The sequence below is a fragment of the Erwinia sp. OLFS4 genome, assembly GCF_002752165.1.
GTDB lineage: Bacteria > Pseudomonadota > Gammaproteobacteria > Enterobacterales > Enterobacteriaceae > Izhakiella.
In genome coordinates this window covers 1-57,671 of sequence record NZ_MOMB01000059.1, presented here as the reverse complement: position 1 = coordinate 57,671, position 57,671 = coordinate 1, and the positions used below count along the sequence as shown (strand labels likewise).

Below are 57,671 nucleotides of genomic sequence, written 5' to 3'. Positions count from 1 at the left end.
GCCAGCGCGGCTTTGCCCCGGTTATCCGCGGGACGGCAAACAGTGATGCGGTGGTCAGGGTTAAGCAGAATGGTTACATCGTTTACCAGACCAACGTGGCGGCGGGGCCTTTCCGTATAGAGGACATGGGGCAGCAGGGCAGTTCCGGGGACCTGCTGGTTGAAGTGACTGAGGCGGATGGTTCACGCCACGCCTTTACCGTCGGCTACTCCTCGCTGCCGATTATGCAGCGTGAAGGGGGCATTGAATATGAAGCGACCGTGGGTAAATACCATGGGGGTAGCGTGACAACCGGCAGCCGTGAGCCGGAATTTGCCATGGGATCGCTGGTTTACGGTCTGCCGTATGACATCACGGCTTACAGTGGCGGCGTGCTGGCCAGTAATTATCACGCCGGCACGCTGGGGGCCCGGCTTTCACTGGGGCAGTTTGGGGCGATGTCGCTGGACGTTACGCAGGCAAGGTCACGGCTGCATGACAGCCGTGGCAATGACCTGAACTGGGTGGATGGTCAGTCGTGGCGGGCGCGTTATTCGAAAAGCATGGTGACCACCGGAACCAGCGTGTCGCTGGCGGCACTGCGCTATAACTCGCGTAACTTTTACAGCTTTAATGACATCAACATGCAGGGCTATGACCTGAGTGAAGGGATGGCACCGTGGACACTGGACCGGCAGCGCCAGACCTGGCAGGCCACTCTCAGCCAGCAGCTGCCGGCTGACCTCGGGTCGGTCAGCGTGTCGGGCAGCCGCAGTAACTACTGGGGGCGTACCGGCACAAACGACAGCCTGAGTATGGCGTACTACACCACTATCAAGGGGGCCACCCTGTCGGTGTCCTATGACATTGACCGCATTCAGCGCAGTGACAGTGACTGGCCGGAAAACCGCCAGCTGTCAGTCTCGCTGAGCGTGCCGTTCAGCATATTCAGCCACGACAACCGCACCCTGCAGGGGATGAGCGCTTCGTATTCCATGACTCATGACAATCAGGGGCGGGTTTCCAGCACCACCGGCGTCAACGGCGATCTGTATGACAGCGGCCTCAGTTATAACGTCACCCGCTCGTGGGGAAATCAGCAGCAGCCGGAGCAGAGCGGGCTGAGCCTGTCCTGGGCGGGTAAACGGCTGACCGGTTATGGCGGTTACAGCGACAGCAGCACGTACAAATCGCTGAACTGGGGGCTGTCGGGCGGACTGCTGGTGCATCCGTACGGGGTGACGCTGAGCCGGATACTTGGTGACGGTGCGGTGCTGGTGCGCGCGCCGGGCGCGCCGGGGGTCATGGTGAACGGGTATGATCGCACCGACTGGCGTGGCTATGCGGTGGTGCCGTCCGCTGCTATATACCGTAAAAACAGCGTCACGCTGGACCCTGGCTCCCTGCCGGACGGGGTGGAGCTGGATAACAGCAGTAAGAATGTCTACCCGACGCGCGGTGCGGTGGTGCTGGCAGAGTTCAGGGTGCGTTCCGGTAAGCAGATACTGCTTACGCTAAGGCATAACGGTAAGCCGGTGCCGTTTGGTGCCATTGCCACGCTGGCAAAGAGCACGCAACAGAGTGGCAGCGGCATTGTCGGGGATGACGGTCAGGTTTACCTGAGCGGGATGCCGGCACAGGGTGAGGTGCAGGTGCGCTGGGGCGAAGGGGTGGACAGACAGTGTCGTGCCAGCTATCAGGCGGGCGGCAGCGGGTCGATAACCCTGGCGCAGGCGGAATGCCGCTGACGGCGCTGCTGCGCGCACCGGCGTGCGCGCAGCCGTTACAGGGATGACGTTGTGATACTGACCCGCACGCAATGGCAGCTGCGGCGGGCAGTGACAGCCCTGACCCTGTTTTTTACGGGCGGGGGATATGAGCGCCATGCGGACAAGACGTTGACCGGCCGGATAAGCCGGGGTTTTGACCGGATGGGGATAATGTTTAACTATGCAGGCGCGACGGAGGTGGCTCCGCGTGCGCTGTCCCATCATCGTCAACCTTGCCGCCGGCTTTATGCATGGGGCATATGTCAGGACCGGGTGATGGCCGGACGTATGCAGGCGGTCTGTGTGACATGTGGAAATCTGGAGAAATTATATGACTAACCAGGACGCCAGTCCTCGAGACGCTTATCGCCGGCATCTTGTACAAGATGTCCCGGTGATAACACGCCATTGCCAAACACGAAACACTCTGCTTTCACTGACATCAATGGTCCCGTTTCTGTGTCTGTTGCTGTTTGCCAGTCCGGTGTCGGCGTCCGCTAGCTTTATAGTGACAAGCGCTCAAAGTTCCGATCCGACTCTGACAACTAAAATGAACCCGGTAGCCTCGTACGGGGAAGACGTACCCGCCGGTAGCATACTCGCCGTGTCATCCAGCGCCCCGGTTAATGGATATTCTACCGCAACCTTACGAACAAGTGATGGGTTACCGTTCGGCAACCGGCTGTCCATGGTTATTATTGGCAGCCTTTTATTCAATACACAACCGGCGACCTCGTGGTCGGGCGACTTCACTGCTTCCTCTGTAAGAGTGAAATCGTCATCAGGCCTTTACAATGGCGATAAGGTGGCAGGCTACGATATGGAATGGACAGCACCCAGCGGTAGCGTTACCGTCGAAGACCTTGACCCGGAGGGGAACGTTACGGCAACACTTAACTTCCCTCTGACACTGATAAGCCAGGGCGTTATGATTCCCGATAAAGAAGGGTCTGCGGTTGTCGGTGACATTCACGGAGGGAGCCGGGTGCTGGGTCCCCTGCACTCGAATACGGTACGGGTCTCTGTCAATCTGACATCTGGCGCGCCGGCAACATTAGCCGTCTCTGAAAGCGGAAAGGTGGAATCGACGTCGGCAAAGGCATTCTCGTTTCACTTGATTCAGTTTGCGCCTGTGCTAACCATGAATCCGGAGCTTACGCCGGGCTTCTACGTCAATGGGCGGATCCCGATACGGTCGTGTACGATATATTCCGATGATAGAGTAATACCTGCGATCGGTTGTAGAGTCACGAGAACCTTTGCAGAGGCCGATCCTTTCGATCTGCTTCCAGCTGCGCCGTCCTGTACCACCCAGCTCGGCGGCAGCGGCCTGCTGTCTTTTGGCCGCGTCACCGGTCAGGATCTGATCGCCGGGGCGGATGCCAGCGGGCGGGTGAGTTCGCTAACCCAGCAGCTGACGCTGGATACCCGGTGTGATTCCAGCACCGCGGCGACGAAAACGGTGATTCGCGTCATGGGGGATGCGGTGACAAGCCAGCGCGATTCAACAGGAACCCCGGTGTTTGGCAGCAGCAACCCCGGGCTGGGCTATGCCTTATCGGTCTCGACTAATGGTGGCGCGCCGGCAGCCCTGCAACCCAATACCCCGGTGAATATCGCCACGCCTGCGGCCAATAACTCACATGCCATTGCGGTCACTCCCGTGTTACTGACGGATAAGGCTCCGCCATCCGGTACCGCGGTGTCCCACGTGACCCTGGATATCTGGCCGGGCGTTGGCTGAACAGCGGCCAGGGACTACGCTGCTGACCGGCCGTTAATTTTTACAATTAATCTGCCGGCCGGTCAGCTGCGGTTGCTGTTGTAATGTTATTATTTGCCGGCCGCCGCCCAGGCTGTCAGCCGGCGCGGCGTGAGCAGACTAACCCTCCGCAGCTATCGTGCGGCCGCGCGGCCGGCGTGCGGTTAACAGGCGAATTTATCATGGGCGTCAGGCCATCCGTTGTACTGCCACCACCGGAAACACCCGGCGAAACTGTGCGCCGTTATCATCAGTTACTGCGTCATCGGCTGGCGATTTTGTTCCTGCTGCTGCTGGCGATCCTCGCCTCTCTGGCGCTGGATTTTACCCTTGGCCCCGCCGGGCTGAACCTGCGAACGCTGGCGGCGACCCTGCTGCATCCAGCTCAGGCTGAGGCGGCGACCCGGCTCATTGTCTGGGATATCCGGCTGCCCTACGGCCTTATGGCGACGGTGGTGGGCATGGCCCTTGGACTGGCTGGCGCCGAGATGCAAACCATCCTGAATAATCCGTTAGCCAGCCCCTTTACCCTTGGGGTGTCATCGGCGGCGGCGTTTGGTGCCGCAGTGGCGATTGTTGCCGGAATCACCTTTCCTGGCCTGACTGAAGACTGGGCGGTTCCGGTCAATGCCTTTATCTGTGCCTTGTTTGCGGCCCTGATGCTCGATCTGCTTAGCCGCTGGAGCCGGGTCACCGCTTCCGGCATGGTACTTTTTGGTATTGCGCTGGTGTTCACCTTTAATGCGCTGGTGTCGGTGATGCAGTTTATTGCCGATCAGGACACCCTGCAGGGGCTGGTATTCTGGACCATGGGCAGCCTGGCGCGCGCTTCCTGGCCGCGGCTGGCGATCCTCAGCCTGGCACTGGCGCTGTTGCTGCCGTGGTCAATGATTAACGCCTGGAAGCTCACCGCTCTGCGCCTCGGGGAAGACCGGGCCGCCAGCTTTGGTATTGACGTGGGGCGTTTGCGGCTGGGCACATTATTGCGCGTCAGCATTCTTTCGGCGCTTGCCGTCGCGTTTGTCGGGCCGATTGGTTTTATTGGCCTGGTTGCCCCGCATATTGCCCGTCTGCTGTGTGGTGAAGATCACCGTTATTATCTGCCTGCCAGCGCCCTGACCGGTGCGCTGGTGCTGTCACTGGCCTCGGTGGTGGCGAAAAATTTGCTGCCCGGCGTCATTTTGCCGGTGGGTATTGTCACTTCGCTAATCGGCATTCCTTTTTTTCTGGCGATCATTTTGCGCCACAGGGCAGGTATTTAATATGAACCCGGGGCTGACGCTCTGCGATTTCACCAGCGGCTACCGCAACCGGCCGGTGATTGAGCCGCTTAACATTTGCGCTTTACCCCCCGGTAAAATCACTATTTTGCTGGGCCCGAACGGCTGTGGAAAGTCGACCCTGCTGCGTGCCCTGGCCGGGTTGCATCCGGCTCAGGGGGCGCTGTGGCTTAATGGCGAAGAGCTGCTGACGCAGCCCTTGTCGCGGCGTGCCAGGCGGGTGGTCTGTTTACCGCAGTCGCTACCGGCTGGCGTACATCTGCAGGTGCTGGAGTCCGTGCTGGTTGCTCGCGTGGCGTCAGGCGGCAGACGCAGCGCGGCAGCGGAAACTGAGGTGATGGATCTGCTGCAACAGCTGGGGATTGCGCATCTGGCGCTTTGTTACCTTGACCAGCTTTCCGGTGGACAAAAACAGCTGGTGGGGCTGGCGCAATCACTGATCCGCCAGCCTGAATTGCTGCTGCTGGATGAACCGCTGAGCGCACTGGACCTGAATTATCAGTTTCACGTTATGACGCTGATTGCCCGGGAAACGCGCCGGCGTAACATGGTCACTCTGATGGTGGTCCATGATATTAACCTCGCGCTGCGTCATGGTGACTATGTACTGATGTTACAAAACGGCAGGCTGGTTACCCAGGGACCGCCCGAACAGGTTATTACCTCACCGTATCTGGCGCAGGTGTATGGCGTGCAGGGGCGTATTGAACACTGCAGTCAGGGCTTACCGGTTGCGCTGATTGACGGTGTTACCACCCCGCCAGGCTGAACGCCAGCGCGAATATTGCCGCCGTCAGCATCAGGACGCTTACCGGGCTATTCCCCGGTAAGCGGGGCAGGTGATCAGTTAAACAGATATCTGGCGTGAAAGTGCAGATGGTCTTCTACCAGGCTACTGATGAAGAAATAACTATGGTCATAGCCGGGCTGGATGCGCAGGGTTAGCGGAAACTGTTTTTCACCGGCAACGGCGGCCAGACGTTCCGGCTGCAGCTGATCGGCCAGAAACTGGTCGCTGTCGCCCTGGTCGATCAGAATCGGTAGCTGATGACTGGCCTGACGCAGCAGCTGACAGCTATCATACTCATGCCATTGCTGCCGGTCCTCGCCAAGGTAGGCGCGGAACGCTTTCTGTCCCCAGGGCACTTCAGACGGATTAACGATAGGGGCAAAAGCGGAAGCTGACGTGAACTGGCCGGGGTTACGCAATGCCAGTACCAGCGCGCCATGCCCCCCCATAGAATGGCCCATAATCGCCTGACGTTCAGCGAGATTAAAATTTTGCCGAATCAGTTGCGGTAGCTCCGACTGGATATAATCATACATCCTGAAATGTTCGCGCCACGGCGGCTGGCTGGCATTAAGATAAAAACCTGCGCCCTGGCCGAGATCGTAAGCCTGATCATCGGCGACCTGCTCGCCGCGCGGGCTGGTATCCGGCATTACCAGCACAATTCCCAGCTGTTGTGCGACGCGCTGTGCGCCGCTTTTATTGCTGAAATTCTCATCGTTGCAGGTCAGGCCGGCCAGACAATAGAGCGCCGGGGGTGGGCTGGAGCCTTGCGTTTGCGGCAGAAAGAGACTGAAGGTCATCGGGCAGTTCAGGCTGGCCGAATAGTGGCGGTAACGCTGTTGCCAGCCGCCAAATAAACGGTGATCTTCCAGTAATTCCAGGCTACTCATGGTGGCTCCTGATTATCGGTAGTGGATCACGGTACGGATAGATTTGCCTTCATGCATCAGCTCGAATGCCTGGTTTATCTGCTCCAGACTAAGCTTATGGGTAATAAAATCATTCAGGGCAAATTTACCGTCCAGATAGTCCTGCACGATGCCGGGCAGCTGGCTGCGGCCTTTGACCCCGCCAAATGCCGAACCGCGCCAGACGCGTCCGGTTACCAGCTGGAAAGGGCGGGTGGCAATTTCTTCGCCAGCACCGGCGACGCCGATAATAACGGATTCTCCCCAGCCTTTATGGCAGCACTCCAGCGCTGAGCGCATCACCTTGACGTTACCAATACATTCAAAAGAAAAATCAACGCCGCCATCGGTCAGCTCAACAATCACGTCCTGAATGGGTTTGTCATAGTCCTGCGGATTAATCACCTCGCTGGCGCCCAGTTTGCGGGCCAGATCGAATTTACTGGTATTGATATCAATGCCAATAATCCGGCCGGCCTGTGCCATTTTTGCGCCGATAATTGCCGACAGACCGATACCGCCCAGTCCGAAAATCGCCACGCTATCCCCGGGTTTAACTTTTGCGGTATTTATCACCGCACCCATGCCGGTGGTGACCCCGCAGCCCAGCAGACAAACTTCCTCCAGCGGGGCTTGTTTGCTGATTTTTGCCAGCGAAATTTCAGGCACTACGGTATATTCCGAAAAGGTGGATGTGCCCATATAGTGGAAAATTGGCTGACCATCTTTAAAAAAACGCGTGGTGCCATCGGGCATTAATCCTTTGCCCTGGGTGCTACGAATTGCCTGACAAAGGTTGGTTTTACCGGAACGACAGAACTTACATTGGCCGCATTCCGGGGTATAAAGTGGGATCACGTGATCGCCAACCTGTACGCTGGTCACCCCTTCGCCGACGGCCTCGACCACGCCGCCGCCTTCATGGCCGAGGATAGCCGGAAATACCCCTTCCGGATCTTTACCTGACAGCGTGTAGGCATCCGTATGGCAGACACCGGTGGCAACAATACGCACCAGCACTTCGCCTTTTTGCGGTGGCATCAGGTCAACTTCTTCAATTTTAAGCGGTTCGCCGGCAGCCCAGGCGACGGCCGCGCGGGTTTTAATCATTTGCATTTCTATTCTCCTGTATTCACCTTCAGGGTGGTCAGTGACGATAACATTCAGTATAAGCCAGGTGATTCACCGTTCTGGCGGGTGGGCGGGTAAGCAAAAAGTTCGATAATCAGCGTTTTCAGCGCCTGGACATTGGGGGTGAACGCTTCCCGACGCCAGATTAACAGGGTCGGGGCGTGACGGAACTCATCAGCGAGCCGGTGGATTTTAATCTGTTGATAACCCGGCAGCAGCTCAAGTACGCTGCGTGGCATTATCGCCAGTCCGGCCCCGCTGGCAACGCACGCCAGCATGGCATGATAGGAATGTATTTCCATAACAGGACCGTGGCGGACGTTGCCATGCTGAAACCAGCTTTCCAGCCTCTGGCGGTAAGCGCAGCCCTGGTGAAAAGCAAATAACGTCTGATTGGCCGCCTCTTCCGGGCTGTTAATATCAGGAAAGCCGGCGCAGGAAATCAGCACCAGCTCTTCGTGACAGGCGACACAGCTGTGTAATGCCTCATCGCTGATTGTGCCATGAATCAATCCGGCCGCCAGCGTGCCGGCACGCACTTCAGCACCGATCTGCTGGCTGGTGCCGGTGGTCAACGACAGGCCGACCTGCGGATAGCGCTGATGAAAGGTGGATAGCAGCAACGGCAGCCGGGTGGCGTTGCTGCTTTCCATTGCACCAAGGGCAAACTGGCCGGCAGGGACACCGCTGTGCACCATATCCAGCGCCTCGTTGCTTAGTGCGAGGATGCGCCGGGCATAGTTGAGAAAGTTGTAGCCTAGCGGTGACAGGCGGATACGCTGCTTTTCGCGGATAAATAAGTCGGCCCCCAGCTCCTGTTCCAGCTGACGCAGACGGGTGGTCAGATTAGATGGCACCCGCTGCAGTGCTAGGGCCGCCCGCGCCAGTGAGCCGGTTTCTGCTACCATACAGAACATGCGTAGTTGTATCAGATCCATTTATTCTTTTTTTGTGATTAAGTTATTTGCGATTATTCACTTAATGTGAGCATATCGTTGTCCGATGATAGTGACAAGTTGAAAACAACACAGGCTGAATGGTCTGATAATAAGTGTAGTCAAGGAGCGGATATGACTCTGCGCGTGGCAATCAGCGCATTTCTTACTCTGGTAGTGGCTATGGGTATCGGCCGCTTTGCGTTTACCCCCCAGGTGCCGCTGATGATTGCTGAACATCAGCTCACCTTAACCAGCGCGGCGGTGGTCGCCGCGCTCAACTATCTTGGCTATCTGTGCGGTTCATGGAACGCCATGCGCGCCAGCCGCTGGGTTGAAAGGCGCCTGAAAGCCGGGTTGTGGGGGGCGGTGATTCTGACACTGCTCTCGGCGCTGGCCGGCGGCCCCTTGTTGCATGGCGTCATCCGTTTTTTTATCGGCTGGGCCAGCGGCTGGGCGATGGTTCTGGTGGCGGCATGGAGTAACGAAATACTGTTAAAAGCGCAGCGCCCTGGGCTGAGTGCCGCGGTGTTTGCCGGCCCGGGAACCGGTATTTTCCTCAGCGGGATTGTCGCGCTGGCGCTGCACTACTGGCAGGTGGATGCCAGCTGGGCCTGGTTGGTGTATGGCCTGCTGGCTTTGTTACTGGTTGTTAGCATTAGTCATAACCTGCCCGCCAGCGGTGAATTGCATCGGCCGGAAAGTGCGCCGGCCCCGCTGATACTGACGGCAGAATTAAAAAGACTGGTCTGGAGTTACAGCCTGGCCGGTTTTGGTTACATCTTACCGGCGACCTTCCTGTCGCAAATGGCGGTGTCGCGCTTTCCAGACAGCCTGTTTGCGCAGTATGTCTGGCCGGTATTTGGCGGTGCTGCGGTCATCGGTATCCTGCTGGGGATCCTGACCCGGCATTTTGCCACCAGCCACCGCCGGCTGGCCTGGGTGCTCTGGGGGCAGGCGCTCGGGGTGTTTTGTCCGGAAATCTTTAGCGGAATTGCCGGCCTGATTCTGGGGGCAGTGTTGGTGGGCGGCGGATTTCTCTGCGTGGTGCAGCTTTCGCTACAGGTAGGGCGGGAACTGGCCCCGCAGCATACCCGCTATCTTGCCGGGCTGCTGACGACCGGCTATGCCATCGGACAGCTGGCCGGTCCGCTGTTATCGGCGTTATCCACGCTGCTGACCCACCGGCTGGAGCCGGCGTTGTATATTGCTGGTGTGATGCTACTTGTGGCCGGTCTGCTGGTCTGGCCGGCCCGAACTGATGGCAGATGAAACCCTTTCATCAAGCGTTAAGCCGGTTTCACTGGATTGTGAACGGGATGTGTTCCAGAATAGCCCTTCAAAATTCAGACCGGGCTATTACTGTTTCCCGGTATTAGTCGCTGCTGGAGACAAAGATTTTATGACGACGTTAAGTCAGGAAGCCAGGCTGGTTCATGATGCGCTGGTAACCCGTGGCCTTGAAACCCCGCTTCGCACCCCGGTTCAGCAACTGGATGATGATGCACGTCGGGCGCAGATTGCCGGCCACATGACTGAAATTATGAAGCTGCTCAATCTTGATCTGGAAGATGACAGCCTGATTGAAACGCCGCATCGCATTGCAAAAATGTACGTGAATGAGGTTTTTTCTGGCCTTGATTATGCCAACTTTCCCAAAATCACCCTGATTGAAAATAAAATGAAGGTTGATGAAATGGTGACCGTGCGGGATATCACGCTGACCAGTACCTGTGAACACCATTTTGTGATTATCGACGGTAAAGCGACGGTGGCATATATCCCAAAAGATAAGGTGATTGGTCTGTCGAAAATCAACCGTATTGTGCAGTTTTTTGCCCAGCGCCCGCAGGTGCAGGAACGTCTGACCCAGCAGATTCTGGTCGCGCTACAGACCTTGCTCGGCACCAGCAACGTCGCGGTTTCCATTGATGCCGTGCATTATTGTGTTAAAGCGCGCGGCATCCGCGATGCCAACAGCGCCACCACCACCACCTCACTCGGCGGGTTGTTTAAATCCAGCCAGAATACCCGCCAGGAATTCCTGCGCGCCGTGCGTCACAGCGAGTGACGCTGACCGGCGGCCGCTGCGGCTGACCTGAGGACTATCATGCCACGTATTCCGGTGCTGGATTTTATCCGTGGAGCCGCGCTGCTTGGCATCCTGCTGCTGAATATTGTTGCTTTTGGCCTGCCGGATGCGGCTTATCTTAACCCGGCCTGGGCCGGCCAGGTTTCCCTGGCGGATGCGCTCAGCTGGGCGGTGATGGATCTGCTGGCCCAGCAGAAATTTCTGTCGGTGTTTGCCTTGCTGTTTGGCGCCGGGCTGTATATGCAGCTGGCGCGGGGTAAATGCTGGCTGCAGGCGCGCCTGCTGTTGCTGGCGCTGTTCGGCCTGATCCATAGCCTGTTTTTCTGGCAGGGCGATATTCTGCTGGATTATGGTCTGATCGGTTTACTCATCTGGCGAATGTTAGGTAATGCCCCCGCCTCCAGGCTGCTGCGTAGCGGCATTATGCTGTATGTTTGCGGCAGCCTGGTGCTGATACTGTTTGGCCTGCTTAGCCGTTCACAGCCGGGTAATAGCTGGCTGCCGGGACGTGCCGATTTGCAGTATGAGCAGTACTGGCATCTGCACGGCGGCGCCCTGGCTTTTGACAGCCGGCTTGATGCCTTAAGCGATGGCCTGCTTGCGCTGGGGGCTCAGTATGGCTGGCAGCTGGCGGGACTGATGCTGATCGGCGCGGCGCTGATGCATAACGGCTGGTTGCAGGGCGGTTTTAGCCAGGCCCATTACCGCCGGATTGCGCTGGCTGGCATTGCCTGCGGAATGCTGATAAATCTGCTGGCTATCATTATGCAATGGCTGACCGGCTGGGATTATCGCTGGTGCGCATTTTATCTGCAGATACCGCGTGAACTCAGCGCTCCGCTGAAGGCCATCGGATATCTGGCGCTGGTATTTGCCTGCTGGCGGCGCTGGCAACAGGGGCGTGTTACCCGGCTGATAGCCGCAGTCGGGCGCATGGCGCTGAGTAACTATTTGCTGCAAACGCTGATTTGCCTCGCGCTGTTTGATTACGCTGGCTGGTTTATGGCGCTGGATCGGATCCAGCTGCTGGGACTGGTTCCGGGCATCTGGCTGATTAACTTGTTATTTTCCTGGTTCTGGTTGCGTCACTTTTCCCGCGGCCCGCTGGAAAGTCTGTGGCATATCCTGACCCGACGCCTTGCCGGGGTGGCGGCAGCAGATTGATGATCTGTATCACAAAGGTTAACAAATTGTTTGTAACCGCTTTCATTGCTGTGACCTGTTTCACGCTGCCTGGCGAGAACTGCTGACAATATAGCCACCAGTTATTGTTGATGCCAGGTGCTGCTATGTTGCCACGCGCTTTTTGCGGTTATGCCCTATGATAACCATCCGGGACGTTGCCCATGCGGCGGGGGTTTCCGTAGCAACGGTATCCAGAGTGCTTAATCAGAGCGACGCGGTGACGCCACAAACCCGTGACGCGGTAATGCGGGCGGTTGAAGCGCTGGGCTACCGGCCTAATGCCAATGCTCAGGCGCTGGCTTCACAGGTCAGTGATACCATTGGCGTGGTGGTGATGGACGTTTCCGATCCGTTTTTCGGTGCGCTGGTAAAAGCCGTGGATACCGTGGCGCAAAGCGTGAATAAACATGTGCTAATTAACAATTCCTACCACCAGGCTGAAAAAGAGCGTCATGCGATAGAAGTGCTGATTCGCCAGCGTTGTAATGCGTTGATTGTGCATGCTAAATCGCTTGGTGATGCGGAGCTGGCCAGTTTTATGGCACAAATACCCGGCATGGTGCTGGTGAACCGACTGCTGCCCGGCTATGGTCACCGCTGTGTTTTCCTTGATAACGTCAGCGGGGCGCTGATGGCAACACGTATGCTTCAGCAGATGGGACATACGCGCATAGGTTACCTGAATTCGCAGCATCCGATTGAAGATGCCAGGCAGCGGCGGGCGGGCTGGTTGCAGGCCCTCAGCGCGCAGGGGAGCCCGCCGCCGGAAAGCTGGATGGCGGTTGGTGAGCCTGATTTGCAGGGCGGTGAAACGGCGATGATTGAACTGCTCAGCCGTAATCTGAACCTGACCGCCGTCTTTGCCTACAACGACAGTATGGCCGCCGGCGCGTTAACCGCGTTAAAAGACAACGGTATTGCCGTGCCGCAGCAGCTTTCTGTGATTGGTTTCGATGATATACCTATCTCCCGTTACACCGACCCTCAGCTAACCACCGTGCGTTATCCTGTTGTTTCAATGGCAAAACTGGCAACAGAACTGGCAATAAAAGGGGCGCAGAACCAGCTCGATCCCCTGGCAAAGCATGGTTTTATGCCGACGCTGGTCCGACGCCACTCGGTGGCACAACGACAAAGTGTGGCACCGCTCACTAACCCAAGCGATTTGCCGATGTAACCGCTTTCAATCTGTGAGTGAATTCACAGTTAATTAACATTTCATTATCTATGATGGCTGCGTCCTGTCGGGATTGAAACATAATGTAATGGCATTACATATCCGTCATATCTCGCTGTAGCAGCTCTGTGAAGTATTTCGTCACATCACATTCTGGAACGTCGTTGTACAGGGAAGTCTGGTTTTGTTTTAACAATCCGCCGGCTTTGAGCAACGTTATCATTAACTATGCCCGCGCCGCTAAGAACGAAAATAAAGGATCTGAACGTCTGGCCAGCAGTTTAAATATGGCTGACGCTGAGAACGACCCTGTACAAACCGGAGATACCATGAATAAGAAGGTTTTTACCCTCACCGCCCTGGTGGCAAGCATGATGTTAGGCGCAGCGGCACACGCGGCAGACACTAAAATTGGCGTCACCATTTATAAATACGATGATAATTTCATGTCGATGGTGCGTAAAGATATTGAAAAAGACGCCAGGGAAACCGGCGGCGTTGCGCTGTTGATGAATGATTCACAAAACGATCAGTCAAAACAAAACGATCAGGTCGATGTATTAATTGCTAAGGGCGTAAAGGCGCTGGCCATTAACCTTGTCGACCCGGCAGCAGCGGGGGTGGTGATCAGTAAAGCTAAAGCCGCGGATATTCCGGTGGTCTTTTTTAATAAAGAACCGAACGCTAAAGCGCTGGCCAGTTACGATAAAGCGTATTATGTCGGTACTGATTCTAAAGAATCCGGGGTTATTCAGGGACAGCTGATTGAAAAACACTGGAAAGCGTCACCACAATGGGACCTGAACAAAGACGGCGTGATTCAGTATGTGTTGCTCAAAGGTGAGCCAGGCCATCCGGATGCCGAAGCCCGGACTAAATATGTGATTGAAACGCTGAATAAAGATGGCATTAAAACCAAACAACTGGCGCTGGACACCGCAATGTGGGATACCGCTCAGGCGAAAGATAAAACCGATGCCTGGCTTTCTGGCCCTAATGCCGACAAAATCGAAGTAGTGATCTCAAATAACGATGCCATGGCGATGGGGGCGATTGAAGCGCTGAAAGCGCACAATAAAAAGTCCATTCCGGTATTTGGTGTTGATGCCTTGCCTGAGGCGCTGGCACAAATTAAAGCGGGCAATATGGCTGGGACCGTTCTGAATGATGCGGAGAATCAGGCTAAAGCAACCTTACTGATGGCGAAAAATCTTGCTGCCGGTAAAGCGGCAACTGATGGCACTGATTTCAAAATTGAAAATAAAATTGTCCGTATTCCTTACGTGCCGGTTGATAAAGATAATCTCTCTCAGTTTACTAAATAAAATCTGCTGTTACCGGGCGCGAATTTTCGCGCCCTTTTTTAGCAAGTGGAGTGGAGTTTACGCCACAATTTGATTAAGCCAGGTAGGATTATGGCCAGCGAAAAATCACCTCAGCAAGAATATTTGCTGGAAATGAATGATATTTCTAAATCATTTCCCGGCGTAAAGGCATTAGATCACGTTAATTTAAAAGTCCGTCCGCATTCTATTCATGCGTTGATGGGGGAGAACGGTGCCGGTAAATCAACGTTGCTCAAATGCCTGTTTGGGATCTACAAGAAGGATGCCGGACGCATTCTGTTTCAGGGTAATGAAATTGATTTCAAAAGTTCGAAAGAAGCGCTGGAAAACGGCGTATCTATGGTTCATCAGGAGTTAAATCTGGTATTACAGCGCAGCGTGATGGACAACATGTGGCTGGGGCGTTATCCGCGAAAAGGATTTTTTGTTGATCAGGCGAAAATGTATCGTGATACCCAGGCTATTTTTGATGAACTGGATATTGATATTGACCCGCGCGACAAAGTGGCTAACCTGTCTGTTTCGCAAATGCAGATGGTTGAAATTGCTAAAGCTTTTTCTTATGACGCCAAAATCGTTATTATGGATGAGCCAACCTCATCACTGACTGAAAAAGAAGTTAATCATCTTTTTACCATTATCCGTAAGCTGAAAGCACGCGGCTGCGGCATTGTCTATATTTCGCATAAAATGGAAGAAATCTTCCAGCTGTGTGACGAAATTACCATCCTGCGCGACGGTCAGTGGATTGCTACCCAACCGCTGGAAGGACTGGATATGGACAAAATCATTGCCATGATGGTGGGGCGTGCATTAAGCCAGCGTTTTCCGGATAAGACGAATGTGCCTGGTGAGGTCATTCTGGAAGTTCGTCATCTCTCCTCTCTGCGTCAGCCTTCTATCCGCGATGTCTCTTTTGATCTGCATCAGGGCGAGATTCTTGGTATTGCCGGCCTGGTGGGCGCGAAGCGTACGGATATTGTTGAAACATTATTTGGTATCCGTGAAAAATCAAGCGGCACTATCCGGCTGCATGGCAAGCCGATTAACAACCATTCGGCTAATGAAGCCATTAATAACGGTTTTGCATTGGTGACAGAAGAGCGGCGCTCAACCGGAATTTATGCTTTTCTCGATATTGGCTTTAATTCGTTAATTTCAAATATCCGAAAATATAAAAACAGTAGCGGCCTGCTGGACAATAAGCGAATGAAAAGTGATACCCAGTGGGTTATCGATGCCATGCGGGTAAAAACGCCAGGGCACCGGACGCAAATTGGTTCACTGTCAGGGGGTAACCAGCAGAAAGTGATTATCGGACGCTGGTTATTGACTCAGCCGGAAATTCTGATGCTGGATGAACCGACGCGCGGTATTGATGTGGGGGCTAAATTCGAAATTTATCAGTTAATTGCAGAGCTGGCGAAAAAAGGCAAAGGCATCATTATCATTTCTTCTGAAATGCCGGAATTACTGGGTATTACCGATCGCATCCTGGTGATGAGTAATGGCCAGGTTGCGGGGATTGTCGATACCAAAACGGCAACGCAAAACGAAATTTTACGACTGGCATCACTGCACCTGTAAAGAGGTAAGGGCTAAATATGAATGCGGTAAATAAGAAAAATGCGCTCACCTGGCTTAAAGAAGGTGGCATATATGTTGTGTTGCTGGTATTGCTGGCGATTATTATTTTTGAAGACCCCACATTTCTGAGTCTGATTAACCTGAGCAACATTCTGACGCAATCTTCGGTGCGTATTATTATTGCGCTCGGGGTTGCCGGACTGATTGTCACCCAGGGAACCGACCTGTCTGCCGGGCGTCAGGTTGGCCTGGCGGCGGTAGTTGCCGCTACGTTGCTGCAGGCAATGGATAATGCAAATAAAGTGTTTCCCCATCTGGAAACCCTGCCGATTGCCCTGGTGATCCTGATTGTTTGTGTTATTGGCGCGGTGATTGGTCTGGCGAACGGCTTAATTATCGCCTATCTCAAAGTGACGCCCTTTATTACCACGCTGGGGACCATGATTATTGTTTACGGCATCAACTCACTCTATTACGACTATGTGGGTGCCTCGCCGGTAGCCGGCTTTGATGAAAAGTTTTCTACCTTCGCCCAGGGATTTTTACGCTTTGGTGATTTCAAGCTGTCTTACATTACTTTTTATGCGGTTATAGCCATTGCACTGGTGTGGGTCCTGTGGAATAAAACCCGCTTTGGTAAAAATATTTTTGCTATTGGCGGCAATCCGGAAGCAGCAAGGGTTTCCGGGGTTAACGTTTCCCTCAATCTGATCCTGATTTATATGCTGTCAGGGGTGTTTTACGCCTTTGGCGGTATGCTGGAGGCCGGACGTATTGGGTCGGCAACTAATAACCTCGGTTTTATGTATGAACTGGATGCCATTGCTGCCTGCGTGGTGGGGGGCGTTTCGTTCGCCGGCGGTGTCGGTACCGTTGCCGGGGTGGTGACCGGGGTGTTGATTTTCACCGTAATCAACTACGGGCTGACCTATATCGGCATCAATCCTTACTGGCAGTACATTATCAAAGGCAGCATCATTATTTTCGCCGTGGCGCTCGATTCGCTGAAATACGCGCGTAAGAAGTAATCTTCTGGCGGCAGCAGGGGGCCGGAACGGCCCCGGTGCCAGGGCTGTAGCCGATCACGGGCTGACTGGCCTTTACGCCGGCTCAACCCGGGTGGGTATTTTTGTTTTGCTGTTCCGGCATTTTGCCTTCCGGCAGCTGTTCCGGGGTGACGGCGGGATAACCCTGTGCGTCCTCGGGTACCTGATGAATTGACGGAATGGGGATCATCGGTCCGAGGAAACGCGGCTGACGTTTGCGGATGTAGAGATCTGCCAGTGCACCGAGCCTGGCGCCGACTTCACGCAGACGGATGTTGAGCATATTTTTGGGTGAAGGCACGGCATAACACTGCGCCTGAATGCCCAGATTCAGCGCGATAAACAGCGCCCGTTCGCAGTGAAAACGCTGAGTAATAATGATGAAATCATTGGTATCAAATACTTTGCGGGTACGGACAATCGAGTCAAGGGTGCGGAAACCGGCATAGTCCAGCACGATATCTGCCGGATCGACCCCGGCGGCGATCAGATCGCGTCGCATGGTCATCGGTTCATTATAACTTTGCTGCGCGTTATCGCCACTCAGTAGCAGGTAGTTCACCTTGCCGCTGTTATAGGCATTCAGCGCTCCCTGCATGCGGTAAAGGTAATACTGATTAATCACCCCGGTGCGATAGTATTTTGCGGTGCCCAGCACGACGCCGACCTCGCGGTGAGGCAGCGATGGTAAATCCTCATAAACATAAGGTTCGGTGCGCCAGCTTACCCAGCGATCTAAAAAAAACGCCGCCACCAGAACAAATGTTATCAGGCAGATTAGTCCATAAATCAGGCGTTTTAGCATGCGTTCCAGTGCTCGCGTGGTAAAAAAAGAGGTCCGTGCAGGCTACTTTACCACGTCCGTTGACGCAAGCGACAACCCAATATTGGCCCGGTGAAGCGAAAAGCGCGGGCGCCGCCGGCGCCCGCAAGCCAATCAGATAGAGGTGCGGCGATAGCTGCGATACTGGGGTAACCAGAAGTTATCAGCAATGGCCCGCGATAAGACCTCTTCCGAGGTCACCACCGCCACGCCCGCCAGCTGAGCGGCTTTCCCTACCGCCATCGCAATGACTTTCGACACGCCCTGAATATCTTTTACCTCCGGCAGAACCGGACCGTGCCCGTCATTGACCAGCGGTGAACAGTCGGCCAGCGCGCGACTGGCTGCCATCAGCATGCTGTCCGTCACCCGGGTAGCGCGTGCCGCGATGGCACCCAGTCCGATGCCGGGGAAGATATAGGAGTTATTGCACTGGGCGATTGGATAGCGGGTTTCCTGCCAGACAACCGGCGCAAACGGGCTGCCGGTGGCAACCAGTGCGGCACCATTGGTCCAGTGAATAATATCCTGTGGCGTGGCTTCCACTCTCGACGTTGGGTTAGACAGCGGCATGACAATCGGTCGCGGGCAATTTTTATGCATTTCACGGATAATCTCTTCCGTGAATAAGCCTGGCTGGCCTGAAACGCCAATCAGAATATCCGGTTTCACATTGCGTACCACGTCGAGCAGCGATAACGCGTCACTCTGACTGTCCCAGAGGCTTAGCGTTTCTTTGCTTTGCGCCAGCTTGCGCTGGAAGCTGAGCAGATTCGGCTGATTGGTGGTCAGCAGGCCGTAACGATCGACCATATATACTCTGGCGCGTGCTTCTTCATCGCTCAGTCCTTCTGATTTCATCTGGGCGATAATCGATTCGGCAATGCCGCAGCCCGCCGAGCCGGCACCGAGGAACACCACTTTTTGCTGGCTGAGCTGGCTGCCCGCCGCGCGGCTGGCGGCAATCAGGCAACCGAGAGTGACCGCCGCCGTTCCCTGAATATCATCGTTAAAGCAGCACAGTTCATCACGATAGCGTTCCAGCAACGGCGTGGCGTTTTTCTGGGCAAAATCTTCAAACTGCAACAATACCTGTGGCCAGCGGCGTTTCACCGCCTGAATAAATTCGTCAACGAAGCGATCGTACTCTTCGCCGGTAATGCGCGGATGACGCCAGCCCATATAGAGTGGGTCGTTGAGTAACTGGGGATTATTGGTGCCAACATCCAGTACTACCGGCAGGGTATAGGCCGGGCTGATGCCCCCACAGGCGGTATACAGTGACAGTTTACCAATTGGGATACCCATGCCGCCGATGCCCTGATCGCCAAGACCGAGGATACGTTCACCGTCGGTGACCACAATCACTTTAACGTTCTGTTTGGTGGCATTTTGCAGCATGTCTTCAATGCTGGCCCGGTTAGGATAAGAGATAAACAGACCGCGTGCGCGGCGATAAATTTCCGAAAAATGCTCGCAGGCCGCCCCCACCGTCGGGGTATAGATAATCGGCATCATCTCTTCAAGATGATTATCCAGCAAGCGGTAAAACAGCGTTTCGTTGGTATCCTGGATGTTGCGCAGATAAACATGCTTGTCGTTATCGTTTTTGAACTCCTGAAACTGGCGCCATGCGCGTTCCGCTTGTTCTTCAATGGTCTCAACGGTTTCCGGTAATAAGCCATTGAGATTAAAATCATTGCGCTCTTCAATTGAGAAGGCGCTGCCTTTATTCAGCAATGGAAACTCCAGCAGAATAGGGCCAGCGTAGGGTATATAAAGAGGACGTTTACTTTCGTATTCGAGTTCCATGTGTTGTTAACTCTTCTGTTCTGAGAAAGTTTTGACTTTTGATCCTATGAAAAAACAGCCTGAAGTACAGCTTTTGTTAACCGGTGCTAACAAAAGCAAGTAAAAAAATCAGGATGGTTAAACATTAACCCGCTTCAGGGTGGATGCATTCAAGATGATGGCAACCCAGCGCTGCAAGGGTGGCTGCCGTCGCCGGATGCTGTGATAACCGGGCATCCCGTTTTTCAACCAGCACCGCACGTTTAATCGCCAGCAGCGATTCACCGGCCATATTCAGCATAATAAGCGCTGCCTGTAAAGGTGGCAGGCTGGGATTAAAGGCGGCATTTTCTGCGTAGCTGCCGCTAAACTGCTGGCCGTTGGCCAGCTGTAACGCAATGCCGCTCCAGCTGTTGCTGTAGGGGGCATAGCTGCGATTAGCGGCCTGCAATGCCAGCCGGGTCAGTGCATCACCCTGCAGCGTCAGTGCATGATCCACCGGGTCCATCAGCAGACGGCTGATCTGCAGATCCTGTGGACCAAAGGCATCCGGCAGGTAGTGATGGAGCAATGCCGGTTGACGTCCCGGCAGCTGTATAACCAGCTGGTTGGCGCTGTTCAGCTCATTCATAAACTGGCGGCAATGGCCGCACGGGGTGTAATTAACCGTCACTTCCTGCAGCGCGCTTTCACCTTTCATCCATGCGTGGGTGATGGCGCTTTGTTCTGCATGCACCGTCTGCTGCATGGTTGTGCCGCTGAACTCCATATTGGCACCTAACCAGAAATGCCCGCTGGCACCATGGGCAATGGCGCCGACATTAAACTGAGAGATCGGCGTCCAGGCGCAGGCGGCGGCCAGCGGCAGCAGTGCAAAAGCCAGCTGTTGCCGGTTGAGCTGCGTCTGCTGGCACAGCATGCTGACCTGTTCAGCGGAAAAGCTGGCCTGAAAATCAGCGGCTGAAACCAGCGGTGTGATGGCAGCGCGCAGACTGTCCGGCAGCGACGCCAGCGCGCGGGTAAAACGTGTTTGCATGATGCTAAACCTTTCTCACCGAACCGGCGGACGATTTTAGCGAGCAAATTAATTATTAATCGTGATATTAGTCACCTGATAAATGCAATGTATGAAAAAAAGGAAATTTGCCTGTGATGTCAGGCAAATTCAGACCAGGGCGAGCAGCAGCGGGAACAGTACAGGGGCCAGCAGTGAGGTGATAATGCCGCAAATCACCAGCGCCAGTGAGCTGAACGCGCCTTCCTGCAGGTCAATTTCGGCACAGCGTGCGGTACCCAGCGCATGAGAGGCGTTACCAATCGCCAGACCACGGGCAGCTTTGTTGCGGATTTTCAGTAGATTGAGGATCGTATGGCCAAATACTGCACCAAGCGCACCGGCCAGTAATACGCAGATTGCACTGATGGCCGGAATACCGCCGAGGCTGGCGGAAATCGCCATGGCAATTGGCGTGGTGACCGATTTGGGCATAATAGTCGCGGCAATTTGCTGCGAAGCACCCATCCACAGGGCGATAGCGGTGCCGCTGATCATCGCGCTCATCGAACCGATAAAACAGACGCTAAGGATGGTTTTCCAGCGGGCGCGGATTTGCTGCATTTGCTCATACAGTGGCAGCGCCAGCGCAACCACCGAAGGTTGTAATAGCTGATTAAGGATGGCACTGCCCTGAAAATAACGGCTGTAAGGGGTGTGGGTTAGCAGCAGTATGGGAATGATCACCGCAACCGATAACAGCAGCGGGTTGAGTAGCGGGATTTTCAGCCGGGCTGCCAGTCGGCGGCAAAAAAGAAAAACCACCAGCGTTAACGGCACTGACCACCAGAAATCGTTCATGGTTGTGACGCGTCCTCCGGAGGCGTTTTACTGCCGCCCGCTAAGTGATGAGCACAGAGTCCGACACTGATCAGTACGATCAGCGTACTGATGACACAGGAGACAACAATGGGTCCAAACTGGGCCAGTAGCAGATCGCTATAGTTCATCACGCCGACGCTGATTGGCACAAACAGTAGCGTCATGTAGCGAATCAGCAAATGGCAGCCGGGTTTCACCCAGTGCAGCGGGATAATCTGTGTTGCCAGCAGGGTAAAGAGTAACAGCATGCCGATAATGCTGGCAGGAAGGGACAATGGCAGCAGCCAGCCGATAGCGCGGCCGGCATAGAGACACAGATAAATGATCAGTAGCGCGCGTAACAGGTAACCGAGTTGTCTGATGCCACTGATTATTTTCATCGTCCGACCCTCGCTGCTTCCATCCGGCGGTTGCGCTGTACGCAAACCGCCGGCGGAAAAGATAACCGTGGGCGGCGGCGGCCACCCGTACCTCAAGCGTTATTTTACCTGCATACCGGGTTGTGCACCGCTGTCCGGGCTGAGCAAAAAGATCGCTTTCCCACCGGGACCCGCCGCCATGACCATGCCTTCAGAGAGGCCGAAGCGCATCTTACGTGGCGCCAGATTAGCCACCATAATGGTCAGGCGTCCCACCAGTAAAGATGGGTCGGGGTAGGCGGCGCGGATACCGGAAAATATCTGCCGGCTTTCGCCTCCTAAATCCAGCTGCAGACGCAGCAGCTTATCCGAGCCTGCGACAAATTCAGCTTGCACAATACGCGCTATGCGCATATCCACTTTGGCGAAGTCGTCAAAAGTGATGGTTTCCTGAATCGGCGTGTCGGCCAGTGCACCGCTGGCGGCGGCAGGCGTTGCCGCGGCAGCTTCTTCTTTTGAGGCTTCAACCATGGCGGTTACCTTGTCCATGTCAATGCGACTGTAAAGTGCCTTAAAGGGGGCAATACTGTGGTCAAGCAGCGGTTGCTGAATACCATCCCAGCTGAGTTCGCTTTGCAGAAACGCTTCTGCGCGTTCGCTCAGTTTTGGTAGAACCGGCTTCAGCCAGCTCATTAATATGCGGAACAGATTGATACCCATGGTACAGATAGCCTGGAGATCGGCCTCACGACCTTCCTGCTTCGCCACCACCCAGGGGGCCTGTTCATCGACATAGCGGTTAGCAAGATCGGCAAGGGCCATGATCTCGCGAATTGCCCGGCTGAATTCCCGGCTGTGCCAGGCTTCGCCAATGCTTTGTGCGGCGTCAGTAAAGGTTTTATACAGTGTCGGATCGGCCAGATGCGCCGACAGCCGGCCGTTAAAACGTTTGCTGATAAAGCCAGCATTGCGCGAGGCAAGGTTAACCAGTTTATTGACAATGTCGGCATTAACCCGCTGAACAAAGTCTTCCAGGCTAAGATCGATGTCATCAATGCGTGAAGAGAGCTTGGCTGCGTAGTAGTAACGCAGGCTGTCGGCATCAAGATGTTTTAACCAGGTGCTGGCTTTAATGAAGGTGCCGCGTGACTTAGACATTTTGGCGCCATTAACCGTAACGTAGCCGTGCACAAACAGGTTATCCGGTTTACGGAAGCCGCTGCCTTCCAGCATGGCCGGCCAGAACAGGCTGTGGAAGTAGACAATGTCTTTACCGATAAAATGATACAGCTCGCTGCTGCTGTCTTTTTTCCAGAAGGCATCAAAGTCAATGTCGCCACGCTTATCACACAGGTTTTTAAATGACCCCATGTAGCCAATTGGCGCATCCAGCCAGACGTAAAAATATTTACCCGGCGCGTCCGGAATCTCAAAACCAAAATAGGGGGCATCGCGCGAGATATCCCACTGCTGCAGCCCGGATTCGAACCACTCCTGCATTTTATTGGCAACCTGTTCCTGAAGCGCCCCGGAACGTGTCCAGGCTTTCAGCATCTCACTGAAGGCCGGCAGGTCGAAGAAAAAGTGTTCAGAATCACGCATCACCGGCGTGGCGCCGGAGACCACCGATTTCGGCTCAATCAGTTCAGTCGGGCTGTAGGTGGCACCGCATACTTCACAGTTATCGCCATACTGATCGACCGCTTTACATTTCGGGCAGGTTCCTTTGACGAATCGATCGGGCAAAAACATGCCTTTTTCCGGATCGTAGAGCTGAGAGATGGTGCGGTTTTTAATAAAACCATTCTCTTTCAGCCGGCGATAAATCAGCGTTGACAGTTCGCGGTTTTCCTCGCCATGGGTTGAGTGATAGTTATCATAACTGATATCAAAACCGGCAAAGTCTGTCTGATGTTCCTGACTCATTTCAGCAATCATCTGCTCCGGGGAGATCCCCAGCTGCTGGGCTTTAAGCATAATCGGCGTGCCATGGGCATCGTCCGCGCAGATAAAATATACCGTATGGCCGCGCATTCGCTGGTAACGCACCCAAATATCTGCCTGAATATGCTCGAGCATGTGGCCGAGATGGATGGAGCCATTTGCGTACGGCAAAGCGCACGTTACCATTATTTTCTTCGCGACTTGAGTCATAGTAAGACTTGCTGATCCTGATTAAAAAAGGGGGCTTTGATGTTACCTGAAAGCGCGCCCTGCCGTAAACATAACCCGCATATCTGGCGGGATGCCCGGCGCAAACTTTTGCCTCAGTCCCGCAGGGAACTGACATCTGATATGCTTAACGCTAATTAACCCGTTGTAGCAGAAATGACAACAATGTAAGGAGTCGGGATGCGTTCACAATCCCCCGGTCAGCAATCACCGGAAGCGCTGCGGGCGCTGGTGGTGGGGACGCTGGCCACGTTTGAACATCCAACGCTTGAGCACAACTTAACCAGTCTGAAAGCGTTACACCATTGCGCACTGATTGACGAGGTTCTGCACCTTGAGCTGACGATGCCTTTTGCCTGGCAACAGGGATTTGAACAGCTGCAGGCGCAACTGAGCGGTGAACTGTTACGGTTAAGTGGTGCCCGGGCAATCAGCTGGAAACTGCGCCATCAGATCGCCACGCTTAAGCGGGTGAAGGGCCAGCCGGGCGTTAATGGTATTAAAAACATTATTGCCATTAGCTCAGGCAAAGGCGGCGTCGGTAAATCCACCACTGCGGTGAATCTGGCGCTAGCGCTGGCGGCGGAAGGGGCGAAAGTTGGCATATTAGACGCCGATATTTACGGTCCTTCGCTGCCTTCCATGCTTGGTTGTGAAGGTGAGCGGCCAACGTCACCAGATGGCACCCATATGGAGCCGGTAATGGCGCATGGGCTGGCAAGCAACTCAATTGGTTATCTGGTGACGGATGATAATGCCATGGTCTGGCGCGGGCCAATGGCCAGCAAGGCGCTGTTACAACTGCTGAATGAAACGCTATGGCCGGATGTTGATTATCTGGTCCTGGATATGCCGCCGGGAACCGGGGATATACAGCTGACGCTGGCGCAAAATGTACCGGTAACCGGGGCGCTGGTGGTGACTACGCCACAGGACATTGCGCTGGTTGATGCGCGCAAAGGCATTGTGATGTTTAACAAAGTGGAGGTGCCGGTGCTGGGTGTTGTTGAAAATATGAGCATTCATATTTGCCGCCAGTGCGGACATCAGGAAGCCATTTTTGGTACAGGTGGCGCGGAAAGTCTCGCCGCCCGCTATGCTGTCCCTTTGCTGAGCCAGCTGCCGCTGCATATCAGCCTGCGTGAAGATCTTGACTGCGGACAGCCGACGGTGATTCGGCAGCCCGACAGCGAATTTACCGCGTTGTATCGTCAGCTGGCCGCCCGGGTGGCGGCACAACTCTACTGGCGTGGCGAAGTGATTCCTGACGAAATTGCTTTCAGAGCAGTATAACGGCACAGGGGTTAGCGTGGGCCGGGCGATTTATTAAGGTGCATCAGCACGTATTTCCCCTGCTCACTTTCACCGTAGGACACCATCTGCCAGCCGCGCTGCTGATAAAAGCTGAGGGCGGCGCTGTTGGCTGCCAGGCATTTTAGCGCTCCGTGGGCGGTAAAGGTGGCTTCAACCTGGTCCAGCAGCGCGCTGCCAATGCCGCGCCGCTGCCACTCAGGGCCAATATACAGGCTATGCAAAAAGTTGTCGCTGACGTTAACCGCCGCAAAGCCAACCCGCCGCTGCTGTTCAATTGCTACCCAGACCCGCTCACCAATAATAATGTGGTCGAAATCTTCCAGCTGCCATGCCTGCTGATCCAACCAGTGCCAGCTGGCTTTACGCGAGGCTAAATAGAGGGTGCGCAGAAAAGGGCGGTCCTCTTCGCTGAAGGGGCGAATTTCCATGTAAATACTTCCTGAGCCAGTAATAGAGTCGTGCTGTTGTCTGTTATTACGCGCACCCGCCAGCGCAGGTAGCGCGCATCAGCTGTCTGTTTAAAATAACAAAGAATTAACATGCCAGGTGTGCATTTCGCGCTATATATGACAACGATACGGGCGTGTTACCGCCGACGGCGGACGCAGAGGAAGAGAGTAATAACACCCTGTACAAGGCAGCTGACGCAGGTTAAGCGGCCGTTGTAATCAGAATAAGGTTATTGATAACCCGGTGTGTCAGGTCAGTATTTGCAGCCGCAATCAGCCGTCACCTTTCAGTCAGTTGCAAAATTTGCGCACTGGCTGGCCTTTTACAGCAACGGCACTGGTTATACAGCTGAAAGTTTTTTTCCGCCTGCAGGCGAATACACTGATGTGCGCCGGTTAACTGGCGCTCCAGCTGGCGATTATGCTGCTCAAGCTGTTTGATTCTTAAGCGTAATGCATGGCAGCGTAACAGAAGTGATAACACGTTGATCTCCCGTATCAGAACAGTAAAACCGTCGGTGCAACGACCCGGATAGCCGCCGACATTAAGCGCTGTTTTTGCCTTACACAGCTTGACCAGGATCAAGCCAGGGCGAAAGCTGCGTCCGCATGCGGACTGACGTGACCTCAGGCGCAAGGCTGTGGGGACAGGAAATGTCTGTTACTGTGAAATTGGCCGGATAGCATTATCAACTTCTTAGCTATTGAACAATGTGGTCACGATGGCCGCGACCGTATCGTCAGGTTTTAGCGTAACAAACAGAGTATTAAGAAGCAGGCGGCATAATGCCGGCTAAAAACCGGCATGATGCTTTAGGTCAGTCACTGTTTTTTTCGGGAAGATTTTGTGTGGAAACCCAAGGTTGAGATTTTCCGGAAAATGCGCCAATCGCTTTTTGTGTCGATAAGGCGTTAGTTTCTGCTAAAGCTTGTTCGGGTGTGCTGCCAGGATGACGTATAATAATTTGGGTCGTATGCTCATGCTGAATCATCATTATGCTATCAGCAGCAACGGTTGAAGTACCGGTTGATTCATTATGGTGATAATACATACCTGTTTTGAACGTTGCTTCTTTGATGCCCGCATTTTCCATAAACTGAATAACGGCCTTTCCTTGCTGTTGTGCCTGATTCAGGTCAATCCCGGTGTCAAATGGCACCACAGGGGAAAGGTTATTTTCATCTGACATCTAATGACTCCTTGAAAAACGGTGTTAAGTGGCAATCCATACGGTTTCAGACAATTTTAATATATTAATAAGATTTAATATAGCAACTACGTATCACCGAGTGAACCGACACTGAAATGGTTTTGAAAACAGACATGGCTTGATAACTTTACCGGTGGCTCGGCTTGTTTTGCGTCCGCCTTAAAGGTCTGCATATCCTTGCTGCCGTCGCCCATACTTAGCGCAATTTTATTACAACCATTCCGGCAGAAAATGATAATAATCGCTAAATCTATGGTTGGGATAACCCGGTTTTTTTCGTCACCAGCCTAAGCAAATGGGCCATCACATCGGTTACCCACTGGAACACTGTGCATTTTTATGAGGTTGTGTCTTTGACTTACCACTGGCATTATCCTGCTGAGGGATTAACGTGGTGTTAATTTTAACTGGTTGATTCTTAATTTAAATGACTCGGGGTGCCCTTCTTTGTGAAGGCTGAGACAAACCCGTATTACCTGATCTGGATAATGCCAGCGTAGGGAAGTCAGATGCCTGACCGGTATCACTTCTTTATAGCCGGTTGGGAGAATATATGAACCAGCCAACGTTGTTGCGGGATCAACAAACTACCCGCATTTTGACGCAGTTCTCACAGTCTGCACCTTTAGTTCACTGCATGACCAATGACGTGGTACAGGGGTTCACCGCCAATGTGTTACTGGCGGCAGGCGCCTCACCGGCCATGGTGATTGATCCGCAGGAGGCGGCAGAGTTCAGCGCTGTGGCCAGTGGGTTGCTGATTAACGTCGGCACCCTGACTCAACGGCGTGGTCAGGCGATGCGTGCGGCAGTGATTGCTGCCAACCAGCATCAGCGTCCCTAGACCCTTGACCCGGTGGCGGTAGGCGTATTGTCGCTGCGCAGCGATTTTTGCCGGCAGCTTCTGGAATACCGACCGGCGGCGATCCGTGGCAATGCCTCCGAAATTATGGCGCTGGCGGGACTGCCGGTGAGCGGTCGCGGCGTAGACAGCCAGCATGCGGCTTCTCAGGCCATTGAGGCCGGGCATCGGCTTGCCCGCGCCTGTGGGGCTGTAGTGGTGATTAGCGGGGTACAGGATTACCTGTGCGATGGGGAACAGACCCTGTCGGTCAGCGGCGGCGACGCCATGATGACTCAGGTGGTGGGGACCGGCTGTGCGCTTTCTGCGCTGGTGGCAGCGTTTGCCTGTTTGCCTGGTGAACGGCTGGAAAATCTGGCCTGCGCCTGCTGGTTATTTGCCCGGGCTGGCGAGCAGGCCCGCCGACTGGCGCGTGGTCCCGGTAGCTTTCGCAGTGATTTTATTGATGCGCTGTGGCAGCTCAGTCATCGCGAGCTGACGCCATGATGCGGGTTAATGCATTAACCATTGCCGGTACCGATCCCAGCGGTGGCGCCGGCATTCAGGCGGACCTGAAAACCTTTTCGGCTCTCGGCGCTTATGGTTGCAGCGTGATTACCGCATTAGTGGCGCAAAATACCCGTGGCGTGCAGTCAGTTCTGCCGGTCGATCCGGCATTTATTGGCGCGCAACTGGATTCGGTGTTTTCAGATGTACAGATAGACGCGATAAAAATCGGTATGCTGGCTAATGCGGCGGTGATTGAACAAGTCGCTGACCGTTTGCGCACCCGCCGCTGCCGCTGGCTGGTGCTGGATACGGTTATGCTGGCAAAAAGTGGTGATGCCCTGCTGGCACCGCAAGCCATAACGGCGTTGCGCACGCGGTTATTACCGCTGGCGTCACTGATCACCCCTAATATTCCGGAAGCCGCTGCTTTGTTGCAGTGTGCGCCAGCGCGGGATGAACATGCCCTGTTATTGCAGGGACGTAAATTGCTGGCTGGGGGTTGTCAGGCGGTGCTAATGAAGGGGGGGCATTTATCTGACGATGAGAGTCCGGACTGGTTGCTGACAGCGCAGGGTGAGTGGCGCTTTAGCGCCCCCCGGATTGCGACAAAAAATACCCACGGTACCGGCTGTACGCTCTCTGCCGCCCTTGCTGCGCTGAGACCGCGCCACGACGACTGGCCGGCAACGGTGCAGGCAGCAAAGCAGTGGCTGCAGGGCGCATTGCAACAGGCTGACCGCCTGGCTGTTGGTACGGGAAACGGACCGGTGCACCATTTTTATCAGTGGTGGTAAATGCCCCGGCGGATTCCCAGGGCGGTTCTGAAAAATGGTGTCAGCAATTTGCCAGCTGAGGCGATTTACGTGCAGGATAGAGGGCGTTTGTTATACAGACATCACGGCCGCATGGCGGCTATCTACTCAACAGGAGCGAGCATGACGGACATCGTACAGTTATTGGGCAAAGATGCAGATTCACTTTTGCAACATCGCTGCATGACCATTCCAGCGGATAGCCTGTATTTACCGGGCGCGGATTATGTTGATCGGGTCATGATTGATAACAACCGTTCCCCTGCCGTGTTGCGTAATATGCAAACGTTGTACAATACCGGCCGGCTGGCCGGCAGCGGTTATCTCTCTATTTTACCGGTGGATCAAGGCGTTGAACACTCTGCAGGGGCGTCTTTTGCCGCCAATCCGCGCTATTTTGACCCTAAAAATATCGTCGAGCTGGCGATTGAAGCGGGCTGTAACTGTGTGGCGTCAACTTATGGCGTGCTGGCTTCCGTTTCCCGGCGCTATGCCCATAAAATTCCCTTTATGGTAAAGCTCAATCACAACGAAACCCTGAGTTATCCGACCCAGTATGATCAAACTCTGTATGCCAGCGTCGAACAGGCGTTCAACCTCGGTGCCGTCGCGGTAGGCGCCACTATCTATTTTGGTTCCGAACAGTCACGCCGCCAGCTTGAAGAAATTTCGCTGGCATTTGAACGTGCCCACGAACTGGGTATGGTGACGGTACTCTGGGCTTATCTGCGCAATAATGACTTTAAAAAACAGGGTGTTGATTATCATGCCAGCGCTGACCTGACCGGGCAGGCTAACCATCTGGCAGCCACCATCGGCGCCGATATTGTTAAGCAGAAAATGGCTGAGAACAACGGCGGCTATAAGGCGGTGAATTTTGGTTATACCGACGAGAAAGTGTATAGCAAGCTGACCAGCGACAATCCGATTGATCTCGTGCGTTATCAGCTGGCTAACTGTTATATGGGGCGTGCCGGATTAATCAATTCAGGCGGCGCGGCGGGTGGGGATACCGACCTGGCTGATGCGGTGCGCACCGCGGTCATTAACAAACGGGCCGGGGGGATGGGGCTGATCCTGGGGCGTAAGGCGTTTAAAAAATCACTGAAAGAGGGGGTAGCGCTGATTAATGCGGTGCAGGATGTCTACCTCGACAAAAAGGTTACCATAGCCTGACGGGCCGCCGCCGGGGGGTTTCTGCTTCCCCGGCTGCGCGTCAGAATTCATCAAACCAGCTGGCATTGCGTTCGGCAACCGGGGTGATGGAAAAAATAATCGCCTGCAAATGTGTCTGAATCGCCTGTTCAGCGGCATCGACGTCACGTGCTAGCAACGCCTGGTAGATTTTCTCATGTTGCTGGATCAGACTATGTGGCGGCGAGACCTCGCTCAGGGTGAGAAAACGTACCCGGTCCATAGTGGCTTTTATATTTTCTACCGTTTCCCAGGCCAGTTCGCAGTGAATACTTTGCGCAATCAGCCGGTGAAATTCATCGTCGAGCAATAAAAAACGCTGGCTGTCCTGGCGTGCAGCGGCCAGTTGCTGCAATTCAAGATTATGTGCCAGCTGATTTAACGCCTGTGGCGAAGCTTCACGTGCCGCACGACGTACCACGGCGCTTTCCACCGCTTCACGAATAAAGCGTCCGTCAGCAACCTGGCGGGCAGATATTTTACGTACAAAGGTACCGCGCTGGGGCAGTATCTGCACCAGTCCGCTTTCAGCCAGCTTAATAAAGGCTTCGCGTACCGGCTGACGCGATACGTTAAAACGGCTGGAGACTTCTTTTTCCGACAACAACGAACCGGGATGAATTGCGCAGGTGACGATATCCTGACGCAAAAGCCGGTAAATCTGCTGATTGACTGGCTCACAGGCCGTGAAGTTGTAGGCGATGGACATGAGTATTTTCCGGTTAACATCCGCAGGCAGAAGACAGTCTAAACAGCTGCCTGGGGTTGTGCCAGCGCTTTCCGTCGCAAACGTGATATCAGCGCTGGCGGTGCTGAATCAGCCGCTGCACCGTTTGCCGCGCCCCCAGAGTAAGCAGCTGCTGGTAACAGTCCGTCACGCGAGCAACAAACAGCGGATTGCGCGGCAAATCCTCTGCAAAAACGGCCTGCAAACCGAGCAATGCCGTGACCCGTGCTGGTCCCTGTGCTGTGCTGGCAACACGCTGCGCCAGCTCAGCGGCCAGCGGGTCGCGCAGCGCAATCTTCTCACCCTGTTCGTTGATACCGCCGGCGTAGCGCATCCAGCCCGCTACCCCCAGTGCCAGTAGCGTAAAATCGCTACCCTGCCGCAGATGCCAGCGAATACTCTCCAGCCAGCGCTGCGGCAGTTTCTGCGTGCCGTCTGTCGCAATCTGCTCGGTACGGTGGCGCAGCGCGTGGTTTTGATAGCGGGCAAGCAGGGCGTCAGCATAGGCGGTCAGGTCAACACCTTTAATCTTTAGCGTCGGGGCTTGCTCTGCCAGCATCAGCTCACGGGTGGCCTGACGTAAACTGGCATCGGTCATGCAGTCACTGATGTGTTCGTATCCGGCGAGATAGCCGAGATAGGCAAGAAATGAGTGGCTACCGTTGAGCATGCGTAGTTTCATTTCCTCATAGGGCAGCACGTCGGCCACTAACTGTGCACCGGCCTTTTCCCAGCAGGGACGTCCGCTGACAAAGTTATCTTCGATCACCCATTGAAAAAAGGGTTCACACACCACGGCCACCGGATCGTCACAGCCCAGGTGCTGACGCACCATCTGATGGCTTTCAGCATTCATTGCCGGGACAATGCGATCCACCATGGTGGAAGGAAAAGCCACTTTGCTGCTAATCCACTCCGCTAATGCCTGATCCTGCAAGCGGGCCAGCCCGCAGACCACCTGCCGGGTGACCCGTCCGTTTTCCGGCATGTTATCGCAGGACATGATGCTGAAAGGGGCCAGCCCACGCTGGCGACGCAGACCAATAGCGGCCAGTAATATGCCGGGTAAAGAGCGGGGCGAGTGCGGATTAGCCAGGTCGTGAATGATATCCGGATGGTCTGGATTGAGTTGCCCGCTGGCCGGATAATGGCAATAGCCTTTTTCCGTCACCGTGATGGAAACGATCGCGACCTCCGGCTGGCACAGCGCCTCAAGCGCTGTTGTTATCTCTGCCGCAGCGGCATGGATACCCTGTTTAATCACACCAACCACGCGCAGTGAAAGGCAATCTCCTGCCATTTCTGCCACGCTGTAAAGGCCATGCTGTGCATTCAGGGCGTGAATAAGTTCTCCCCGGTGAAGGTTGATCTCGCAGTAGCCCCAGTCGCTGCCATGGTTGCGCGCCAGCGTGTCAGCACATAATGCCTGATGAGCACGATGAAAGGCCCCAAAGCCAATATGAACCATCCGGGTGCGCAGCCGGTTGCGGTCGTAATCAGGTGTGATTACGCTGTTTTTCAGCGCGGAAAGTGTCAGCATAAGCGTCCTTATGGTTGCTGGCGGACGCCGTTATGGCGCCCGCATGCATCAGGCGGAAACCGGGTTGTTATCGGTTTTTGGCGTTTTTATCACCCATAACACCAGCAGTGCGCCCAACGCGGCGACAACTCCCGCCAGCAGAAAAGCGCTGTTAAAGTGACCGGTGCGCTGTACAAGAAAACCGGTGACAATCGGACCGATTATGCCGGAAAGGCTGCCGATGAGGTGAATAAAACCGCTGACGCCGCCTACCCGTGAGGCATGGACGACATCCTGAATAATTGCCCAGTAGATGGCACCGGTAATGTACAAAAAGAAGATAGAGATTGACATCAGGGCTACGGCGGAACCTACACCCTGTACGTTACCGGCCAGCGCCACGCAAAGGGCGGCAGCGAGCAGTGAAACCACCAGTACGATTTTGCGTGACAGCAGCAATTTGCCCGTAATATGAAAGATTTTATCGGAAATCCAGCCGCCGAGGGCGAGGCCGACGAAGCCAACAATCCATGGGATAACCGTGGTTAAGCTCATGGATTTAATGTCGAGGTGGTGAGCCTGAACCAGATATGCCGGGAACCAGCTAAGAAAGAAAAACAGAATGTAGTTATAACAAAAGAAAGCAAATGCAGTGACCATAATCACCGGCTGGCGCAGATAGTAGCCAAGACCGTGTCTGACCTCGGTCAGGCGATCTTCCGGCGCCTGCTGCTGGTTTTTCAGGCGGTTTACCAGCGCGCGTTCTTCGGCGCTGACCCGGCGACTTTTTTCCGGACTGTCTGCGGCCAGCAAAAACCAGATAACCATCCACAGGATGCCGATAGTGCAAATGATGACAAATGCCAGCCGCCAGCCAAAGGCCAGTGCCATCCAGCCAATAAGCGGCCCGGCCACCGCCCCGCCCAGTGGCGATCCGGCGCTCAGCAGTCCCATGGCGGTGGCGGCCTGTTTTTTAGGAAACCAGCCGTTAATTGCTTTATTGGCTGAGGCGCAAATCGGACCTTCCGCCATGCCGAACAGCACCCGCAAAATAAGCATTGACCAGAATCCGCTGGCAATGGCAGTCAGACCGCAAAATAGCGACCACAAACCGACAGCCAGCCCCATCACCAGGGTGGGGCCGAACCTGTCGGTGGCCAGCCCGCCGAGAAAATTGAACAGGGCATAACCAAAAAAGAAGCTGCCGAAAATCATGCCGAACTGGGCGGCATTAAGCATCAGGTCTTTTTCTATCATCGGCACGGTGAGGGAAAGCGCCACGCGGTCGAGATAGTTGATCATATAGACCAGAAACAGCAGCAGAACGAGGGTCCAGCGCAGATTCTTAAGCATAGTCACTCCGTTGTTATATTTATTGCTGTAGGGGGAGGCGAGGCGGCATTGAGGGTGCCCGTTTTGCCTCCTGGTGCTGCGGTGCTGGTGACTAAATCGCCAGAATAACCTTGCAGCACGCCTGCGGATCGCTTTCAAACAGGGTCATAGCCCGTTCAATTTCAGCTAACGGGATATAGTGGGTTACCAGCTTCTGTGGCTGAATTTTCCCCTCGGCCATCCAGCGAATAACTTGTGGAAAGCGGCGACTGTTTAACCTTGAGGTAAAAATGGAAAGCTCTTTGCTGGTCAGGCTTTGTTGGGTGATAGAACAGGGGGCAGCTGAAAACCCTAGCAGACCGATGCGTCCGGCCGGTGAGGCCAGCGCGGCCGCCTCAGCCAGAATGGCGGGGTGGCAGGCGGCATCAATAATCAGCGTCGGCTGAATGCTACCAAGCTGTTCTGCCAGCGTGATTTCACTATTATTAAGGATTAAGTCTGCGCCGCTATCGCTGGCCATTTGCAGACGTTGATCGATGCGATCGGCAACGATAACCTGTTTCACACCGTATACCCCTTTTAGCACCTGGATGGCGGTCAGTCCCATCGGGCCAGCGCCATACACCAGCGCAATGTCATCGGGCTGGGGCTGGACAAACGCACAGATATTGGCTGCAATGGTAAAGGGTTCAACCAGGCTCGCCACCCGATCGTCAATCTGCTGTGGCAGGCGCCAGGCATTGGCATCGGGCACCACGGCATATTCGCTGAAACCGCCATCACGGTGTACGCCAATTACCTGCAGTTGACTGCAAACGTTTGGTCGGCCGACGGAGCAGGGGTAGCAGTGGCCGCAGCTGACCACCGGATCAACCGCGACACGCATACCGAGTCGGGTTGCATCGACCCTAGCGCCAACTGCGTCAATAATGCCAAAGAATTCATGGCCGATGACCCGCGGGTATCTGGCGAACGGATTATGTCCGTGCCAGATATGGACGTCCGAGCCGCAAATACTGGCGTATTTTATTTTGACTCTCACTTCGCCGGCCGCAGGTTGCGGCAGCGAGCGTTGAACTATCGTAAGCTGTTCTGGCTGTTCAATGACTACGCTTTTCATCATCACTCCTTGCGATTACCAGTTCCATAAAGTGCCGTCTTCCAGCCGGGCAACCGGCAGACATGCCGGTTCATAAGGATATTTCGCCGCCAGTTTTTCATTAAATTCAATCCCCAGTCCTGGCGCATCCCCCGGATGCATATAGCCATTTTCAAACTGCCACTGGGTATTAAAGAGCTCAAGCATCTGTGGTGAATAGCCCATATATTCCTGAACGCCAAAATTGGGCACCCAGAGATCAAAATGCAGCGCCGCGGCATGACAAACCGGCGATAAATCGGAAGGTCCGTGCGAACCGGTTCGCACCTGATAAAGTGCGGCAAAATCGGCAATGCGCCGCATCGCGGTAATGCCGCCGGCATGGGTGATGGTGGTACGGATATAGTCGATTAGCTGTTCTTCAATCAGCTGTTTACAGTCCCAGATACTGTTAAAAACCTCCCCCACCGCAATTGGCGTCACGGTATGCTGGCGGATTAAGCGAAAGCAGGCCTGATTTTCGGCCGGCGTAGGGTCTTCCATCCAGAACAGGCGATAAGGTTCAACGCTTTTGCCAAAACGCGCGGCTTCTATCGGCGTCAGGCGGTGATGCATGTCATGCAGTAAATGTTCGTCAAAACCAAATTTTTCCCGTACGGCGGCAAATAAACGTGGGGTAAAGTCGAGATATTTCTCGCTTGACCAGATTTGTTCTTCCGGCCAGCTGCCCTTGGTTGCCGGTTCATAGGCCAGTCCTTTCCCTTTCGCCATCCCGTAGGTGGTTTTCATGCCGGGGATAGCGCACTGTACGCGGATGGCTTTAAACCCTTGCTCTTTGTGTCTGGCGTAGTCGTCGAGCACTTCGTCAATACTGTGGCCGGTGGTATGACAATAAACCATCACCCCGTTGCGGGACGCCCCGCCGAGCAGCTGATACAGCGGCATACCGGCGGCTTTACCTTTAATATCCCACAGCGCCATGTCTATGGCGGAGATGGCGGTCATGGTTACCGGCCCGCGACGCCAGTAAGCCCCTTTGTAAAAATACTGCCAGATATCTTCAATCTGATGGGCATTACGGCCGATAAGCTGAGGGCAAAGATGCTCTTTCAGGTATGACACCACCGCCAGTTCGCGGCCGTTAAGGGTGGCATCGCCAATCCCGGTAAGCCCCTCGTCGGTGGTGATTTTGAGGGTAACGAAATTACGCCCCGGGCAGGTGACGAACACATCGGCTTTGACAATTTTCATTCTGGCGATTCCATGGCGACAGGAGTAATGACAAAAATGTAGAACTAGTCTTACTACCATACAAGTATTGTGCGGTTGTTATCCGATCGCGATCACAAAGGTTGTCACGGCTCAGTGCCGAAAAATCACAGAAGGTTAAGGGAAGGCAGGCGTCTGGCAACGGTGGCGTTATTGCGCTGACGCCACCTGCAGCGGCTCGCTCAGGCCAGTAACGAACAGTCTGGCGGCAGGCGACAGTAAAGGGCGGCGGGGATTATTTCAATACGAAAATCAGTGCCTGTCAGCGGTTCACCATCCAGATTAAAGGTCATTTCATGGGGGGCATGGATGGTCAGCCACGGCAGCGATGCCCGGGTAATATTCGGGTTATCATCATCATTACCAAACACCGCATTCAGCAGGGTAGGCACCATTTCCTGGGCGGTGACAATACTGAGCGCAAGCAGACCATCGTTGACCAGCGCGTCAGGGCATAAACGCTGCCCCCCGCCGGCCTGACGGCCGTTGCCTACGCCAATCGCCAGCGCTTCCCCCTGCCATTCAAAATCTGCACCGCGGATAGTGCACTGGTCGGCCTTCAGGGTATCCATGCGCATCAGTCCATGAATAAAATAGGAAACGCCGCCCAGCGCAGATTTGAGCCGCTCTGGCGTTTCGCTGGTAATCCGGGTTCCAAAACCGCCGGTGGCCATATTAATAAAGTAGCGGCTGTTGTTCACCTGAGCCAGATCGATCGGCGTGGCTTTGCCGATTAATGCCAGGCGCAGGGCATTTTCCATCTCAGTCGGGATACCGGCGCTGGTGGCAAAATCGTTTGCTGTGCCGAGAGGTAAAATGGCCAGCACCGGGCGTTTATTCGCTGGCAGCGCCACCAGCGCGGTGGCAACTTCATTAATGGTGCCGTCACCACCGCCAGCCACCACGGTACTGGCATCCAGCGCGAAGGCCTCATTGACATAGCGCTGTCCATCGCCGTGTTCCCAGGTCACGCGAACATCAATGATCCAGCCCTGCTTACGTAAGGCCGTCACAGCCTGACGTAAGCTATCATTATTGGCACCTTTACCGTTAAGGATCAGAAGAGTGCGGTTATGCTTTTCCATGTTAATTTCCTGAAAAATATCGCGATATGTGCAAAGTTATAGCATAACCTGGTGCAGGAGGATGGTTGAGGGGCAAAAGAAAAGCCCGTTCGGGGGAGCCGGACGGGCCAATGAGGTGGTTTCTGTGAAACCGGTTTGCTTTTTGATGCTCGTTCTTAGCAGGCTTAATAATAGCCGGATCACGATAGCTGAAATGTGATCGAATTCTAAATAATGTAACAGAGAATTACTCTGCCGCGCTGACAGGCTGGCGTGTTGAGCCTGCGTTGAGATTGCGTAACAGCAGCGCCCAGCGCAGGTCCAGCTCCCCGGCAACCGGCAGCCAGACCCGATAACCATCACCGGGGGCAACCGCCATCGGCTGGTCTTTGCCATCCAGCAAGGTGTCCAGCCTGAATTGTACATTGCCGGCAGGTGTCATCAATTCCAGGCTATCACCCAGCGCAAAACGGTTTTTAACGATAACTTCTGCCAGTCCATCGCGACCTTCGCCGCTGAATTCTCCGACAAACTGCTGTTGATGGGAGAGCGAATAGCCGTGCTGGTAGTTTTGATAGCTGTCATGAGTATGACGACGCAGAAAGCCTTCGGTATAACCACGGTTGGCCAGTCCATCAAGGATACTGAGTAGCGTGCTATCAAAAGGTTTACCGGCGGCGGCGTCATCAATGGCCTGGCGATATACCTGAGCGGTACGTGCGCAGTAAAAGAACGATTTAGTGCGGCCTTCAATTTTCACGGAGGCGACGCCGAGGGCGCTAAGGCGCTGAATATGTTCCACTGCCCGCAGATCACGGGAATTAAGGATATAGGTGCCATGCTCATCTTCAAAGGCTGGCATGGGCTCGTCCGGGCGCTGGCGATCAGCCAGCACAACTAACGCATTGCTCGGGGCTCCAAGTCCCAGCGTTGGTTGCGCCGCGATATTACCGCTATCATCCTGCTGTGCCGGACTGACCTTGTAATCCCAACGGCAGGCATTGGTACAGGTGCCCTGATTAGGGTCACGTTTGTTGATGTAGCCGGACAGCAGGCAGCGGCCGGAATAGGCCATGCAAAGGGCGCCATGTACGAAAACTTCCAGTTCCATTTCCGGCACCTGCAGACGAATTTCTTCAATCTCTTCCAGCGATAATTCACGTGACAGAATGACCCGGCTGAGCCCCATCTGCTGCCAGAAACGTACCGTTGCCCAGTTAACGGCATTCGCCTGTACGGAAAGGTGAATATTCACCTCGGGAAAGGCGTCACGCACCAGCATAATTAATCCGGGATCGGACATAATCAGTGCATCCGGTGCCATAGCGACAACCGGCGTCAGGTCGCGAATAAAGGTTTTCAGTTTGGCATTGTGCGGGGCGATGTTGACTACCACGTAGAATTTTTTCCCGGCGGCATGGGCTTCACTGATGCCGATGGCCAGATTCTGGTGTGTGAATTCGTTATTACGTACCCGCAGGCTGTAACGAGGCTGGCCGGCATACACTGCGTCGGCGCCATAAGCGAAGGCATAACGCATGTTTTTCAGTGAGCCCGCCGGTGAGAGCAGTTCCGGTTTGGTCATAATAGTCCGTCTGATGTCAGGTCAGATCCCCGTATGGGGAAGGACCGGAAAGTCTAGGGGCAGACGGCAGGCGCATCTTTGCTGCAGATCAATGTTGTTCAGATCATCCGGCAGATATCTGCTTCCCAGCGATAGCCTATGCCATAGACTGCGCGAATAAATGACTGGCCGGCATCCAGCGATTCCAGCTTACGCCGCAAATTCTTAATATGACTGTCGATGGTACGATCGGTGACCACCCGGTAATCGTCATATAAATGATTCAGCAGCTGTTCCCGGCTAAACACTTTGCCCGGCTGCTGTGACAGGGTTTTTAGCAGACGAAACTCTGCCGGCGTTAGATCGAGGGGCTGGCTGTCCCAGCTGGCGAGAAAACGGCTCTCATCTACCACCAGCGGCGACTGCTTTTGCGCTTCCGGCATGGCGCGATGAACCCGCTTTAAGATGGTTTTCACCCGCGCCACCGCTTCCCGCGGGCTGAACGGTTTACAGATATAGTCATCGGCGCCGATTTCCAGACCGAGCAGGCGATCGATTTCTTCCGTTTTAGCGGTAACCATGATGATCGGCAGGTCGGAAAACCGGCGAATTTCCCGGCACAGCGTCAGGCCATCGGTGCCGGGTAGCATCAGGTCGAGCATCAGCAGATCCGGCGGCGTTGTATGAATAAAATCCAGCACCTGGTCGCCGCGCAGCAGGTGGTGACTGCGGTAACTGGCTGCTTGCAGGTAATCTACCAGCAGCTGGCCAAGCTTAGGTTCATCCTCCACCACCAGAACCAGCGGTGCTTGTTGTTGTTCACTCATCCTCAGCTTTCCTGTCTCGATGGTCAGGCCCGTTAATAATGTTAGCCAGGAAAGTGTACCTCAATCCGCAGACCACCTAAATCTGAGTGCGCGGCGCTGATTTTTCCGTCATGGGCCTCGACGATGTTCTGACAAATAGCCAGACCAAGGCCGGAACCGCCGCTGGCGCGACTGCGCGATGCTTCGCTGCGAAAGAAGCGTTGAAAAATCTGTTGCAGGTGCGGGTCGCTGACGCCGGGGGGCGTATCGTCAAAACTGAGCAACCAGCCGCTGGCTGCCGGACTTAGCCTGATACGCAGCTGACCGCCGGCATCACTGTAACGCAGGCTGTTTTCCAGCAGGTTGGTCAATAACTGGAAAAGCCGATCCGGGTCGCCAAACAGAGGGGCCGATGCAGGCAAATACATCTCCAGCCGGATCTGCTGGCTGCTGAACCTGTCACGAAATGCACCGGTGGTCATTTCCAGCAGGGCGACAAGGTCGATATTTTTTTTGCGATAGGCCAGCGCACCTTCATCAGACAGCGAAAGCTGATGCAGATCCTCCACCAGCTTGGTCAGGGTGGCTACTTCGCTTTGCAGAGAGAGGATGGACGCCGGCGTGAGTTTACGCACGCCATCCTGTAAGGCTTCAAGCTCACCACGCAGGATAGCCAGCGGGGTACGCAGTTCATGAGAAATGTCCGCCATAAATGCGCGGCGCATATGCTCATTTTTTTCCAGGGTGCCCGCCAGCCGGTTGAAATCCTGTGCCAGCCGCCCCAGCTCATCCTGGCTGCTGACGGTCACCCGACTGGCAAAGTTGCCGGCAGAGAGCTGATGGGTGCCTTGCACCAGTCGTTTCACCGGCGCCAGCAGACCGCGTGATAATAGCCAGGTGACCAGCGCCGCCAGCAGGGTTGCCAGCGCAACGATTATCCAGCTGGTGTGGCGCTGTTGCAGATCGAAATTGATATCTGCGCTGCGTGTCAGACGCTCCACCGGGGTACTGACGACCCAGCCTGCCACCTCGCCGTTTTCGGTTTTAATCGCGTGGCGCGGGCCGTCTGTCGGCGGGGCTGAATGCGGGCCGACGATAACATTATGCTGCGGGTCCAGCACCCAGAACATGGTGCGCCAGCCGTGTGGCGGAAAGGGATTATTGGCATCCGGATTCTGTTCGAATGAGCGCAACATACGAAATACCAGCCGATCATCTTTGCGCAGAAAGGCCCAGTTATTGTTGTGCTGCTGATATTGCTCCGCCAGCGCGTCGCTTAACAGGCTAATGCGTTGTTCATTTCCGCGTTTAATATAATCGATAAACCCCTGTTCGAAGCTGAGGCGCACCACCCAGTGCATCAGGAACAGAATCAGCATGCAGGTGGAAAAAATGGCGATAAAAAGCTTGGCGCTGATACCGAGGCGCAATTTTTTCAGCATTATTTCCCCCTTTTATGCTGGACCAGCACCGTGTTTTTACTGACATTTTTAGGCACGCGAAGAAATATCAATGCCGGCAGGGCAATGATCAACGCAATGCAAAACCAGCTTTTGATAAAGGCCAGATGGATATCTGCCGGGCCGGCCAGGGTCTGATGAGCGAACGCCCCGAGAATGATGCCGGCAATGGTCACGCCTATGCTCATGGTCAGCTGTTGAGACATGGACATCATGCTGTTACCGCTGCTGGCCAGTTGTTCCGGTAATTCTTTTAGCGTCAGGGTGTTCATAGCGGAAAAACGCACCCCGTTAATCATCCCCTGTAAAAACAGCACCGGTGGCAGCAGCCATGGCAGATGCAGCAGGGCACTGACGGGAAACATCAACACAACCAGCGCCAGTGCTAGGGTACTGCCGGTCAGGGTATTACGGTAGCCAAAATAATTAACCAGTTGCACAACCAGCCGCTTTATACTCATGTTGCCAAGCACCATTGGGATCATCATCAGACCGGCATGAAATGGCGTGAAGCCCATAGCAATTTGCAGAAATAGCGGTGCCATAAATGGCAACATTGCGCTACCAATACGGCCGCTAAAGCTGCCCGCCAGCCCGATTGAAAAAATCGGCTGTTTAAATAATTTCAGACTGAACAACGCATTATCATTGCCTCGTGCGTGCCATAAATAGAGCAGAACGGCGCTTACTCCGACCATAACCTGCACACTGACCCACAGGCTGTTGACGGCGGCTTGTTGGTGAGCGTCCAGTGCCAGCGTCAGGGTAGCCATGGCGAGAGCTAAAAGGAAAAAACCTTTAAAATCAAAACGTCCTGGCGGCAGGGAAATATTCGGCAGTAACCATAACGTGGCGACTGCGCCAATCAGGCCTACCGGCAGGTTAATTAAAAATATCCAGTGCCAGCTGGCATATTCAACCAGCAGACCGCCCAGCGCCGGTCCCAGTAACGGGCCAATCTGGCCCGGCAGGGTTACCAGCGTCATGGCTGACATGTACTGTTCACGTGGTACCAGCTTCATCACCGTCAGCCGGCCTACCGGCACCATCATTGCGCCGCCAATCCCCTGAATCACCCGGGCTAGCAATAACTGGTGTAGCGTGGTTGCGGCAGCACAAAACAGTGAACCGACGCTGAACAGGACAATCGCGCTGAAAAAAACGTTACGGACACCGAAGCGATCGGCCAGCCAGCCGCTAAGCGGCAGGGTTACTGCAACCGTCAGCACATAGGCGACAATCACTGAATGCATGTGCAGCGGATTTTGTTGCAGACTATGGGCCATGGCCGGCAGCGCAGTATTCACAATGGTGGTGTCCAGGGTTTGCATAAAAAACCCGATGGTGACGATCCACAATTGCCAGCGCAGGCGGGGTGATGAGACGGCCTGTGTCGCTGACCGATCCGGTTTATCCATTGCGCATCCTCACTTCAGTACCGGGATGTCAGCTTTGCGCCGCCGGCGCCGTAGCTTATCCATATAAAGGTAAACCACCGGCGTGGTGTATAGCGTCAGCAGCTGGCTCATCACCAGTCCCCCGACAATGGTGATGCCAAGAGGCTGGCGCAACTCGGCACCATCGCCGTGACTTAGCGCCAGCGGCAGAGCGCCAAACAGGGCGGCCAGGGTGGTCATCAGGATGGGACGAAAACGCATCAGGCTGGCCTGAAAAATAGCATCACGGGCGCTGAGCTGCCCTGAGCGCTGGGCGACGAGGGCAAAATCAACCATCATAATGGCGTTCTTTTTGACAATGCCTATCAGCAATAAAATACCAATTAAGGCGATAAGGCTGAACGGGGTAGCAAACAGGATTAGCGCCAGCAGGGCGCCAACCCCGGCCGACGGCAGGGTTGAAAGAATGGTCAGAGGATGGACGTAACTTTCATAAAGTATTCCCAGCACGATATAGACGCTGGCGATGGCGGCAAACATCAGTAACAGCTGGTTACCCTGCGACTGTTCATAGGCTTGTGCAGTGCCGGCAAAGGAGCCACGGATGCTGGCCGGGACGCCGAGCGCAGTCATGGTCCGTTCGATGGCAGCAGAGGCCGCCGACAGCGTACCGCCTTCCGGCAGATTGAAGGAGAGGGTGGTGGCGGCGGAAAGCCCTTCATGATCCACTGATAACGGCGCATTAGCCGGCTGCCAGCGCGAAAAGGCGGAAAGCGGGATCGCTTTGCCTTGATTGTTAATGACAAACATCTGAGTCAGTGCGCTGACATCCCTGGTATAACGCGGCGCCACCTCCAGCACCACTTTATACTGGTTGACCGGCTGATAGATGGTGGAAATTTGTCGCTGACCAAAGGCGTTGTTCAGTAAGGCGTTGGTTTGTTCGGTGCTGATACCCAGCCGTGCCATGGCGTCACGGTCATAGATTAGCGCCAGTTCCGCGCCTTTATCCTGCTGATCAGAATTGACATCAGCCAGTTGCGGTAACTGTGAAAATGCCTGGCGTATTTTCGGTCCCCAGTGGCGCAGGTCCGTCAGGTTATCCGAAAGCAGGGTGTACTGATAGCCGGCGTTAGATTCACGGCCACCCAGGTGAAGATCCTGCTCGGCCATCAGGTAGAGGTTGGCACCAGGTTCCCTGGCCAGTTTCTGTCGCAGTCGGCTGATAACCGCCTGCGCACTGTCATGACGTACGGCCAGCGGTTTCAGGGCAACAAACATTAAGCCGCTGTTACTGCGCGACCCGCCGGTAAAGCCGACCACGCTATTCACCGCCGGATCGGCGCGGACAATGGTCATAAAATTTTCCAGCTTACTGCGCATAGCCTGAAAGGAGATACTCTGATCGGCCTGAATAAATCCCAGCAGGCGACCGGTATCCTGCTCCGGCATAAAGGTTTTTGGCACCACAATATAAAGCCAGATAGTCAGGCCAATAGTGGTGACAAACAGGGCCAGTATCCAGCGGGCATGATTAAGCACCCAGTTAAGTGAGCGTGCATAGCCCTGTTGCAGGCGGTGAGTCAGCCGGCCAAAGCCGCGGATACGTCGCTGACTGCGTGCCTGCTGCGGACGCAGCAATCTGGCGCACAGCATCGGGGTCAGGGTGACGGAAAGCAACATTGAGATGGCAATAGCCACCGACAGCGTAACGGCAAACTCGGTGAAGAAACGCCCGATCAGATCGCCAATCAGCACCAGCGGCAAAAATACCGCAATCAGCGACAGGCTCATTGACAGTACGGTAAAGCCAACTTCGCGAGTGCCCTGTAGTGCCGCCTGTAGCGGTTTTAATCCGGCTTCAATATGGCGGGAGATATTCTCCAGCACCACGATAACATCATCCACCACAAAACCGGTGGCGATTGTCAGGGCCATCAGTGACAGATTATTGAGGCTAAATCCGCACAGGTACATGGCAGCAAAGGTGCCAATCAGTGATACCGGCACTGCCACCGCCGGTATCAGCGTTGCCCGCCCGTTGCGCAAAAAACTAAACACCACCAGTACCACCAGCGCAACGGCGATCGCCAGCGATCGTTCCACCTCGTGCAGTGACGCCCGGATAGTGGGGGAGCGATCCTGTGCCAGACCAAGATGAATGGCCGCCGGAAGACTGTCGCGCACCGCCGGTAAGGCGGCGCGAATACGGTCGACGGTTTCAATCACATTGGCGTCGGGGGCTTTACGGATCAGCATTAATACCGCCGGTTTCGCATCTGCCATGCCGGCGTTGCGTACATCCTGTACTGAATCGGTGACGCGGGCGACATCCTGCAGGCGGACCGCCGCCCCCTGATGATAATGCACAATCAGCGGCATATAATCTTCCGCTTTTATCAGCGCATCATTGGTTTTTAACTGCCAGCGTTGATTGTTGTCTTCAATGGCGCCCTGAGGACGACGCTGATTGGCGTTGCTGATGGCTTCCCGCACCGCATCCAGCGAAACGCCCTGGTTAAATAATGCTTGTGGATTCAGATCCACTCTTACTGCCGGCAGTGAGCTGCCGCCAACGGTTACGTCACCGACGCCTTGCACCTGCAACAGCTTTTGCGCCACCTGAGTGGAGGCAAAATCGTAAAGCTGGCCGGTATTATAGGTTTCCGAGGTTAACGTCATTATCATGACGGGGGCATCGGAAGGATTAACTTTACGGTAGGTCGGACGATTAGGCATGCCGCTGGGTAGCAAGCTTTGTGCTGCGTTCAGTGCAGCCTGTACGTCACGGGCGGCACCGTTAATATCACGGTCAAAGTCGAAAACCAGAATCACCCGGGTACTGCCCAGTGAGCTGGTGGATGTCATTTCGCTGACGCCGGCAATGCGGCCCAGCGCCCGTTCCAGCGGGGTGGCAACCGATGAGGCCATGGTTTCCGGTGCGGCACCGGGCAGGTTTGCGCTGACCACAATTACCGGAAAATCAACCTGTGGTAACGGCGCTACCGGCAACAAACGAAAACCGAGCAGACCGGCCATCACAATGGCCAGGGTCAGCAACAGCGTGGCCACCGGCCGATGGATAAACAGCGCAAAAAACGGCATCAGGCCTCCTGCTGTGGCGACTGACGGCGGCGGCCGTTTGCCAGACGGTCAAACAGCAGATAGATCACCGGGGTGGTAAACAGGGTCAGAATCTGGCTGACAATCAGGCCTCCGACCATGGCAATCCCCAGCGGCCGGCGCAGTTCTGCACCGATTCCCGTCGCCAGCATCAGCGGCAGGGCGCCGAGCAGCGCCGCCAGCGTGGTCATCAGAATGGGGCGAAAACGCAGCAGGCAGGCCTGGTAGATCGCTTCACGTGCCGTCATGGCCTGTTCACGTTCCGCCGCCAGGGCGAAATCGATCATCATAATGGCGTTTTTCTTAACGATACCAATCAGCAAAATAATGCCGATAATGGCAATAACATCGAGCTCACTGCCACTGATTAACAGCGCCAGCAGCGCGCCAACGCCGGCCGTTGGCAGGGTGGACAGAATAGTGATCGGATGAATGAAGCTTTCATACAAAATCCCCAGCACGATATACATAGCCACTATTGCGGCGATCACCAGCCAGACCGTGCTGGATAATGCACTTTCAAAGGCCAGCGTGCTGCCCTGAAAGCGGGTCATGATTTCTGCCGGCATTGCCAGTGACTGTTCGGCATTGCTGATGGCGGCTACCGCGTCGCCCAGAGAATAGCCGGCGGCGACATTAAATGACAATGTGGTTGCCGGAAACTGGTCGAGATGGTTAATGGTCAGGGCACCATGGCGCTGATCGATGCTGGCGATAGCACTGAGCGGTACGATGCTACCGTCACTGCTTTTCAGCCGCACATTGCCCAGCGCAGACAGGCCTGGTGTGCTGCCGGTATCCTGTTCCAGTACCACACGATACTGGTTGGCCTGGGTATAGATAGTTGAAATCAGCCGCTGACCGAACGCGTCATACAGGGCATTATCTACCGCGGCCATGGTGATGCCGAGGCGGCTGGCGTTATCACGGTCTACCCGGATATACGCTTCCAGACCCTTATCCTGCCAGTCGCTACTGATATCTTTCAGTTGGGGAAGCTGATGCAGTTTTTCTAGCAGCGGCGGTACCCAGCGGCTCAGTGACGTCAGTGAACCTGCCTGTAACGTGAACTGATACTGAGTACGGCTTAGCTGGGTATCAATCGTCAGATCCTGTACTGGCTGCAGATAGAGCGTCATGCCCGGCAGGCGGGAAACCTGATGCTGCAAGCGGGTGATCACCGTCTGCATGCTGTCATGGCGCTGACTCAGCGGGCGCAGGTTTATCTGCAGGCGGCCACTGTTAAGCGCAGGGTTCACGCCGTCGACGCCGCCAAAGGCGGCAACACTCTGTACTGCCGGATCTTTCATGACGATGGAGGCCACTTCCTGCTGACGCTGAGCCATTTTTTGCCATGAGATATCCTGGGGGGCCTGTAATGTACCCTGAATAATGCCGTTATCCTGCAGCGGGAAGAAACCTTTCGGAATAAATATCCACAGCACAATACTCAGCAGTAAGGTGCTGAGCGCGACGCCAAGCGTCAGCCATGGATGGTTGAGTACCCGTACCAGCAGGCGGCCATAGCCGGCAATTACCCGGCTAAAAAAGGCCTCGCTGGCGCGGGAAAAACGGTTCTGATGGCGCAACGATTCGGCACGTAACAGCCGCGCGCACATCATCGGTGTCAGGGTCAGCGAGATCGCCGCTGAGATGAGAATAGCCACGGCAAGGGTAATGGCGAATTCACGAAACAGGCGGCCGACAATATCGCCCATAAATAGCAGCGGGATGAGCACCGCAATCAGTGAGAATGTCAGTGAAATAATGGTGAAGCCAATTTCCCCGGCACCCTTCAGGGTTGCATTGAGCGGACTGTCACCTCTTTCGATATAGCGCGAAATATTTTCAATGACCACGATGGCATCATCGACGACAAATCCGGTGGCAATAGTCAGGGCCATCAGCGTCAGGTTATTGACCGAAAATCCGAGAAAATACATTGCGGCAAAGGTGCCGATCAGCGACAGCGGTACTGCTACCGCCGGGATAATTGTCGCAGCAAGATTGCGTAAAAACAGATAGATAATCATGACCACCAGCGCCACCGCCAGCAGTAATTCAAACTGGGTATCGCTGACGGAGGCACGGATATTCCGGGTGCGATCGGTCAGTACATTTACTTCAACCGATTTAGGCAGCGAGGCGGTGAGGGCAGGCAGCATGCGCTGGATGCTGTCGGCGGTTTCAATGATATTGGCACCCGGCTGGCGCTGGATATTCAGTATAATGGCCGGTTGCCGGTTAGCCCAGGCACCGAGCCACAGATTTTCGGCGTCCTGTTCAATCGTGGCAACGTCACCCAGCCGTACCGGCGCGCCATTATGCCAGGCAATCACCAGACGGCGATAATCATCCGCTGAGGTCATTTGATCGTTGGCGGAAAGGGTAACGGCACGGGTCGGACCGTCGAGGCTGCCTTTGGCAGAATTAACGTTGGCATTGCTGATAGCGGTACGCAGGGTGTCGCTATCCAGTCCGAGGGCGGCAATTGCCGGGGCGTTCATCTTTACTCGCACCGCCGGGCGCTGGCCGCCGCCGAGGGTGACCAGACCAACGCCGGCCACCTGGGATATTTTCTGTGCGACCCGGGTTTCAACCATGTCCTGAACCTGAGTCAGCGGCATACTGCTGCTGGTAACCGCCAGCGTCATAATAGGCGGATCGGCCGGGTTAACTTTGCTGTAAACCGGGGGGTTGGGCAGATCGTTGGGCAACAGACTGGTGGCGGCGTTAATGGCCGCCTGAACTTCCTGTTCGGCGACGTCAAGCGGCAGCGTGAGCTCGAACTGTAAGGTAATGACGGAAGCGCCGCCGGCGCTCTGGGAGGCCATTTGCTTGAGTCCCGACATCTGACCGAACTGACGTTCCAGGGGCGCGGTGACCGACGAGGTCATCACATCCGGACTGGCGCCGGGATAGAATGTGGAAACCTGAATAGTGGGATAATCCACCTGAGGCAAGGCTGAAACCGGCAGCATACGGTAACCGATAAATCCTGCCAGCAGAATGGCAATCATCAGCAGGGTGGTGGCAACCGGCCGCAGAATAAACAGGCGTGAAGGTCCGCCGCCGTGAGCAGGAGAAGTAACCTGCATCAGTCACTCTCTCCTTTTACTGGCAGGCGTTTCGCCGCATTGTCTCCGGCGGTTTGTGCGGCAACCACCTCGACGCCGCTGCCATCCGTCAGGCGATCGACACCGTCGGTGACCACCCGATCCCCGGCATTGAGCCCGGCGCTGATCACGACAATGCGACTGTCCTGAATACCGGTGGTAACCTGTTTTTTACTGACTTTATTGTCGCTGTTTATTACCCAGACAAAATGGCCTTCATTGCCCATTTGCAACGCGCTGGTGGGGATCACCAGCGCATTCTGTAAGGTATTTATTTTCAGGCGGGCGTTGACAAACTGGTTGGGAAACAGGGCATCGTTGTCGTTGGTAAAGCGCGCCTTCAGCTTAAGGGTGCCGGTAGTAGTATCGATTTGATTATCCATGCTCAGCAGGCTGCCGCTGGCGAGCAGCGTCTGATTACCGCGATCCCAGGCTTCAACACTCAGCACGTTACCGGCTTTTCGGGCGGCGACAATATCACTGATATCGTTTTCAGGTACGCTGAATACGACATCAACCGGGTGCGTCTGGGTGATGACCACAATACCGTTGCTGTCCGCACTGGAAATGTAGTTGCCGACATCCACCTGACGCAGGCCGACGCGTCCGGCGATCGGGGCGCTAATACGGCTGTAATCCAGATTGAGCTGGGCGCTGGCGACGCTGCCCTGATCTGCCGTGATGCTGCCGAGCGTTTCAGCGACCAGCGCGCGTTTCGTGTCGACATCCTGGGCGGCAACCAGATGGGTTTTAGCCAGTTGCTGATAACGTGACAGATCGCGTCTGGCGTTAGCCAGGGTTGCCTGATCCTTTGCCAGCTGCCCCCTGGCCTGCATTAGGGCAACCTGGAACGGCCGCGGATCAATTTCTGCCAGCAGCTGGCCGGCCTGGACATATTCACCTTCATGGAAATGTATCGCCTGCAGATACCCTTCAACCCGACTGCGCACCGTTACGGTGCCGGCCGCGTTGACGGTGCCCAGGCCGCTGATATAGCGTGGTACACTCTGCTGCTGTACGCTGGCCGCCTGAACCGGCGGCAGACTGGCCATGGCGCCACGACGGCCACCTTTATTTTTGCTTTTATTGGTTGGGGCGTCAGCAGGTTGTTTATCGCCTGAATGAAGGTGCATCCAGCCGTAAAGTCCACCGAAAATCAGAACGACAATAAGGATCAGAAGTCCGGTTTTTGTCGAGCGACGTAAGCCGTTCATGGTAATCATTTCTCTCCTGAGAGTCATAATAAATCCGGAGATGCTGCTGATCAGGCCATATCCCTGGTGAGTGTAAACTGCGCAACGCGCCAAAAAATGAAGGAATTAAGGATAACGATTAGATTACTGTAAGTCTTGCACTGCAACCTCAATAGGCATGTGCTTTCCTGCAAAACGACAATAAAAAGTGTAGCTATGCTAAGCGATGGCAAAATCGTAATCACAGGAGGGTAATAATGAGTAAGCTAACACAGCGTCAGTTAGGCAGGAGTCATATCAGCGTGCCGCCGTTAACCTTTGGCGGCAATGTCTTTGGCTGGACAGTCGACCAGAACAACGCTTTTAGCCTGCTGGACGCACTGGTGGACCGGGGGCTGAATTTTATTGATACGGCAGACTGTTATTCACGCTGGGCCGAGGGTAATCAGGGCGGTGAATCAGAAACGATTATTGGGAACTGGTTAAAAAAGACCGCTAATCGCGACAAAATTATTCTGGCGACCAAGGTGGGGATGGACATGGGAGAAGGTCGTAGCGGACTGAGCGGTAAATATATCCGTCAGGCGATCGACGCATCGCTACGCCGCTTGCAAACCGACTACGTTGACCTTTATCAGGCTCACTGTGATGACCCGCATACCCCGTTACTGGAAACGCTGGAAACCTTCGATGCGCTGATTGCCGAAGGAAAAGTCCGCATTATCGGTGCTTCAAATTATACGGCTGAACGCCTGACGCAGGCGCTGAAAATCAGTGAGAACCAGGGGCTGGCGCGTTATGAAACGCTGCAACCGGAATACAATCTTTACGATCGCAGTCGCTATGAAGGTGAGCTGGAAGCAGTGGCAAAAAATAACGGGCTGGCAGTGATTAATTATTATTCGTTGGCCAGCGGCTTTCTGAGCGGCAAGTATCGCCACGCTGAGGATGCCGCTAAAAGCAAACGAGGTCAGGGCGTGGTGGAAAAATATCTTAATCCGCGTGGACTGCGTATTCTTGCTGCGCTTGATGCGGTGGCGCAAGCGCATAATGCCTCACCAACGCAGGTTGCGCTGGCCTGGCAAATTGCCAGACCGGGGATCACCGCACCGATTGTGAGCGCCACCTCCGTTAGTCAGCTCGATGAGCTGGTAAAAGCCACCCGCCTGACACTCAGCGACCAGCAGATTGCCTTGCTGGCGCAGGCCAGCGCCGGGTGACTGGCAGGTGACGCTGACCTCAGGGGCTATCAGCCGGCTGGCTTAGCGAATAGCAGATGTGCCCAGCGTGCCAGTCCGGCAGTCACAGAGGTGAAATCGTCCCCGTTAACCAGCGGTGTCTGTGGTAAGAGCTGAGACACCGCAGTACGTAACAGCGGTGAACGGGCGCTTCCGCCGGTGAGATAGACCACGTCGGGCGGCGTTTTGCTGCAGGCCAGTGCCAGCGTAATCTGCTCACGTATTCGTGCCAGTGGCAGTGCGATAGCCTGTTCCAGCTGCTGTTGTGTTATTAATGTGCTGAGTTGCGGAGCGATAAACGCCAGACTGGCGTGAGTTGCCGCCTGTTGCGACAGGGCCATTTTGCTCTCTTCAGCAACCTGTACCAGGCGATGGCTCAGGCGCTGCTGCCACACTGTTAGCAGATATTGCACTTTCTCTGCATGCCGGGCATCACGAATTAATGTTTGCAAAAACCGCCGATTATGCGCGGCATAAAAATCGTTTTGCGCCGGGACATCGTTAATGGCCACCGCATTCCACCATGGTAAAGCGGGCAGGGCACTGCCTGTGCGGGTGTGGCCACCGGCGCCCAGTAATGGCATCAGTTGTTTGAATGCCAGCATAATATCGAGGTCGTTTCCACCAACGCGACAGCCGCTATGGCCCAGCAGGCTGGCGCTGCGATCGGTTTTTTGTCGCCAGCCAGGCCCCATCAGTAAAAGCGAACAGTCGGTGGTACCGCCGCCGATATCAACCACCAGCACGCGTTTTTCCTCGCGCAGTGTGGCTTCATAATCCAGCCCCGCAGCCACCGGTTCGAACTGGAACGCCAGCTGGCGAAAGCCCGCACGGTGTGCCGCGCGCTGCAGTATCCCCAGCGCCTGCTGATTGGCTTGTTCACCCCCCAGCCCCTGAAAGTTAACCGGGCGGCCAATCACGGCGCCATCAATGGTGGTTTGTAATGCGGTTTCGGCCTGCTGGCGGATGTGTAGCATCATGGCGCAGACCAGATCTTCAAACAAAGCGATTTGCGCCGGTTGCAGTCCGCTGGCGCCAAGAAACGATTTGGGGGATTTTATGAACCAGCTTTCATCGGGATCGCGCGTATAGTGCGCCAGCGCGGCCAGGCCAAACTGAATACTGTTTGCCGCGACGTCAATGTCTTCTGCACGATTGTTGTTTAATGCGCGGCGCAGCAGCGCGGCGCTCTCTTTTTCCACAGCCGGCACCTGATGGTGGCGATACAGCCATTCGCTGACTGCATCACGCGCCGGCGCGCAGAGCATTGACGGCAGCAGCGGCGCGTGGTTTTCCAGCGGCAGCAGGCGCGGGCCGGCGTTTTCCATCACCGCCACTGAACAGTTAGCCGTACCATAGTCGAAGCCAATAAACATCCGCGCGTCCGTTGATAAACCACAGGGGGCTGGAGGGTAGCCTGGCGGGGCGTTAAGCGCAAGCCAGCAGCCCGCTCGGGTTTATGCTGCTGGAAAACATAAGGTGCTATCAGACCGGGAGGTTAGTTCCCTTGTCGCAGCAAGCGTTCCCGTGTCCAGGGATGTTCAATTCCGGCAATGTGTAGCGAAAGCTGGGTCAGAAACTGTTGCGTCGTGGCGATACGCCCGTGGCCGATGAGAATCAGGGGGATTGCCAGTGCGGCGCCCAGCTGGCGTAGCGAAAAGCCGTCAAGACGGGTATGGCGCTGGACGATGAGAAATCTGCTGCTCAGGGCGTAACCCAGCGCCAGTCCGGCGATAACTTCACTCGGGGAGTGATAATGCAGCACCAGCCGTGATACGCCGACCGCCAGCGGGATGAGATAGCCGATGCTAATCATAGCGCCGCGCCAGCGCTGGCGGGCGATGGGGTGACTCAGCAACCAGAACATGACCGGCCACAGGGTGGCTGACATGGTGCTGTGCCCGCTAAACCCGGTAAAATTAAACTGTGCACTGCCGATGCCAAAGCCGAGAAAAGCAATTTTTGACAGGCTGACAATCAACCCTGCCAGCCCGAATGTGATCAGCCAGTCCCAGGCGGTATAGCTGTTGCTGCTTTTAAACCAGATCATCAGAGCCAGAATCATGGCCGTCGGGAGCAGCAACATGCTGTCGCCAAAATAGGTCAGGGTTTTCCAGGACACATCACTTCCTTCTTCTTTTGCTAGCGTAGCCGACCGCACCGTGAGGCGGATAAGACGACTGTCGGATAAAACTGTGCGCTCAATCACATAACCAAAGTTTATGACTTTCATCCTGCCAGGGCTAACAGCGTAATCTGAAAAGCGTAATACCGCATTTTATCTGGCGCAGAAAGGGGGAAATCCCTATAATTGTCGCCGTTGGCTATCGGGCCATCTCTCCCATTCTCACCGTTTAGAAATCAGGTCGTTAATTGTATGACTGACAAGTCTCACCAATGCGTTATTGTAGGTATTGCTGGCGCATCCGCTTCCGGTAAAAGTCTTATTGCCAGTACGCTCTATCGCGAAGTGCGCGACAAAGTGGGAGATGAGCATATCGGCGTTATTCCCGAAGATGCTTACTATAAAGATCAAAGCCATCTGAGTATGGAAGAGCGTATTAAAACCAACTATGACCATCCCAGCGCGATGGATCATGATTTGCTGCTCAGACATTTACAAATGCTGAAGGCCGGTCAGGCGATAGATCTCCCGGTGTACAGTTATGTTGAGCATACCCGTACCGGTGAAATAGTGCGGCACCAGCCGAAAAAGGTGATTATTCTGGAAGGTATTCTGCTACTGACCGATGCGCGGCTGCGTCAGGAGATGAATTTTTCGATCTTTGTTGATACGCCGCTGGATATCTGCCTGATGCGGCGGATGAAACGCGATGTAAACGAGCGTGGACGCTCGATGGATTCGGTAATGTCGCAGTATCAGAAAACCGTCCGTCCGATGTTTTTGCAGTTTATTGAGCCATCAAAGCAATATGCCGATATTATCGTGCCGCGCGGCGGAAAAAATCGCATTGCTATCGATATTCTGAAGGCCAAAATCAATCAGTTTTTTGAACAGGATTAACCGGAATGCGGTCATCGCATCCTCAGACAAAGTCCGGAGTTGTTAAATGAGACTATGCGATCGTGATATTGAAGCCTGGCTGGATAATGGCAAACTGACAATCACGCCGCGTCCGCCGGTCGAGCGAATCAATGGCGCGACGGTGGATGTGCGTCTCGGTAATCGTTTTCGCACTTTCAGCGGACACACTGCTGCCTATATCGATCTGAGTGGCCCAAAGGATGAAGTCAGCGCCGCGCTTGATCGGGTGATGAGTGAAGAGATCGTACTGGCGGAAAACGAGGCGTTTTATCTTCATCCCGGCGAACTGGCGCTGGCGGTGACCTATGAATCGGTGACCTTGCCAGACGATCTGGTGGGCTGGCTTGACGGACGTTCTTCCCTGGCGCGCCTCGGTCTGATGGTGCACGTGACGGCGCACCGAATCGATCCGGGCTGGCAGGGGCGCATTGTGCTTGAGTTCTATAATTCAGGTAAGCTGCCTCTGGCACTGCGGCCCGGTATGCTGATTGGCGCGCTGAGCTTTGAGCCGCTTTCAGGTCCTGCGGCAAGGCCTTATAATCGTCGGCAGGACGCCAAATACCGCGACCAGCAGGGCGCAGTAGCAAGCAGAATTGATAAAGACTAACGCCTTTAAGAGGACGGCATGAGACGATTGATCACCACACTTGCCATTCTGGTGGTGGTGTTGGCCGCCGGGATGACCGCGCTGGTATTGCTGGTAAATCCTAACGACTTTCGTGGTTATATGGCGCGCAAGGTCGAAGAGCGTAGCGGCTATAAACTCACTATTGACGGTGATCTGCGCTGGCATGTCTGGCCACAGCTTAGCATTCTTTCCGGCCGGATGACGCTGGCAGCGCCTGGCGCGGCGCTACCGGTGGTCACGGCCGAAAACATGCGTCTTGATGTGCACTTACTGCCGCTGCTTTCTCACCAGCTGTCGGTTAAACAGGTTATGCTGAAAGGGGCGGTTTTGCGCCTGACGGCTGACAGCCAGAAACAGCGGCCGCAAGGGGCTCCGGCTGGACCTGGCGATCATAATGACGTGGTCGATTTCGATGACGACTGGTCCTATGATATTGCTAATCTGCAGCTGAGCGATAGCCTGGTTATCTGGCAACAGCCTGATGGTAATGAGTTAAATCTGCGTGGCGTCAATCTTTCGATGTCACAGGGATCGTCGCGTCAGGTGCATTTTGAACTCAGCAGCCAGCTCAGCCGCAATCTGCGTACGCTGCAATTTTCGCTGAACGGCGATATGGACGTCAGTCAGTATCCTGCGCGACTGTGGGCCAACCTCAGTGAAGCGCAGTATCAGCTTAATGGCCCTGATTTACCCGGCGATGGGGTTAAGGGGCAGGCGTCATTTCAGGCCGGCTGGCAGCGTGACGGTGAGCGCTTCAGCCTGAAAAATATTATGCTGAGCGCCAATGACAGCCAGATTGACGGTAGCGTCAGCGGCAGTCTGGCGGATTTCCCGCAGATTAATGCCACCCTGCATGCCACTAATCTGAATCTGGATACGCTGATGGGCGTGGCCGCGACGCCGCCAGGGCAGAATAAGGCCGCGCTAAGTCGTGGCCGGCCGCCGGTTATCGCCCAGCCCGCTATTTACCACAACGCTAACTCGCCGCTGAATAAGGTGGATGGCACGCTGGCCATCACCATGGATAATTTCCAGTGGCGGGGCCTGACATTTAATGAGGTCAAGCTTGCCGCGGTCAATCAAAAAGGGTTGCTGACGCTTGCGCACTTTTCCGGGAAAAACGCCGATGGCGCTTTTTCACTGCCGGCCACAATTAATATGCGTGGTCAGGACACCCTGGTCAGTATGCAGCCTGATATTCAGGGGCTGGACGTGGCTGCGTTGCTTAATGCTTTTCATTTGCCGGTGGTACTGAGTGGTAAACTGAATGTCCAGGGAGAACTTTCCGGTAAAGGATTGAGCCTGCAATCTGCCAGCCAGAACTGGCAGGGAAGTGCCAGTCTGCTACTGAAAGACGCTGAATTTTCCGGGCTGAATTTCGCCCGTATGATCCAGCAGGCGGCGCGCCGCAGCGACCCGGGGCTTCAGAGCAGTGAGCAGGAGGGGGCTGCCCGTTTAGACCAGCTGGCTGCCGACGCCACCCTGCATAACGGGGTGATTAGCCTGCAGGATCTGCGCGGGCAAAATACGGTTATGAATCTGCAGGGACAAGGGAGCGTCGACATTTTGCACCGCAGCAACGATATGACGTTTGCGATTACCGTCACCGGCGGCTGGCAGGGCAATAGCCCGCTGGTGCAGCGTCTGCAAAATACGCCGATCCCACTGAGAATTTATGGCAGCTGGAACAATCCCGCCTACTCGCTGCAGCTGGATGATGTAGTGCGCGATCGGCTAAAAGAAGAAGCCCTGAAACGTTTCAGACAGTGGCAGGATGACCAGAAAAAGCAGCAGGGCAGCGGTAAGCACTGATGTGGCCATAAATCGCTGGCCGCTTCGTCAGGACGGGGCGGCCAGGAGCAGAATACTGACCGTCTGAATCCGGTGATTAATTACTCAATCAATCCGCAATAAAAAGCGACCAATTGTCAGCTGCTGAGTGTGGGCAGCTACGCGCTGAAGCCTCTCCCTCCGCAGTCCGGTGACGGTGTGGTACTCACGCCTGTCCTCCAGTGGCAGAGAGCGAGGGGTAATCAGCCTCATCCAGCGGGATGGTGCCGCTGTTGCTCCAGCTGGCATCGGCGTTTTGCTGAATACCATGACTCGGATCCGACACTTCTCCTTCAACCGGCAGATTGCCGGCGCGCGCTTCCATTATGTCGCGCAGAGTGACAACCGCTTCCCGCGGGCCAAATTCTTCAGCAACATGTGCACGATAGCCAGCGGGTCTTCGCCACTTTGATTGGCAAGATTATCAGAAAATTTCGTTATTATTTCACCTGCTGATTATTCTCCTGCTTTACCAGAATCAGGATTAATCGTATAGGCGTTGTGATAGTGATGCGGGATACTAAATATCGCCAGCACGGGGAAGCTATTGCTAGTTCATATGGAATAAATCTGAAAAGAAATCGTTATAAGATATATGGATGTTGACTTTGTTGAGGCCGTCTGAATGCCATTTCTGGTTTACTGATAGTCTTATTCCTAAAAGCGGAATGGCATTTGGCCCGACTCTTGTAAACGGAGTAATTATAACTAGTATACCAACCAGTAAGACGGTGTCTGCGGGTGATGCCTCCAATTAGTAGAACATGTGTTTCTCGATAAACGCTCCAATGACTTTTTCGTGGATCTCAACTGAGCGCGAAAAGCAGATTGTTTTACGAGCCAACCGTTTAATGCGGGTGCGGAGCGTCAGGTTATTACGTTCAATGCGTTGGGTGAAAATTTTGCCCGTCAGATGCT

At 54.8% G+C, this 57,671-nt stretch carries 47 protein-coding genes, 1 pseudogene and 1 riboswitch (1 of these 49 running past the window's edge); of the genes and pseudogenes, 19 read left to right on the top strand and 29 right to left on the bottom strand.

The window, feature by feature from the left end:
- The 4 genes from BL249_RS15145 to BL249_RS15125 form a co-directional block, all read left to right on the top strand.
- Positions 1-1,727, top strand: the 3' portion of a protein-coding gene (locus tag BL249_RS15145) for a fimbria/pilus outer membrane usher protein (RefSeq protein WP_158233090.1). 901 nt of this gene lie to the left of the window's left edge; the window shows 1,727 of its 2,628 coding nt (coding positions 902-2,628); its start codon lies beyond the left edge, outside the window; it ends in the stop codon at positions 1,725-1,727.
- A gap of 841 nt (positions 1,728-2,568) precedes the next feature.
- A complete protein-coding gene (locus BL249_RS15135) occupies positions 2,569-3,492 on the top strand; it encodes a fimbrial protein (protein WP_099705709.1) in 924 nt (307 codons plus the stop codon).
- A 200-nt stretch (positions 3,493-3,692) separates the two neighbouring features.
- Positions 3,693-4,772: a FecCD family ABC transporter permease gene (locus tag BL249_RS15130; protein ID WP_099705718.1), complete on the top strand. Its 1,080-nt coding sequence runs from the start codon at positions 3,693-3,695 to the stop codon at positions 4,770-4,772.
- Between the two features lies 1 nt (position 4,773).
- Complete coding sequence (locus tag BL249_RS15125; protein ID WP_099705708.1) at positions 4,774-5,559, top strand: ABC transporter ATP-binding protein; 786 nt, start codon at positions 4,774-4,776, stop codon at positions 5,557-5,559.
- A 74-nt stretch (positions 5,560-5,633) separates the two neighbouring features.
- Here the strand turns inward: BL249_RS15125 and fghA are convergent, their stop codons facing one another.
- Genes fghA through BL249_RS15110 form a run of 3 tightly spaced genes read right to left on the bottom strand, consistent with a single transcriptional unit; the run spans position 5,634 to position 8,560 of the window.
- Complete coding sequence (gene fghA, locus BL249_RS15120; RefSeq protein ID WP_099705707.1) at positions 5,634-6,473, bottom strand: S-formylglutathione hydrolase; 840 nt, start codon at positions 6,471-6,473, stop codon at positions 5,634-5,636.
- Between the two features lie 12 nt (positions 6,474-6,485).
- A complete protein-coding gene (locus BL249_RS15115; protein WP_099705706.1) occupies positions 6,486-7,607 on the bottom strand; it encodes an S-(hydroxymethyl)glutathione dehydrogenase/class III alcohol dehydrogenase in 1,122 nt (373 codons plus the stop codon).
- A gap of 47 nt (positions 7,608-7,654) precedes the next feature.
- Positions 7,655-8,560, bottom strand: coding sequence for a LysR family transcriptional regulator (locus BL249_RS15110; protein WP_099705705.1), 906 nt, complete (start codon positions 8,558-8,560; stop codon positions 7,655-7,657).
- A 132-nt stretch (positions 8,561-8,692) separates the two neighbouring features.
- Between BL249_RS15110 and BL249_RS15105 the strand changes: the two genes are divergently transcribed.
- From BL249_RS15105 to mglC, 7 genes are all read left to right on the top strand, one after another.
- Positions 8,693-9,829 (top strand): YbfB/YjiJ family MFS transporter, encoded by a 1,137-nt coding sequence (locus BL249_RS15105; RefSeq protein WP_099705704.1) that lies wholly within the window; start codon positions 8,693-8,695, stop codon positions 9,827-9,829.
- A 130-nt stretch (positions 9,830-9,959) separates the two neighbouring features.
- Positions 9,960-10,628, top strand: a complete 669-nt coding sequence (folE, locus tag BL249_RS15100) for a GTP cyclohydrolase I FolE (protein ID WP_099705717.1) — start codon at positions 9,960-9,962, stop codon at positions 10,626-10,628.
- A gap of 39 nt (positions 10,629-10,667) precedes the next feature.
- Positions 10,668-11,813 carry a DUF418 domain-containing protein YeiB gene (gene yeiB / locus BL249_RS15095; protein WP_099705703.1) on the top strand — a complete coding sequence of 382 codons (1,146 nt, stop codon included), beginning with the start codon at positions 10,668-10,670 and terminating at the stop codon, positions 11,811-11,813.
- Between the two features lie 157 nt (positions 11,814-11,970).
- Positions 11,971-13,011, top strand: coding sequence for an HTH-type transcriptional regulator GalS (galS, locus tag BL249_RS15085; RefSeq protein WP_099705702.1), 1,041 nt, complete (start codon positions 11,971-11,973; stop codon positions 13,009-13,011).
- Between the two features lie 329 nt (positions 13,012-13,340).
- Entirely contained in the window at positions 13,341-14,336 is a 996-nt protein-coding gene (gene mglB, locus BL249_RS15080) for a galactose/glucose ABC transporter substrate-binding protein MglB (RefSeq protein WP_099705716.1), read from the top strand.
- 90 nt (positions 14,337-14,426) lie between these two features.
- Positions 14,427-15,944, top strand: a complete 1,518-nt coding sequence (mglA, locus tag BL249_RS15075) for a galactose/methyl galactoside ABC transporter ATP-binding protein MglA (RefSeq protein ID WP_099705701.1) — start codon at positions 14,427-14,429, stop codon at positions 15,942-15,944.
- A 17-nt stretch (positions 15,945-15,961) separates the two neighbouring features.
- Positions 15,962-16,972, top strand: a complete 1,011-nt coding sequence (gene mglC, locus BL249_RS15070; RefSeq protein ID WP_099705700.1) for a galactose/methyl galactoside ABC transporter permease MglC — start codon at positions 15,962-15,964, stop codon at positions 16,970-16,972.
- An 82-nt stretch (positions 16,973-17,054) separates the two neighbouring features.
- Here mglC and sanA read toward each other — a convergent pair whose 3' ends face one another.
- The 6 genes from sanA to metG form a co-directional block, all read right to left on the bottom strand.
- On the bottom strand, positions 17,055-17,795 hold the full coding sequence (sanA, locus tag BL249_RS15065) for an outer membrane permeability protein SanA (RefSeq protein ID WP_099705699.1): 741 nt from the start codon (positions 17,793-17,795) through the stop codon (positions 17,055-17,057).
- A 132-nt stretch (positions 17,796-17,927) separates the two neighbouring features.
- On the bottom strand, positions 17,928-19,625 hold the full coding sequence (locus tag BL249_RS15060; RefSeq protein WP_099705698.1) for an NAD-dependent malic enzyme: 1,698 nt from the start codon (positions 19,623-19,625) through the stop codon (positions 17,928-17,930).
- Positions 19,626-19,749: 124 nt separating this feature from the next.
- Complete coding sequence (gene cdd, locus BL249_RS15055; protein WP_099705697.1) at positions 19,750-20,640, bottom strand: cytidine deaminase; 891 nt, start codon at positions 20,638-20,640, stop codon at positions 19,750-19,752.
- A 129-nt stretch (positions 20,641-20,769) separates the two neighbouring features.
- Complete coding sequence (locus BL249_RS15050) at positions 20,770-21,459, bottom strand: CidB/LrgB family autolysis modulator (RefSeq protein ID WP_099705696.1); 690 nt, start codon at positions 21,457-21,459, stop codon at positions 20,770-20,772.
- Positions 21,456-21,860: a CidA/LrgA family protein gene (locus BL249_RS15045; protein ID WP_099705695.1), complete on the bottom strand. Its 405-nt coding sequence runs from the start codon at positions 21,858-21,860 to the stop codon at positions 21,456-21,458. The genes BL249_RS15050 and BL249_RS15045 overlap by 4 nt, the downstream gene beginning before the upstream one ends.
- A 99-nt stretch (positions 21,861-21,959) precedes the next feature.
- A complete protein-coding gene (metG, locus tag BL249_RS15040; protein ID WP_099705694.1) occupies positions 21,960-23,993 on the bottom strand; it encodes a methionine--tRNA ligase in 2,034 nt (677 codons plus the stop codon).
- 198 nt (positions 23,994-24,191) lie between these two features.
- Here metG and apbC point away from each other — a divergent pair, with 198 nt between their 5' ends.
- The gene (apbC, locus tag BL249_RS15035; protein ID WP_099705693.1) at positions 24,192-25,304 is read left to right on the top strand and encodes an iron-sulfur cluster carrier protein ApbC; all 1,113 of its coding nucleotides are present in this window, start codon (positions 24,192-24,194) and stop codon (positions 25,302-25,304) included.
- 11 nt (positions 25,305-25,315) lie between these two features.
- On the opposite strand, the gene BL249_RS15030 is transcribed toward apbC, so the two are convergent.
- The 3 genes from BL249_RS15030 to BL249_RS15020 form a co-directional block, all read right to left on the bottom strand.
- Complete coding sequence (locus tag BL249_RS15030; RefSeq protein WP_099705692.1) at positions 25,316-25,753, bottom strand: GNAT family N-acetyltransferase; 438 nt, start codon at positions 25,751-25,753, stop codon at positions 25,316-25,318.
- Between the two features lie 301 nt (positions 25,754-26,054).
- Positions 26,055-26,258: a hypothetical protein gene (locus BL249_RS15025; protein WP_143354785.1), complete on the bottom strand. Its 204-nt coding sequence runs from the start codon at positions 26,256-26,258 to the stop codon at positions 26,055-26,057.
- A gap of 334 nt (positions 26,259-26,592) precedes the next feature.
- Positions 26,593-26,964, bottom strand: coding sequence for a hypothetical protein (locus BL249_RS15020; RefSeq protein ID WP_099705690.1), 372 nt, complete (start codon positions 26,962-26,964; stop codon positions 26,593-26,595).
- Between the two features lie 444 nt (positions 26,965-27,408).
- A riboswitch (TPP riboswitch) is annotated at positions 27,409-27,505 on the top strand.
- 33 nt (positions 27,506-27,538) lie between these two features.
- Here BL249_RS15020 and thiM point away from each other — a divergent pair.
- The 3 genes and pseudogenes from thiM (at position 27,539) to fbaB (ending at position 30,324) form a co-directional block, all read left to right on the top strand.
- Positions 27,539-28,333, top strand: a pseudogene (gene thiM / locus BL249_RS15015) (hydroxyethylthiazole kinase).
- Positions 28,330-29,130: a bifunctional hydroxymethylpyrimidine kinase/phosphomethylpyrimidine kinase gene (gene thiD, locus BL249_RS15010; RefSeq protein WP_099705689.1), complete on the top strand. Its 801-nt coding sequence runs from the start codon at positions 28,330-28,332 to the stop codon at positions 29,128-29,130. The pseudogene thiM and the gene thiD overlap by 4 nt, the downstream one beginning before the upstream one ends.
- Positions 29,131-29,271: 141 nt before the next feature.
- Positions 29,272-30,324, top strand: a complete 1,053-nt coding sequence (gene fbaB / locus BL249_RS15005) for a class I fructose-bisphosphate aldolase (protein WP_099705688.1) — start codon at positions 29,272-29,274, stop codon at positions 30,322-30,324.
- Between the two features lie 40 nt (positions 30,325-30,364).
- On the opposite strand, the gene BL249_RS15000 is transcribed toward fbaB, so the two are convergent.
- The 13 genes from BL249_RS15000 to BL249_RS14940 all read right to left on the bottom strand — a co-directional run bounded on the left by BL249_RS15000 (position 30,365) and on the right by BL249_RS14940 (position 50,032).
- Positions 30,365-31,051, bottom strand: a complete 687-nt coding sequence (locus tag BL249_RS15000; RefSeq protein ID WP_099705687.1) for a GntR family transcriptional regulator — start codon at positions 31,049-31,051, stop codon at positions 30,365-30,367.
- A gap of 88 nt (positions 31,052-31,139) precedes the next feature.
- Positions 31,140-32,609: a mannitol dehydrogenase family protein gene (locus BL249_RS14995; protein WP_099705686.1), complete on the bottom strand. Its 1,470-nt coding sequence runs from the start codon at positions 32,607-32,609 to the stop codon at positions 31,140-31,142.
- A gap of 48 nt (positions 32,610-32,657) precedes the next feature.
- Complete coding sequence (locus tag BL249_RS14990) at positions 32,658-33,941, bottom strand: MFS transporter (RefSeq protein ID WP_099705685.1); 1,284 nt, start codon at positions 33,939-33,941, stop codon at positions 32,658-32,660.
- Between the two features lie 91 nt (positions 33,942-34,032).
- Positions 34,033-35,040: a Zn-dependent oxidoreductase gene (locus tag BL249_RS14985; RefSeq protein WP_099705684.1), complete on the bottom strand. Its 1,008-nt coding sequence runs from the start codon at positions 35,038-35,040 to the stop codon at positions 34,033-34,035.
- 15 nt (positions 35,041-35,055) lie between these two features.
- Positions 35,056-36,270 carry a D-mannonate dehydratase ManD gene (manD, locus tag BL249_RS14980; RefSeq protein WP_099705683.1) on the bottom strand — a complete coding sequence of 405 codons (1,215 nt, stop codon included), beginning with the start codon at positions 36,268-36,270 and terminating at the stop codon, positions 35,056-35,058.
- A gap of 200 nt (positions 36,271-36,470) precedes the next feature.
- Complete coding sequence (yegS, locus tag BL249_RS14975; protein WP_099705682.1) at positions 36,471-37,373, bottom strand: lipid kinase YegS; 903 nt, start codon at positions 37,371-37,373, stop codon at positions 36,471-36,473.
- 226 nt (positions 37,374-37,599) lie between these two features.
- On the bottom strand, positions 37,600-38,937 hold the full coding sequence (trhP, locus tag BL249_RS14970; RefSeq protein WP_099705681.1) for a prephenate-dependent tRNA uridine(34) hydroxylase TrhP: 1,338 nt from the start codon (positions 38,935-38,937) through the stop codon (positions 37,600-37,602).
- A gap of 98 nt (positions 38,938-39,035) precedes the next feature.
- Positions 39,036-39,743, bottom strand: a complete 708-nt coding sequence (gene baeR / locus BL249_RS14965; protein WP_099705680.1) for an envelope stress response regulator BaeR — start codon at positions 39,741-39,743, stop codon at positions 39,036-39,038.
- Positions 39,744-39,784: 41 nt separating this feature from the next.
- On the bottom strand, positions 39,785-41,164 hold the full coding sequence (gene baeS, locus BL249_RS14960) for an envelope stress sensor histidine kinase BaeS (protein ID WP_099716803.1): 1,380 nt from the start codon (positions 41,162-41,164) through the stop codon (positions 39,785-39,787).
- A complete protein-coding gene (mdtD, locus tag BL249_RS14955) occupies positions 41,164-42,600 on the bottom strand; it encodes a multidrug transporter subunit MdtD (RefSeq protein WP_099705679.1) in 1,437 nt (478 codons plus the stop codon). Before mdtD ends, baeS begins: the two co-directional genes overlap by 1 nt.
- 9 nt (positions 42,601-42,609) lie before the next feature.
- Positions 42,610-45,684 (bottom strand): multidrug efflux RND transporter permease subunit MdtC, encoded by a 3,075-nt coding sequence (gene mdtC / locus BL249_RS14950; protein ID WP_099705678.1) that lies wholly within the window; start codon positions 45,682-45,684, stop codon positions 42,610-42,612.
- Complete coding sequence (locus BL249_RS14945; RefSeq protein ID WP_099705677.1) at positions 45,684-48,800, bottom strand: MdtB/MuxB family multidrug efflux RND transporter permease subunit; 3,117 nt, start codon at positions 48,798-48,800, stop codon at positions 45,684-45,686. The genes mdtC and BL249_RS14945 overlap by 1 nt, the downstream gene beginning before the upstream one ends.
- A complete protein-coding gene (locus BL249_RS14940) occupies positions 48,800-50,032 on the bottom strand; it encodes an MdtA/MuxA family multidrug efflux RND transporter periplasmic adaptor subunit (protein ID WP_099705715.1) in 1,233 nt (410 codons plus the stop codon). Before BL249_RS14940 ends, BL249_RS14945 begins: the two co-directional genes overlap by 1 nt.
- A 236-nt stretch (positions 50,033-50,268) precedes the next feature.
- Between BL249_RS14940 and BL249_RS14935 the strand changes: the two genes are divergently transcribed.
- Positions 50,269-51,231 carry an aldo/keto reductase gene (locus BL249_RS14935; RefSeq protein ID WP_099705676.1) on the top strand — a complete coding sequence of 321 codons (963 nt, stop codon included), beginning with the start codon at positions 50,269-50,271 and terminating at the stop codon, positions 51,229-51,231.
- Positions 51,232-51,260: 29 nt separating this feature from the next.
- Here the strand turns inward: BL249_RS14935 and yegD are convergent, their stop codons facing one another.
- The gene (yegD, locus tag BL249_RS14930) at positions 51,261-52,625 is read right to left on the bottom strand and encodes a molecular chaperone (protein ID WP_099705675.1); all 1,365 of its coding nucleotides are present in this window, start codon (positions 52,623-52,625) and stop codon (positions 51,261-51,263) included.
- 122 nt (positions 52,626-52,747) lie between these two features.
- On the bottom strand, positions 52,748-53,371 hold the full coding sequence (locus BL249_RS14925; protein WP_099705714.1) for a phosphatase PAP2 family protein: 624 nt from the start codon (positions 53,369-53,371) through the stop codon (positions 52,748-52,750).
- Positions 53,372-53,626: 255 nt separating this feature from the next.
- Between BL249_RS14925 and udk the strand changes: the two genes are divergently transcribed.
- From udk to asmA, 3 genes are read left to right on the top strand one after another with little or no spacing between them, the layout of a single operon-like run.
- Positions 53,627-54,274, top strand: coding sequence for a uridine kinase (gene udk / locus BL249_RS14920; RefSeq protein WP_099705674.1), 648 nt, complete (start codon positions 53,627-53,629; stop codon positions 54,272-54,274).
- A 46-nt stretch (positions 54,275-54,320) separates the two neighbouring features.
- A complete protein-coding gene (dcd, locus tag BL249_RS14915) occupies positions 54,321-54,902 on the top strand; it encodes a dCTP deaminase (protein WP_099705673.1) in 582 nt (193 codons plus the stop codon).
- 18 nt (positions 54,903-54,920) lie between these two features.
- Positions 54,921-56,735 (top strand): outer membrane assembly protein AsmA, encoded by a 1,815-nt coding sequence (gene asmA, locus BL249_RS14910; protein WP_099705672.1) that lies wholly within the window; start codon positions 54,921-54,923, stop codon positions 56,733-56,735.
- 184 nt (positions 56,736-56,919) lie between these two features.
- Here asmA and BL249_RS19035 read toward each other — a convergent pair whose 3' ends face one another.
- Complete coding sequence (locus BL249_RS19035) at positions 56,920-57,078, bottom strand: hypothetical protein (RefSeq protein WP_158233089.1); 159 nt, start codon at positions 57,076-57,078, stop codon at positions 56,920-56,922.
- Positions 57,079-57,507: 429 nt separating this feature from the next.
- A partial coding sequence (locus tag BL249_RS14905; RefSeq protein WP_241898819.1) for an IS1 family transposase occupies positions 57,508-57,671 on the bottom strand: 164 nt, incomplete at its 5' end.

Excerpts from the sequence above, each read along its gene's own strand:
- BL249_RS15135 (WP_099705709.1), top strand. The coding sequence starts at position 2,569 with ATGGAATGGACAGCACCCAGCGGTAGCGTTACCGTCGAAGACCTTGAC.
- BL249_RS15130 (WP_099705718.1), top strand. The coding sequence starts at position 3,693 with ATGGGCGTCAGGCCATCCGTTGTACTGCCACCACCGGAAACACCCGGC.
- BL249_RS15125 (WP_099705708.1), top strand. The coding sequence starts at position 4,774 with ATGAACCCGGGGCTGACGCTCTGCGATTTCACCAGCGGCTACCGCAAC.
- fghA (WP_099705707.1), bottom strand. The coding sequence starts at position 6,473 with ATGAGTAGCCTGGAATTACTGGAAGATCACCGTTTATTTGGCGGCTGG.
- BL249_RS15115 (WP_099705706.1), bottom strand. The coding sequence starts at position 7,607 with ATGCAAATGATTAAAACCCGCGCGGCCGTCGCCTGGGCTGCCGGCGAA.
- BL249_RS15110 (WP_099705705.1), bottom strand. The coding sequence starts at position 8,560 with ATGGATCTGATACAACTACGCATGTTCTGTATGGTAGCAGAAACCGGC.
- BL249_RS15105 (WP_099705704.1), top strand. The coding sequence starts at position 8,693 with ATGACTCTGCGCGTGGCAATCAGCGCATTTCTTACTCTGGTAGTGGCT.
- folE (WP_099705717.1), top strand. The coding sequence starts at position 9,960 with ATGACGACGTTAAGTCAGGAAGCCAGGCTGGTTCATGATGCGCTGGTA.
- yeiB (WP_099705703.1), top strand. The coding sequence starts at position 10,668 with ATGCCACGTATTCCGGTGCTGGATTTTATCCGTGGAGCCGCGCTGCTT.
- galS (WP_099705702.1), top strand. The coding sequence starts at position 11,971 with ATGATAACCATCCGGGACGTTGCCCATGCGGCGGGGGTTTCCGTAGCA.
- mglB (WP_099705716.1), top strand. The coding sequence starts at position 13,341 with ATGAATAAGAAGGTTTTTACCCTCACCGCCCTGGTGGCAAGCATGATG.
- mglA (WP_099705701.1), top strand. The coding sequence starts at position 14,427 with ATGGCCAGCGAAAAATCACCTCAGCAAGAATATTTGCTGGAAATGAAT.
- mglC (WP_099705700.1), top strand. The coding sequence starts at position 15,962 with ATGAATGCGGTAAATAAGAAAAATGCGCTCACCTGGCTTAAAGAAGGT.
- sanA (WP_099705699.1), bottom strand. The coding sequence starts at position 17,795 with ATGCTAAAACGCCTGATTTATGGACTAATCTGCCTGATAACATTTGTT.
- BL249_RS15060 (WP_099705698.1), bottom strand. The coding sequence starts at position 19,625 with ATGGAACTCGAATACGAAAGTAAACGTCCTCTTTATATACCCTACGCT.
- cdd (WP_099705697.1), bottom strand. The coding sequence starts at position 20,640 with ATGCAAACACGTTTTACCCGCGCGCTGGCGTCGCTGCCGGACAGTCTG.
- BL249_RS15050 (WP_099705696.1), bottom strand. The coding sequence starts at position 21,459 with ATGAACGATTTCTGGTGGTCAGTGCCGTTAACGCTGGTGGTTTTTCTT.
- BL249_RS15045 (WP_099705695.1), bottom strand. The coding sequence starts at position 21,860 with ATGAAAATAATCAGTGGCATCAGACAACTCGGTTACCTGTTACGCGCG.
- metG (WP_099705694.1), bottom strand. The coding sequence starts at position 23,993 with ATGACTCAAGTCGCGAAGAAAATAATGGTAACGTGCGCTTTGCCGTAC.
- apbC (WP_099705693.1), top strand. The coding sequence starts at position 24,192 with ATGCGTTCACAATCCCCCGGTCAGCAATCACCGGAAGCGCTGCGGGCG.
- BL249_RS15030 (WP_099705692.1), bottom strand. The coding sequence starts at position 25,753 with ATGGAAATTCGCCCCTTCAGCGAAGAGGACCGCCCTTTTCTGCGCACC.
- BL249_RS15020 (WP_099705690.1), bottom strand. The coding sequence starts at position 26,964 with ATGTCAGATGAAAATAACCTTTCCCCTGTGGTGCCATTTGACACCGGG.
- thiD (WP_099705689.1), top strand. The coding sequence starts at position 28,330 with ATGATGCGGGTTAATGCATTAACCATTGCCGGTACCGATCCCAGCGGT.
- fbaB (WP_099705688.1), top strand. The coding sequence starts at position 29,272 with ATGACGGACATCGTACAGTTATTGGGCAAAGATGCAGATTCACTTTTG.
- BL249_RS15000 (WP_099705687.1), bottom strand. The coding sequence starts at position 31,051 with ATGTCCATCGCCTACAACTTCACGGCCTGTGAGCCAGTCAATCAGCAG.
- BL249_RS14995 (WP_099705686.1), bottom strand. The coding sequence starts at position 32,609 with ATGCTGACACTTTCCGCGCTGAAAAACAGCGTAATCACACCTGATTAC.
- BL249_RS14990 (WP_099705685.1), bottom strand. The coding sequence starts at position 33,941 with ATGCTTAAGAATCTGCGCTGGACCCTCGTTCTGCTGCTGTTTCTGGTC.
- BL249_RS14985 (WP_099705684.1), bottom strand. The coding sequence starts at position 35,040 with ATGAAAAGCGTAGTCATTGAACAGCCAGAACAGCTTACGATAGTTCAA.
- manD (WP_099705683.1), bottom strand. The coding sequence starts at position 36,270 with ATGAAAATTGTCAAAGCCGATGTGTTCGTCACCTGCCCGGGGCGTAAT.
- yegS (WP_099705682.1), bottom strand. The coding sequence starts at position 37,373 with ATGGAAAAGCATAACCGCACTCTTCTGATCCTTAACGGTAAAGGTGCC.
- trhP (WP_099705681.1), bottom strand. The coding sequence starts at position 38,937 with ATGACCAAACCGGAACTGCTCTCACCGGCGGGCTCACTGAAAAACATG.
- baeR (WP_099705680.1), bottom strand. The coding sequence starts at position 39,743 with ATGAGTGAACAACAACAAGCACCGCTGGTTCTGGTGGTGGAGGATGAA.
- baeS (WP_099716803.1), bottom strand. The coding sequence starts at position 41,164 with ATGCTGAAAAAATTGCGCCTCGGTATCAGCGCCAAGCTTTTTATCGCC.
- mdtD (WP_099705679.1), bottom strand. The coding sequence starts at position 42,600 with ATGGATAAACCGGATCGGTCAGCGACACAGGCCGTCTCATCACCCCGC.
- mdtC (WP_099705678.1), bottom strand. The coding sequence starts at position 45,684 with ATGCCGTTTTTTGCGCTGTTTATCCATCGGCCGGTGGCCACGCTGTTG.
- BL249_RS14945 (WP_099705677.1), bottom strand. The coding sequence starts at position 48,800 with ATGCAGGTTACTTCTCCTGCTCACGGCGGCGGACCTTCACGCCTGTTT.
- BL249_RS14940 (WP_099705715.1), bottom strand. The coding sequence starts at position 50,032 with ATGAACGGCTTACGTCGCTCGACAAAAACCGGACTTCTGATCCTTATT.
- BL249_RS14935 (WP_099705676.1), top strand. The coding sequence starts at position 50,269 with ATGAGTAAGCTAACACAGCGTCAGTTAGGCAGGAGTCATATCAGCGTG.
- yegD (WP_099705675.1), bottom strand. The coding sequence starts at position 52,625 with ATGTTTATTGGCTTCGACTATGGTACGGCTAACTGTTCAGTGGCGGTG.
- udk (WP_099705674.1), top strand. The coding sequence starts at position 53,627 with ATGACTGACAAGTCTCACCAATGCGTTATTGTAGGTATTGCTGGCGCA.
- dcd (WP_099705673.1), top strand. The coding sequence starts at position 54,321 with ATGAGACTATGCGATCGTGATATTGAAGCCTGGCTGGATAATGGCAAA.
- asmA (WP_099705672.1), top strand. The coding sequence starts at position 54,921 with ATGAGACGATTGATCACCACACTTGCCATTCTGGTGGTGGTGTTGGCC.
- BL249_RS19035 (WP_158233089.1), bottom strand. The coding sequence starts at position 57,078 with ATGGAAGCGCGCGCCGGCAATCTGCCGGTTGAAGGAGAAGTGTCGGAT.